We start from the raw sequence: 57,671 nt of genomic DNA, 5'->3' as shown, positions 1-57,671 counted from the left end.
TGTAATTACTCAACTTCAATGGCTTAATTATTGGGCTACGGAAGAAAATTGGTACATTAATCTCGATCTAAATAGCCCTAAAACTCAATATCACGATGAACTTAACTCTCTATTTTATCGCCAAGAGTTGTACATTAAACAGTTCGGTTCGATGGATGCTAATGCATCTCATATCGATTTATTGCTAAAAAAACTTAGTAATGACAGTTTTGCATTAAGCATGAAATTTCGTAATGATGTACTCAAAAACAAGGCGAAAGATTACTCAAACATTGATAATAATGCAGCTACCCAAGCATTAAATCATCGACTTGTATTAATAAAATCAGTAACACAAAAAATAGTAACCGATCTCAAACAAAACTTAAAAACTCAATTTAAAAATACATATATTACGATTTTATTATTTATAAGCCTGCTTATTTTATCACTGGCTGCTATCTCTTATCTCGGTATTTCGCTATCAAAACGCATCATTACTTATTTAAAAAATATTACAAAAACAATGGCTTTAATTGAAAAGAACCACGACTACAACATTCAAATCCAAGTGGATGGTAAAGATGAATTAGCTTCATTCTCTCAAAGTCTTAATTCCCTAGTATTTGAGCGGGCTAAAAATGAGAAAAAAATCATATTAGCTAAAAATGAAGCAGAGCAAGCTAACCTAGCTAAAAGTTCTTTTCTCGCTAATATGTCTCATGAAATAAGAACCCCACTCAATGGTATTATTGGTATATCAGGTATTCTATCGGAAACTAAGCTATCACCAATACAGCATGATTATTTAAACACAATAGAGACCTCTTCACAGACTTTATTGATTCTAATTAGTGATATTCTGGATATATCAAAAATAGAAGCCGGAAATTTAGCTCTCCACACACATAACTGTAACTTGAGAGAAATTATATTCGATATTGTTTCAATTGGTATTCCTAAAGCAACAGAGAAAAATCTTGAACTAATCATAAAACTATCACCCAATCTTCCTGATTATTTATTGCTTGATGATCATAGAATTAGACAAATTTTAATGAACCTAACCTCTAATGCTATTAAATTTACTCATCAAGGCAGTATTACTATCTCTGCAGATTTTATTCCGACAGAAGGTAGGAATGGTTATATCAATATTTCTGTTTCAGATACTGGTATCGGAATAGAAAAAGAAGCCCAAGCAAAAATATTTAAACCTTTCATACAAGAAGATAGCTCTATAACCCGTCAGTATGGAGGAACAGGTTTAGGCCTTGCCATTACGCAACAGCTTATCGGACTCATGGGCGGAAAATTAATACTAGAATCTAAAAAAGGACACGGCAGCACTTTCTCTTTTTCTATAAAAACATCAGTTGTTATTGAAAAACGACTATTACTTAAAGAATTGGATAATACCTCTATTATCTTATTAAATAATGGGGAAGATTTTGAACAGGATATTGAAAATGAGTGCCGGTATCATAATTTACTCAATGTTATAAAAACAAACTCACCTGATGGCATAAATCTAATGGATGATGAAAAAGCAATTATCCTTTACTGTATAAATAATTGCATGGAAAAAAATGGTAGAAACAACCTTATCAACCTTAGAGAAAAACACCCAAACATCCCTATTATTTTAATACAAAAACATAAAAATAGCGCGACTAACTATGAATCTATTATTGATGGTTTAATCACCTACCCATTACTTGGACATCGCTTTGCTAAAACCTTAGCTAACTCTTTGACTTTCCATTTTGAAAATAAATCAAATCATAAAATCAAAGCTACAGATGAACCTACATTCCATTCATTTCAGTCCAAGAAAACAACACAAGAAAAGCAACACATTCTAATAGTAGAAGATAATCTAGTTAATCAAAAAGTAGCATCTTTGTTTTTAAGTCGTTCTGGTTACACGTTTGACATCGCAAATAATGGACAAGAAGCTATTGATAAATTCACAGAAAGTGAAGATTACGAACTAATTCTAATGGATTGTATGATGCCTGTGAAAGATGGCTTTTCTGCCACAAAAGAAATAAGAACCGTCGAAAAAAAACAACGCAGAAAAAAGATACCCATTATTGCACTAACCGCAAGTGTTCTCGATCAAGATATTTCAAAGTGCTATGAATCAGGAATGGATGACTATGTTGCAAAACCTTTTAAAAAAGAAGTTTTATTAGAAAAAATAATTAAGATGAAATAGGTATCGTCATTATGAATGTATTCAATAACCAAAATAAAAAAAACACAAAAAAATTTACTATCTTAATAGTGGATGATTGCTTAGTATCTTCATTATGCCTTTCTAAATTACTTATGCTTTTAGGTTTTGATTCTGTCGACCACGCAAAAACATACCAACAAGCGATTAAAGCCTGCTCAAAAAAGCGTTACTCTTTATTATTTATTGATTACCATTTAGAGCAAGTATTAAATGGTTCGGAACTTTATGACTTATTAAAAATGAAAGGTTTTATTGAACCTTATACACGCGTTATTACGGTTTCAGGGGATAACACAACACAAACCGTTCTTAGCACCCTTTCAAAGGGGAATGGTGATTACCTTTGTAAACCAATAAGCAAATCTATTCTTAGCCACAAGATGACAGATGCTTATCAAGAATTTCATTTATTTAAAAAACTATATACCATTAGAAAAAAAGGCGATAATGAACAACTCAAAGAGTATGCTATTTCTGCTGCTAAAAGCAAAAATATCAATGAATTAGATCAGTTTCTATTTTCACTTTTTTCACCAAATGAAGGTGAGGAACTTATCGCATTATGTAATCAGCCTGAGTTTTTAAATAGAAGAAACTATATACATACTCGATTACAGCTTGAAAATACACACTCTCTTAGTACACCAGAGTTATTAATTAAACAAACTGAAATCCTATGCCAACAACATCCTTTATTCGCTCCCGCCTTTGATTTTTTAAGTCAACTTCATATACAGCAATCACACTATGAAGAAGCTTTAACATCAGCATACAATGCATTAGGTCTCACTCCTAGCGTTCCATTAAGAGCATTGCATACACTGAAACTTGCTCTTATCTGTAATAATAAACATTATTTTTTTAAAGCCTCTCACTTACTTGCAAATCATTTACCTATTGCAGACCAAGATTGGTGTGCTTATGTTGCAGAAGCATTTAATTACTATGGTAAATACATTCAAAACTGCCAATCTGAAAGTGATAGAAAACAATTTATTCTTGAACAAAAGAACTTCGTTAGGCGATCAGAATACCGCTTAACAACAATACAAAAAAAACAATTGACCACTCTTTTTGGTTTAAGTGAATGTAAGCGAATGATTAAAGAAGGAAATATCATTGCAGCTAAACGAATAATGTTAAAAGCGAGCAAACCCTTTTTTGATGATTTACATCAGCTAAACTCAGTAATTCTCGTTGAATTATTATACCTTCTTTCATTTTATGGGGAGCTTTGGCTACTTGAAAGGGTAAATGCCGTGATAAAAACAAAGCATCAATTTAATGATTATTGCCTCGATGCTTTACATATTTTAAAGCACGATCAAGAGTTAAATGAATCATTAAAAATGCTCTCTAGTACGCTAAACGAAAGTAATAAAATAAAAACTGCAAATTTAACCATTGACGCTCTAGAGCTAGCGCAATATCAGTATCAAAATGCTTTAACTCAATATCCATACTCGTCGGAATTATGTATTAGTTTACTCGAGTGTTATATCTCACTAAGTATAGATAATCCCGCAACAATCAGCTCGATGGTTGTCACTATTCAAAACATGCCATTATCAGATAAATTGATGAGTCGAAGAGAAGCTATATTTAAAGCCTTACATGCAAATGAAGCGTATATCGAGGAAAAAGCAAGCTCAAAATTGCTTTCAAGACTTCCTTATTCATATATAAAAAAAGATAAGGAAATACTAAATTTTCCACGTAAACACGCTACAAAGTTGCTATTTTAGCATTCATTTGGCAATTGAAACCTCTATCAAAAAACCCGTTTTCAGAATAAGAAAACGGGGGTATTATTTATACTCAATCCCATACTAGTGGATTACTATCAATAGCAAACTCTTTCTGTATAGGTAGACTTCCATCGTATGACCATATTTCTGCAACAATAGTTGATTGACTTTCTGCAAGCGAAAACTCAATGGTTAATGCCCCATTTACCAACGCCGCGTCAATAACCTTACTATCATAATCAACAATATACTTTCCATCGGTCCCTTCTGTATAAGCAGAATACACAGATAAATGAGTCCTTTCTGGTAAAGAACCACTTAAGTTAATCTCAAGTGTGTGAGCGGTAACAGGGTTGAATGTAAACCCATCAGGAGCAACCAAGTCCTGTGTTTTAACTGGTTCTGGTTGCGGCACCGTTGCTGGTGATGCTCCACCTCCTCCCGTACTACCAGAACTGCCAGATCCACCACTGTCACTACATGCCATTAAGAACAGTGACGCTATTACTACTAGTATTTTATTTTTCATTGTGACGTCCTCTTCTTAGTAATATTTATTATCAACAGCATTGCTATTATCGTACCAATCGGTATTACTGATACCGCCAGAAGTCGTGTAATCTGCAAAGTCAGGGTAAGCCGTCGTTAAATCAACACGCTCTCTTGGCCATTGCCATTCATCGTAAATCAATAACGCCCAAGGCATATTATTTATCGTTTTAAAATAACGATCGCTGCTTGGATCACTTGTATCTTGAGCTAAAGTAAAGAAGTTAGTATCAAAGGATTCTGTTGGTGCTTGATCAGCTAAATGCACCTCATAGCTTCGTCCTGGTGCTTGAGCAAAGCTTGGCCCATGATAATAGCCTGGAGTAGCAAACAAGAATGGGTCATAAGGCATTGCAGGCATACTTGCTGTTGCTATAGGAGCAGTAAAGCTAAAGTTAAGCTCAAACTCTAATCCTACATTTTCACGACAATCATTCTGAGTTCTAAAGTAAGAACACTCATAGCTAGAAACATCGATGGCATCATTAATAAGGATGAAACTGGCCTCGCTCATATCTGACTCTTGAGGATCACTCCCTTGTAATACTGTATTGTGGTAAAGCTGTGTTTTCGTAGAATCAATTAACTCATCATTAATTCCAGATAAACGAACGGCAAAACCACTATGGTAACTTGCACCTACAGCGACTAATTGACCTGAGATTGTCACTTTAGCCACTAAACCATCTTTTAATACTTCTGTAATTCGATATCTCAATACCAAGTCATTCATATCGTAATCTGCGGTTTCTGGCCAATTATCTTCATACGCAAGGGTTACGTAACCACTGGCTGATGGAAAATGACGTTGAGTCGTATTTGCAGCCACAACCGTTGCAATATGATCTTCCACCTCACCCGAGGTTGAACCACCATAATAAGCTAACCCCGTTTGTTGACTAAAACGGAATCGAGACCACGTATCACCTACGGTTGCACCGAATGGTACTGTAATTATTACCGAGTTAATCCCAGCCACTAATGCTCTATCTGTGATAACTTGTTCGCCCTCATCAGCAAAATCACCATCATCATTCCAATCGAACCATGCTGACAAATATCCCGAAGTCGATGCAGTAATCGCTATCACAGAATCTAACCCCGGCTCTAGTGCCGTAACAAAACCCACACCATCCTCATCATCACTGGTTATTGAATCATCAGAATCAGGAGACTGTGCGGCAAGATAATCACCATCTACACTGCTACCTAACCAAGTCACCTCATCCATTTCATGACGAGCCCCATTAGAATTTAGAGTCGTTCCATAACTATCCGGCGCATCACCAAAATCAATGGTTGCTGGCTCATCCGTATCAATTAAGGGAGCATTAGCACAACGAGCACCGTCGTTTTGACTTGAAAATGGACCATCAGCAAACTTCACAGCAGGAACCACACCAGAGTCAATGATCGCTTGGGTGGATAAATCAACTCGATAAACCTGACCATCCTGATTACGAGATAAATACAAATACCCATCAACATCAAAATACATTGCCCCAAAAGTGCCTGTTTCTCCAGTATCACCAATATAAGTAGAAACCCCGGTATTGATATCAAACTCATATAACCAGCCAGACCCATTATCTACCCCATAAAGGTGATCATTATCAGGATGAAAAGCAAAGTCTGTTAAGCTAACACTGGTGGTTGAAGTAATAAGCTCTGCCGTTAATGCAGCTGATACATTTGAATCTAATGGCGACAAGTCTATTTTGTAAAAACCAGAGCCTTTCCTATAGATATAATAGTAATGTTCATAAACATCACCAATATAAAATGTGGTGCTTGCAGGAAGGCCACTGACAGACAATGTGGTTGCTTGAAAGTTTTCGCCTAAACGAACCACGTTATAGTTAGTGGTATCAAATCCGTATATATAACGATCTTCTTCGTCAAAGCCAACACCATTAATATTGGCATTCAATCCAGTATCACTTTGCAAAACACTGTATGAACCAGTCACTAAATTCACACCATAAACTGCTACTGGGTTACCTTGAAATAAATAAGCCTTACTTGGACACGTATCGAATGGATCAGCCAACAACTTAGAGCTGAATAATAAAGAGACTAAAAATAGTATTCTAATAAATTGAGACATAGCATCTTCCTTTTGTTATTTTTCTCTATCTATTAACTAATACAAAAGACATGCCAACTTTAACTCGATGATTTTAAAGGATTTTAAAATCAATCTTTATTAAATTCTGAAAATGAAATTCATTTTGAATATCAAAATAAATATTAAGCCCCTTTATTTAAGGAAAGCTCTTCCTTCTAAATTTTTTATTTATCCTTCTATTTATTCCATATTAGTTTATTCCCTTACTGTTCTTTATTCATTAGTAACTTCTCATTCTGCAAACTGCATTGCAATTTGAGAATCCACTTTGCTATCGCGATTTAAAAACACAAAATAAAGCATAACCAATTGAATACATTGATAAAAAAAAGTGGCACAGTTACTGCTCTATTCATAATACAAACACAAAAGGACATTTCCTTAGGAGCTTATTATGGAACTACATCAATTTGAATCAAATACAGAAACGCTTGTTTTAGCTATTCAAGGTGATATGGATGCGATTGGCTGCCGAGATATTCAACCTACGATTGACGAAGTACTTCAACAAGAGCATCACCAAGTACAAATCGATCTAGCACAAGTCGCCTTTCTTGATTCATCAGGCATTGGAGCAATTGTTTATCTCTACAAGCGTCTGATTGAAAAAGAACGCACTATGCAAATTCAAAATGCGCACGGACAACCTTTGGAATTGCTAAAACTATTACGTATTGAAAATGCCATACCAGTAAATAGTACAACCCACTAATATTAAAAATGAACCGTTGGACAGGGAGCATCATCATGAATAAACGACACTTATTCGGCCTTAGCTTAGGACTACTTGCACTGTCTGGTTGCACTTCATTTGCAGAGCCTGGAAAAGGTGGCGAAGCAGAAAACTATCCACAAGCGGCATTTTCTCCAGTAATGCCAGATCAGCCTCTAGGTCCAGAGCACGGCTTACGGTTTGATTGGGAACTAGCCGCTCGTCATCTTGATATTCTTATATTAGAAAAAGCGGAATGGTGTTTTCCTGCTACCGTTCATCAAGCCAAACAAAATGAAGCTCGAATAGCTCGTGAATTAGAAGGAGGCTTACAACTGGATGCCGCGAATGATTTAGTCATTCAACGTAACCTATTAAAGCGTTTAGAACGACAGTTAGATTACGTAAAACGCCAAGAAACGTGCACACCACCCTCAGATTCCAACAATGGGAATTCAGATATTGCGTTAGCACAAACTATTTACGACTTACTAAATAGAGACAACCAATTCGCATTTAACTCCGCAGAACTAAATCCTAAATACGTAGTGAATTTATCAGAGGCCTCACAGCTTCTTAATAAGCATCAAGACTTCAAATTATTAGTTACAGGCCATGCTGACGCCATGGGTGAAGAAGATTTCAACCAAGATCTCGCTCTTAATAGAGCTAAACAGGTAAAACGCTACTTAAGTATTTTTGGTCTATCTTCTGATCGCATACATGTCGATTCTGTTGGCTCAAATGATCCATATCTAGCAGGTACAGAGCCTCACGTTAGACTAACCAACCGCCGAGTGACCATCGAATTACTGCAATTAGATCAACCGTTAATGCTAGAAAACAACCACACTAATGGAGGGAATTAAAATGCGTATTTTTCAAATAGTTTTATTCATTTTAACGTTAAATACCTCTCTCCTAGCTGTTTCCAATGAAACTAACAATCATGTCAGAGTGGGTGATGTCATTTCAATAATGCTACCGGGTGAGGATACTCTAAATAAAGATTTCCAAGTCGATAAGCAAGGACGCGTTATTTTACCTGAAGTAGGTCCTATTTTTGTGGCAGGAAAAACGGAAGCTCAAATGGTCTCTAGCATCACATTAAGTCTTAAAACCATATTACAAGATCTTACTAATCTTCAGGTTTTTATTAGTAAACGTCAGCTAATCATCAATATTCAAGGTTATGTAAAACAGCCGGGGGAATACACTTTAGCGGATGGTGACTCTGTTCAACTCGCTCTTTATGCTGCCGGAGGTCTACGATCTGGCGCTCAATTAAACCGTTTACAACTTCGTCGAGCAGATAAAGTTACTACCTTTAACTACAAAGCCTTTTTAGATTCAGGTAACCAATCTCTTCTGCCTACGCTTCAATCATTGGATACCCTATTTATCCCCGCTTCTCCTATGGTAGGTAATATTGAACAAGAGTTTGACCCAGCAAAACTGTCTCAAGCCGGTGATGCTGCGGATGGAAAAAAAGCCATCAAGGTGTTTGGTGAGGTGAATTCACCGGGGACATTCTCATATAAATCAGGGACCAATCTGGTTGATGTTCTTATGAGAGCGGGTGGCGTTACTCGTTATGCTGGTGTAGAACAAATTCGAGTCATCTCGAAAAACCAACCCGCCTTGTTTAACCTTAAGCGTTATTTAGATACTGGGGATTCTAGTCTATTACCACCATTAGAAGTTGGCTCAACCATTTTCGTACCTAAACAAGAAGAAGAAATTAAATCAGGTTCTAATATGGTGTACGTCATGGGTGAGGTAGCAAAACCAGGAGCCTTTGAAGGGAAAAAAGGCGCAACTTTTATGGATATTTTAGCCAATGCCGGTGGCCCAACACGGTTTGCTGAATCTCGTCAGATCCGTGTAATTAAAGCCAACGGAGCTGTGATTAATTTTGATTTATCTGGATATACCGAAGGTACGAATTATATGCGCCCCCCTGCGATTGCAGCAGGAGACGCTATCTTTGTTCCTGAAAAAACCGACATGAACGAAAAGTCATGGCTAAAAATTGCACCAAGCCGTGCCGTACGAGTACTAGGTGAAGTACAACATCCTGGTCGTATTGAATGGTCAGATGAAATGTCATTTCTTGATTTATTAGCGCATGTAGGCGGTCCAACATTACGCGGAGATACCACGCGAATTGAAATTGTTACTCCAGATGAGAATGACAAAAATCACGTTTATACGTTTAATCTAGATTCATTTATTTCAAAAGGTAAGCCGGATTCAGCACTGCCAACCATTCGTGCAGGGGCCACTATTCGAGTACACGACTTACCTCAAGATCCATCAGACAACAAATCACAATGGGTACGTCAAAGCTCTGATAGTTCGATTTATGTCTTTGGTCAGGTCAATGCCGCAGGTCGTTACCGTTTTACTAACGACATGCACTTTTTAGACATTCTATCAGCCGCGGATGGACCAACAATGGATGCCGATATTCATAACATCCGTATTACTCATAGAGATAAAAGTTACGCACGAGTAAGCAAATTAAATCTGGCTTTATATTTTGAAACTGGTGATGAATCTCTGCTACCAAAAGTGAAAACAGGTGACACCATTTACATCCCAGAAAAAAACCGTATTTGGGTCGATGAAAGTAAAGAGAGCACCATCCGAGTATTAGGTGCCATTAATAAACCCGGCCGTTACCGTTTTAATGATTCAATGACGCTACTCGACCTACTTGCCGAAGCTGGCGGGCCAAGTGATGTGGCTTACCTTGAAAAGATCAGTGTTGTAAATCACGCACTAGATGAAGGGCAAGCAAGAACCTTTGATCTTGTTAAATTTAGCCGTACTGCCGACTTTAGAAGCATCCCCGTACTCAGAGCTGGTGATACCGTCTATATTCCAAACAAAGACGAAAGCACTATGGAGCAAGTACGTGTTGTAATGAAAGATGTTTTCCAAGTGGTCGCAACCATCGCCTTAATAGGAGCACTATAATGAGAATTCCTTCGTGTCATATGGAAATAGAGCAGGTGTTTTTACAATTAGAAAAACACGAATGCCACTCACTGTGTATCACCTCCACCAATCCGGGAGAAGGCGTAAGCTCTCTTGCTCAAGCCTTAACTGAAAGGCACTTACTTGCAGGTTATCGCACACTTTTGGTTGATTTAAACTTACAAAACCCAAGTCTAACCGCCTTATCTTTAGATCTCACAATTAATAATAATGAGTCGGATACATCGCATTGTTTAAGTTATATCGAGCATAACTCTCAAGTCGTTCTTGGCGTTCCTGTGCCACAAAACAAAGCACAAATAGTTGAGTTACGTCAGCCAAAAAAATTAAGTGAGCAAATAAAGAAATGGCATGAAGAGTTCGACAAAATCATCATCGACAGCTCTGCTCTCTCTCAATTAAATGCCAATAACATCCCAGCACAAAGTATTGCTGGCTGCTGTGATGGCACCATAATGGTGGTGTTATCGGGTCAAACATTACAGACCGAATTAAAAGAAGCATTAACATCATTAGACAATCATCATGCGAACCTCATCGGTCACGTTTTTAATGATAAATACCAACCTCGACTAAAAACTGAAATTTGCAGAGAAATTGAACGACTACACTTTCTTCCAAATGTAATAACCAACAAGCTAATTACTTTTGTTCAAAATAATCGATTCTTATCTACCGTGGTGTAATTATGACTGACGCTATTTTACTTTTTGAAAATACCCAACCAACTTCACTAGAGTCAATCAGAGTGCTGCGTCAATCGCTGTCTAAAATACTTGATCAATTGGATCTACAACAGACATTCAAACACCAATGTTTACTTTGTTTTTCTGAGTGGTGCACTAACCTTGTGCTTCATCCTGATAAGCAAAGTCTACACTTCACTGTCACCTTAAAAAAAACCAAAACACATTGGCAACTGAGTGTCAAAGATGATGGCGAACCTTGGGATCCAACCTTAAAAGAAAAACAGAATGACATTGGTGATTTTTCATTAAAATGTAATGGTCGTGGCATTGATATAATTCAAAACCAAACGGATGATATTAGTTACCATAGTACTAAAAAAGAAAATGTATTTACCATGAGGTGGACTCGCGAAGGAGAGCAAAGACGACCTCACCTTCTTATCGTAGAAGATGATGTTATCCAAAGTACCTTATATCAGGCTTACCTGCGCGAACAGTTTCATGTCGTTATTAAAGCTAATGGGGAAGATGCCCTAAACTTCCTCAAAAATGAAACGGTTGATTTGATAATTTCAGACATTCAAATGCCAAAAATGGGCGGATTAGAGTTAAGACAACGGTTAGAATCAGAAAATACCTTTTCTATTCCCTTCATCTTTTTATCTCGTCTGCAAGATAACAATACCTTAATGGACGCTGCCGATCTTGGTATTGATGATTATCTAGAAAAGCCGATTAAAAAAGAAACCTTAGTCCGTTCAATATCACGAGTACTTGCTCGATTTAATCAAGTGTATCGTTCACTTTCACAGCAAGTAAATCAAAAAATAACACACACATTATTACCGCAAGTAACGCTTAATTCTTCCGACTGGAAACTAGCAATAAGACAAAGAAATACAGGCCATGGTGTGGCGATTTTGTATTATCAATGAGCGACGAAAACACCACTCAATTGCTGCTGGCCGATGTTATGGGCCATGATGAAAGTGCTAAATTTTTTGCTTACGCTTACGCCGGTTATATTCGAGGTTTAATGCAAAGCACCAAGCGTTCTCAACCAGCCCAATTGCTCTCTGTGTTGTCAGATAATGCCTTTAACGATCAACTGCTATCTCAAACTATGTTAACCAGTTGCTGTGTCAGCCTGACAAGTGAGTCCTCCGTAAAACTAAGCAGCGCCGGACACCCTGCTCCGCTTCATATTAAAAAATCAGACCCAGCATCTCAAGCTAGCCTAATCACAATATCAACCGAAGGGACCTTGCTTGGTTTACTGCCTCATACCCAATACAAAGAAACAGAAGTGACTCTACAAAAAGGCGAGCGACTAATTTTATTTACCGATGGATTATTTGAATCCGGAAACTCAATATCAGAACGAGAAACATTAGAAAAAGCCATTAAAGAACAGCTTATAAATACGATTAATTTACCTTTAGAGGTCGCTATTGAAACCGTAATGCAGACTTTCGATTCACTGGCAGGTACACCACCCAACGATGACGCTTTATTGCTTATCATTGAAAAGCAATAATTTGGTATGGCTTATGTAAATACACTAATTAAACCGTTAGAAAAAACACGAAAAAATGCCTATCATTACCTTAATAGTCACGCATATCCTAAGATAAAGAAGGAGCTATTGTGCATAATATACAAAATAACAAGGCCCTTAATGAGCCAAAGTACATCGATGAAGACATCATTCAACAAATCATCCGAGATACGGATGCGAGTGTTATGCCTGAATTAATTCAATTTTACATTATCGAATCAAAAGAACGAGTCGGTATCATAAGCAAAGCAGAAAAAGAAAAAGACTTCCAAACTCTCGAATTTGAAACTCACACCTTAGGAAGTAGTGCGCTAACTCTCGGAAACATCGCCTTATCTGCAATTTCCCGTGAAATTGAACTACATTGTATGCAACAGCAGTTTGATGAAGCTCTTGAAAAATCGGCATTATTACCAGATATCGCCAGCAAATCATTTTCAGCACTAGAAACACGAAACGCACAAGGCTTCACAAAATAAAATTAAAATAACAGTACAATTAAAATATTAGATAATAAAAAATTGCTAGGTAAAACAGGATGTTGCTTATGCTACAAAAAGTATTATTAGTTGAAGATTCAACGTCTTTGGCCATTCTCTACAAACAATACGTCAAAGATGAGCCCTATGACTTCTTTCACGTAACTACAGGCGGAGAAGCCATTGAATTTATGAAAAAGAATCCACCGCAACTGGTGATCCTTGATCTAAAATTGCCTGATATGTCAGGGCAAGATGTACTTGCATGGATGAAAGAAAACCAATTACCTACGGCTGTTATCGTCGCAACGGCTCACGGTACCATTAATATTGCCGTGAATTTATTACAAAGTGGCGCTGATGATTTTATTGAAAAACCGATTCAAGCCGACCGACTAAAAACCTCCATTAGAAACCACCTTAAACGCGCTAAATTAGAAGGTTTGGTGGAGGATTTACAAAACACCTTTAATCGTAAAAAATACCAAGGGTTTATTGGCTCAAGTCTTCCAATGCAAGCCGTCTATAAAATCATTGATGCCGTAGCCCCAACCACTGCCAGCGTTTTTATTTATGGTGAAAGTGGCACAGGTAAAGAAGTGTGTGCTGAGGCAATTCATTATCAAAGCCAACGTCATGATAAGCCTTTTGTTGCTATTAACTGTGGCGCCATTCCTCGTGATCTGATGGAAAGTGAAATCTTCGGTCATGTTAAAGGGGCATTCACTGGCGCAACCACAGATCGAAAAGGTGCTGCCATGCTTGCTAATGGAGGGACACTCTTTTTAGATGAGCTTTGTGAAATGGAATTAGAAATGCAGAAAAAATTACTGCGTTTTTTACAAACAGGTCGATTCACCCCACTAGGCGGAAGCAAAGAACTCAGTACCAATTTACGTATTATTTGTGCAACCAACCGTGACCCATTAACAGAGGTTAACGAAGGGCGATTTAGAGAAGATCTCTATTATCGCGTTCATGTTGTTCCTATTCAAATGCCACCACTGCGTGAGCGCGGAACAGACATTATCGACATTGCTGCTTTCTTCTTAAAAAAATACGCCAAAGAAGATAAGAAAAAATTCACCGCATTAAAGCGAGACGTCGAATTAATTCTTTGTAATTATTCATGGCCAGGAAACGTCCGCCAATTACAAAATATTATCCGTAATGTCGTGGTGCTTCATAATGAAACTCACGTAACGGTTGAGCATCTGCCACCACCACTGAATCAATCACAGACAATACCAGTGATTAAACCACAACTGACATCGACACCTATTCAACAGCCTGTAGAACAGCAGCCTCAATCGACTGTTGAAAAAGAAAATAATTCTCAGGTGACAGAAGCAACTAGTCCAACCGCTTATAGCACAACAAATACCAATTCAATTCGTCCAATGGCTGATATAGAAAGAGAAGTCATACAAAATGCCATTGATCACTGTGATGGTAACGTCCTTAATGCGGCGGTATTGCTTGAACTAAGTCCATCCACTTTATATAGAAAAAAACAAGCGTGGGAAGCTTATGAAGAGTCAGACTCATAATCAAAAAGATGAAATTTGGTTACTTCTAGATAGCCGAGATGTGGGTGGAATTGAAACCCACATCTTGCAACTTGCACAAGGGTTAAAGCAATTTCAACAATCTGTACGGGTTATCTTTCTTTGTAAATATGAACAAACTCACCCACTCACCATATCATTAAATAATGCGAATATTTCGTATCGTTTTTTAGATGGTACCTTACGTGAACTATTAGATTACACTCGACATCATTGTCCTAGTGTTATCCACTCTCATGGTTACAAGGCCGCAATATATTCTCGATTACTGCGCTTATCCTTACTGACGTCTCATCAAAAAATACGATTTATTAATACCTTTCATGCTGGTGAAGTTGGCAAAGGAAAACTGGCTTTGTATGACATCATTGATAGGTGGAGTGCCCGATTTAGTCATCATAATTTTGCCGTCAGTGAGCTGATTAGCCAACGAGTACCTAGTCAAACCACCGTATTAAACAACTTCATTGATACCACAAATTTAAAGCCTTCTACTGGAGAGCTAATCGCTTTTGTAGGTCGTTTAAGCCATGAAAAAGCCCCTGATAGATTCATCGAATTAGCAAAGAAACACCCTAATCACTCTTTTCATATTTATGGTTCAGGCCCGATGGAGAAAGAGCTGATTAAACACCTTCCAAACAACGTAATTTTTCATGGACATCAAGATTCAATGGACACCATTTGGAATGATATTGGCTTACTGATTATCTGCTCTCGCTACGAGGGGCTCCCCATGACGGCATTAGAGGCGATGGGAAGAGGAATACCAGTAATATCAACCCCTGTGGGTAATATCAGTAAACTCATACAGCCAGAAATGAATGGATGGATAACCGAGCCAGAAGCTCTTTCTCAAGCCCTACTCCACTGGTTTGAATTGTCATCGATTAATAAAGTTGAAATTCAACACGCAGCCCAAAGAACCATTCAAGATCAATTTTCTAGCAACGCTGTCATACCGCAAATATTAAAAGTATATGAGGTATAGCTATCAAACTTCTTTCTTAACTCTTTTGCTGCCTGCACGGCAGTGAACACTCTAGAGCCATGTTGGCTTACGGGATGTTATTTCTAAGCTGCCTGTGCGGCAGTGAACGGATATAGATAATGTTATTTGGTTTTTCTGGTTTTCTAAGCTGCCTGTGCGGCAGTGAACTTCGGTTGGTTCTCGTCAATCGCCTGTCTATTTTTCTAAGCTGCCTGTGCGGCAGTGAACTGAGTGATGAAATTATCGGATCTCGTTTTCTTTTTCTAAGCTGCCTGTGCGGCAGTGAACATCCAGCAGCATTGCCAAGCGGATTAACTCAATTTCTAAGCTGCCTGTGCGGCAGTGAACGAATCTAACTCTCGATCATCTTCATTGTGGAATTTCTAAGCTGCCTGTGCGGCAGTGAACGTATTCACTTTAGCTATCGATGCAAAGTTGATTTTCTAAGCTGCCTGTGCGGCAGTGAACCACACAATACCGATTTCATTGCGCTTTGGATTTTTCTAAGCTGCCTGTGCGGCAGTGAACAAAATAACATGGTTATAGACCAGATTGAGTGTTTTCTAAGCTGCCTGTGCGGCAGTGAACTCCATCACTACCCTTTGCTTGACCGTGTAGCGTTTCTAAGCTGCCTGTGCGGCAGTGAACATACAAGATTCAGCCGAGCTTACACACTTGTCTTTCTAAGCTGCCTGTGCGGCAGTGAACTCTAACTTTGTTAAATTCTACGTAGTAGTCAATTTCTAAGCTGCCTGTGCGGCAGTGAACACTGGTTGATAAATCATCTGATCTATCAGCAATTTCTAAGCTGCCTGTGCGGCAGTGAACTGGATGGGTAAGGACAGAAATGTTGAGAATTATTTCTAAGCTGCCTGTGCGGCAGTGAACAACGAGTAACAAGTGGTGGATCGTCTTTAGCCTTTCTAAGCTGCCTGTGCGGCAGTGAACTACTACGTCACTTCTGGTGTCTGGTACTGGATTTTCTAAGCTGCCTGTGCGGCAGTGAACTTTAGATTAAATCCTCGCGGCCGTTCTCCAAATTTCTAAGCTGCCTGTGCGGCAGTGAACAAAGAAGCCGTAGCTAAGTGCGCATTATGAGATTTCTAAGCTGCCTGTGCGGCAGTGAACGCTTTCAAATTCATTTGTAAGGGGGCGAACAATTTCTAAGCTGCCTGTGCGGCAGTGAACGTAATGATCCAATTGAATGGATTCCCTAAGAATTTCTAAGCTGCCTGTGCGGCAGTGAACACACTCAAGTTAACGGCCATCACGAATTAATATTTCTAAGCTGCCTGTGCGGCAGTGAACTCGACTGCTCATTGTTTGGTTATTTAGTGCTATTTCTAAGCTGCCTGTGCGGCAGTGAACTGAGGCGACTGCTTATAACCATTTAAGCTTCATTTCTAAGCTGCCTGTGCGGCAGTGAACATGGGTTATGTAACCAATTAAAGAAATTAAAGTTTCTAAGCTGCCTGTGCGGCAGTGAACCATTTTCCACAGCAAGTTTTGAATTTCTCAGTTTTCTAAGCTGCCTGTGCGGCAGTGAACGAAATCAAACCAAGTTCCCATAAACTTTCCATTTTCTAAGCTGCCTGTGCGGCAGTGAACTTGGAAAATGTGGCGTTAAAATGAAAATCGTATTTCTAAGCTGCCTGTGCGGCAGTGAACAAAAAGATAAGTACTGGTTATGCGTAGTTCTCTTTCTAAGCTGCCTGTGCGGCAGTGAACAACAACAACATAAGAGTCATCTTCTCCAACGTTTTCTAAGCTGCCTGTGCGGCAGTGAACTATAACCTAGCTGCAATCTCTTTCATGAGCATTTTCTAAGCTGCCTGTGCGGCAGTGAACTACCCAGTAACAAGCAAGATTTACCAACGTCATTTCTAAGCTGCCTGTGCGGCAGTGAACGTTGATGGGTTTGATATTGCTTATACCGTTCTTTTCTAAGCTGCCTGTGCGGCAGTGAACAATATCGTCGTGCGATTGATTTATTGCTGAACTTTCTAAGCTGCCTGTGCGGCAGTGAACGCCATTTCTTGGTCATACACTACGTGGCTTTTTTTCTAAGCTGCCTGTGCGGCAGTGAACACAAAGGATTTGAGGGTCAATGGTTAGTTAACTTTCTAAGCTGCCTGTGCGGCAGTGAACTCAACCGTTTTTGGCCTGTTTTCTGTTTTCTTTTTCTAAGCTGCCTGTGCGGCAGTGAACCTAAATTAGCAATTGCTAATTTTGCGAGAGGATTTCTAAGCTGCCTGTGCGGCAGTGAACAGACATAAGGCGTACATTCAAGCTGCTCGAATTTTCTAAGCTGCCTGTGCGGCAGTGAACCCTAGGGAGCTTATTGCAACAACTAAACACAATTTCTAAGCTGCCTGTGCGGCAGTGAACGGTTAGCGGAAATTGTCCAAATTTGCGCTAGTTTTCTAAGCTGCCTGTGCGGCAGTGAACCATAAGCCTTTGCTGTGCTTGGTCCTAGCCATTTTCTAAGCTGCCTGTGCGGCAGTGAACAATAGAATATCAGCATAAAAATAAGTTACAACAAGCAGATAAGTGAAAATACCCATTTTTACCTAATTTCCCCTACCTATTGTAACTTACTGATTTTATTACTTCATTTTAAAGAGCCATTTTTTTGGTTATTTTGGGTTAAAACCAAGGGACCGTTGCTGATGAGCTTAATCCATAGCGATTAAACTGACCTTCAACCGCTTTATCTTGCAATCCACCATGTTCAATGAATAACTTCATCACCTGTCCTGTGGATGTACTCTTTAATTGAACAAAGGGTAAGCGCAACATTTTTTGCTGTTCATTACCAATTTTCAATGTCGCTTCTTCTTCACTCAACCAACCTTTAGCAATAGAACGCTTGCGTTTATTATTAGCGCTTTTAGCTTGTTTGCGTTTTACACAGCGATATTGACAACCCTCTGGAACCAATGAAATTGATGTTTGAGAGCAATAATCACGTAAGCCTTTCAGCCAATTTATCTCAAATAACTGCTTCAAATCGCTTTCATTACCATGCAAACGCAACGTATCCCCTAACGTTTTATCCACATTTGGAAAACTAATTCCTATATTAACTTCTTTTAACTCCACCAAAGCTCGATGTAATTTCGCCATCAAATTACTAACAAGTACTGGCTCTGACGCTTCTGGATCTGGTAATACTTTAATATCACAATAAAATTTCATGACGACTCCTATTCACCAAATACGCCACCACGAATAAGCATTGCCATAATGTAATGCTGTTGCTCTTTCTCTGGTTGTTTATCTTTTAACATCCAACCATCCAATAACTTATAGAAATCATTATTTTCTTTTGGTTGACGGTAAGCTGCGCCACGGTTGGTTACAGAGCCATACGGTTCAACCGCAATTGGGCCAACCTCTTCAAAAGCAGGGTGCCATGTGTCAATGGTACGTAATGCGTTACCAATCTTTTGAGAGTGCATTGCCGCTTGACCATTTAACTGATACAAGAATTTACTCTTATCCCCTTTACCCCCACCCATCACTAGCTCTTGTGATGGGTACACCGCTTGGCCCTCACCTAACTGCGTGAATGCTTCAACTTTAATTAACGAGTGATTTTCAACTAACCCTTTTTTAATAATCTCGGCTAGTTCATCAACCGATGGATTATTATCAAAGCTACGTAAATTAAAATCATGACTATTAAAGGTAAATTCTTTTCCTTCTGCTGTTACTTTTACTACCACATTTTCAGCACCAACACGGTTACGCCATAAGAAACGACCATTAGCAATATTTTGTGCATAACGTTTGGCTAATTCAGAAAAGCCTTCTTCTTGCGTATAAGTTTCAATTTTTTCAGCAAGCGCCGCCTGATATTCAGGATTATTACAAGTCGATGGTACTTGTAAGTCGCTTAATACTCGCAGGGTAAATTGCACTTTCAATGTATCTGTGTGATGGCCTAATGCTGCAATATCAACGGTTTGTAAATTGGCCTTTGATACTTCTGCATCAAGCTTCGTTGGATCATTCGCCATTGCGGCTTTTAAGCGGTTTGAGATCGTACCACGTACCGCTTTTTCACCCACCATAATTGGTGTCCATTCTTGCTGATCCCAATTACCCGCAAACATTAATGCATCAGATGGAAGTAGTTTTGCTTCAAACGCCAAGACTGACGGTGTTTTTAAGGTTGTTTTAGCCATTTTAAATTCTCTCTATTATTTATTTTTAAAATTTCATTGCTGCATTTTCATCAAACTCATCCATAGATAGTTCGATAATAGGATCTATAAACGGTTTTGTTTTAGCGACATACCAAGGTTCACTATGTTCATAACGCCAAATAGCATCATCAATACAGGTTAAGCGATGCGGACTCATCCATTCACCAATACCATACGCCGCTTCAGCAAAAGCAACCGGAACCGTGGTATCTCGCACATTGTCAACCTTTCCAGCCTCATACAGTGGCGAGATTGCACAATACCCAGACATGATGGGGACGAGGTATCCCATTTGAGGTTTCTTCACAAATTCCCACTTGGCTTTATTACTGAGTTCGCCTTGATCTTCTGCCTCACTTTTTACGCGCGTGGCTTGATATTTGACTTTGTAAAAATCACACCACGCATCAAATACTGAGATTTGCTCGCCTTGCTCATTTTTATTTTTTACGTGCTCCGTTAAATATTCGCTGCGGTCTAATAATATGAATCCAGGCATTAAACGACGTAATACTTTTTTATCTTCATCTTTATTGGTCAGTGATATCGAACCAATTTGTGTTATTTGCCCTCCGGCAATTCTGAGTTTAGGCAGTATATTTTCAACATCATTGACGAGTTGATCTTCTTGATACATAGCCCCACCCAGCAAACCGTGCACTTCGATTAAAAGAGAAATCGTCATATTCATACGACCTTCTTCATTAATTGGAGCGGTGGTTCCTTTTTGAGTTAATGGATTACGCGTTAAGGCAAAGACATAATCCCCCCATTCTTTAGGTTGCCTTGCGTGAACCATATTTTCATGGCTGATAACGGCGACACCCCCTAATGTGATGGCTAACTCAGAAGGCAACTTACGTGATAGCGCGTGAGCAAATCCCAAAAAATTCGTCATGGCAGGGAAACCATATGTTAAGCCTGCAATCGCATTGGCATTTTGTACGCTGATGTCTTTTAATAATAAATAGCGGCTCATGTTACAACTCCCCTAATTTTGGCGTTGAGCGTTCAAAATGCTTTAATTGATGTAAAAACAACTTTGAAAAATAAGCATGTTCTATATCACCCAAAATATATTTCTCTTTATTGCTCTTTAATTTATGAGTCAACCAACTGGCAAAATCCGTCGCGATAAGCACCAACCAATCCCCTTTTTCACGGTGTTTTTGGAATGCCTCATCGGTGTTGTAAACATCTAACCACAATGCATGATTGGGCTTCATTTTACATTCATCACTATTTGACCAACCTGCATGATCTTTCATCATTTGAATGACCGCGGCGTGGTTTAACACCGTATCAATGATTGGCAAAAGATACGCGTTATCTCGTTGACGACGAATATGTACATTTTTCTCATCCTCTCTTAGGTTTTCAAGAAATAGACGGAACTCGCGGATCAGTGCAGCCGTTTTAAAACTTAACTCACGACCAAATAGACTTGAACTACTAACTGGCGGCGAAGCGATACGCTTCCATTGTGGTGGCGCACAATTTAATAGAAACGTTTGTCCGTGACGTTCATTATTTAATTGCGAGATATTTTGAGGCTTAGAGCCACCAAAATTTTGTACCGCAAGATTAAAGAAACGTTCATCTAACTTTTCATGGTATTTGTCTATTTTATGCGCATCACGGATCTCTTTTGAGTCACCATACCGAGAGCGTCTTACTTCATGATATAGCTCATGCGCAAGGGCTGATGAAAAAAGTGGGCATAACAAATGGTAATCAACCGATGTTTTATCCTCACCAATCAAAGGAAAGTACAGTTGCTTACTTAATGTATGGCTAGATAGCTTTGTATCGCCAAGCGCTTGAGAAAAACCGTCTTTCCACTCTTTTAGTTGCTGTTCATCGTTGGTAAAAGAACGCAACGCATCAACATGGCCTTGCTGTAATTGCGTAATTAAACTTTCACCATCACATTCTAGCTTGAGTAATCTTGCGACATCTAACGCTGCGGCATTACCTACTGCATCAATGGCTTTCTTATTTAAGGATGCCGTCACCAAATAGTTTGACTCACTTAATTGATCACTGACCAACATACTACTGGCTTTAGCATCACTGTGAGTAAACTTTGCTGCATGGGTAGCAAGACTTATCTGTTTTGCTCGTTTTGCTGCATCAGAAAGCCAAACGCTAGCAGTAAATGATGCCTCTATCGGTGCTGATTCTTCTGCATAAACTGCTTTCGCTTCTGCAATTTCAACAGGGTCTTCACTTTTTTCTAAGATCTTATTTAGCGCCTTTTGTAATGGCTCTAACTTTGCTTCTTTTCGTTGCTGAATATAATCAGCAATGGCCTGAGATAATGTGTTATCCATTATTATTCCTAGTTATTTTTGTTTGGTAAATGCCCAACTGATCATGCCAATTCCAAATTAATTCCTGACCTTCTTTCGCTGCTCTTAAACTAATAGCACCAAAATATTGCCCTGTAATTTCTATTGTTTGTTCTAACTGTTCTGCTAAATTGCTATAGATAGTTTCTGCATCGGCATTCATCCACCAGTAGTTACCCTCTGATAGCTCAATGCTTTGTGTTACCACCCTATGATTTTGTGGCGTAAATACCCATTTTTTTTGCGTGGTGTCTTTTTGATGCCAGCCTAAATCGCCCCACTCATCGGTTTTACACAAAATAAACTCTTCTTGCAGGTCTGATTTTCTGAACCGAGTTTGATTAATAAACTCTCCGTTCCAATCTGCATGGTTATCACTACTCCACCACAAGCAAGCTTCATCATCTTTCTGAAAAAAAACATCTCTATTTAGCTTATTTTCTAGACCTAGCGTTAACTTTAATGCTCGATGTTCTTGTACTGAAAAACTGTCAATTCCTTTCGCTTTTTTATTTTTTGATGTTTTATCTAAACAGAAGTCTTTCTGGGAAAAAGACGGCTCTTTTATTCGTGAAATCGCAGAGATACTTTCTAGTTCACCATTTAATAGTTCATTCAAATCATGAGTCGACAAAGGCAAATCTTTACTTTCAAAACCCGGTTTACAATAAGCTGTAGTATCACCTCTTAATGCTCTGATATTTTTATTCAATACCATTAAGTTGCTGCTGCTCGGCTCTTGTTGGCGATGACGTTGAATACGACCTGCGAGTTGGATCAATGCACGTAGTGAACTTGGCTCTGCGATTCCCCAATCGTAATCGTGATCTCGTCCTACCTCGACAACCGATGTCCCGACAACAACAAAAATATTATTCACCGTCGTTGTTTTATTGAGCGCGTCTATAATCTCTGGTTGTTGCCAAAGCTGCTCTGAGTCATATCGCGTTAGAGTATTATCTAAACGATTTTCCTTGTGAGATCTCACTGCCAATGGAAACTGTGAGTGATACACACAAAAATGAATACTGTAATCCTCTTGTGGGCGCATTTCTGACAGGCACTTCATCACATTGATCATTGGGTCGATATTTGCCATTCGCACCACACCGCAAGATACTTTTCGGCATGAGCTGTGTTTTACGTGGTGACTATCATGTAATTTATGGATCTGCTCATGAATGGTTGCTGCGACTGACTGATAAATATGACTCTCATCTTTTTTATCACTTAACTCATCATCAAGGTGAACAGGGACTAATTCCCCTTTACGCAGCACTTTTTTATTTTCGTTCAGTTTTTTAATGCGTTTCTGCACGAAAATTTCATTTTCTTCCGTAAAAGCGTCAGATGATTTTATCTCTGTGACATGGCTTTTATTCTCGTCAAACCATCCACAAACCACACTTTGCAGCTCCCCTTCTGGAAAGTTGGCTTCATTGAAATGCTTTCTTCCTGCTAAATAGGCGTGATATAACGCATTGATTAATGATGGTGGTAAGGTGGCAGAAGAAAGCAACACACGAGATCCAAGCATGCCTGCCCAGTTAACTAAGCGACATAATGCAGGCAGATCTTCCAAGCTAAAATCATCTGGCTCATCCAAAATTAAATCTGATGTTAATAGACGCAACATAGGCGCAATTTGTTTGCCACCACGCAAGCTTTCTGTCGCGGGCATTAGATGATCAATAGTGCTAACTACTACTGGCGCACTCAATAGTTGCTCTAACTTAGGGTTGCCTTTTAACCAATGCTTTAAGCGGCCATCATAAATTTGGCCATCATAACTAATGAATAATTGCTCGAAAAAATCGTCGCTTGATTCGCTGCCAGAACTCGGTTTCTCTTTATTTGATTCTTTATTAACTTGATGCAATGTTTTAACTGCTTGCGAGCCAATCAAGACAGCCAGTTCATCGTCACCTAACTTTAGTAAATCACGGTAACTGTCACCTGTTTGTAAAGTTAGAGTTCTTAAACCAACAGCAACAGAGAAGCGGCAGCCTTCTCTTTCATCAGCAAGTGCATACATAATTCGAGCATTGGCAATGGTTTTACCACAACCTGTTGAGGCCATATTGATCCCAAAGAACCCTTGTTTTTCACTTAATCGAGCATACTCTTTGGCTGCTTTATACGCTTTATCTTGCCATGCGAATTTTTTCGGTGCAGTTCGGCTAAATAATTTGTGTTGACCTATCGCAGGCAGTGCATATTTCAATGCAGGTAAGTTTAATGCAAAGTGCATGGCATTGTGAGCAACACCAATATTATGCTCATCCAATTGCTGTTTAAATACCGCTCTCCCTTCAAGCTGAGTCGCTTTTCTATCCGTGTTAGCTTTTGGTAAATAATCGTTATCTCGCCACTCCAATTGAGATCGTTCAGCTTCTAAAGAGGAATAATAGTGATCCGAAAGCATTAAAGACAAACGTGACAAATGAGCAACAAAACGTTGTTTCAGCAACTCTTGGTCATGATTTAGCTTTGTGTTTTTTAGCGCTCGATACGCCAACTTAGACGCTTGTTTTTGCCATGTTTTACTAATAAACGGAGTCCCTTGGCTGAAGGTCCAGTTTTTAATAATGGTGTCATTACCAATTTGATCTAATTGCTCTGCATTACTCGAATTCCAATCACAATTAAAAACACCCGTTAACCAGTTTTTCATATTTTCATTAACGACATTTTGTGTGCGTTTAGTCTGAGGTAATGGCAAACGGTGATGAGACACAATCAACCAAGCGACCAAGGAGGCAAAAGGCGTTAATGACTTAAATGGAGATGGTGAGTTTGCCCCATTATCGTGATGCAGATTGTTTAGCACATAAGATTCAGTGTTAGTACCATTCTCTGAGCGATCTATTTCACTTAATTCACCTAACCACTCTTGATCTGATTTTCCTTTTACAAAAGCTTCAAACAAGCGTAGAGAAATCCACTCATGTCGATAAGGTTCACCTTTTGCTCCACTTATCCCTTTTAGCTTTGCTTGAAACAGATCATTGGCTTTACCAAAGTCATGAAACAAACCTGCAATGCTGGTGGCATTGGCGATCACTTCCAGTTTATCCCAACCATTTTCCCATTCTTTATGATCAAGATTCAAACGGGTTCGATTCACTGGCACCACACCCTCGGTATTAAATTTCAAACGATTTCCCACCACCCATAAAAATTGGCTGCGAGAGCGTGAGCGTATCCAATGGCAACTTACCGCAGTGCTTTTGCTTGCTGTTTGTCGCAGCATTTTCTTTACGGTTAATAAACCATCTTCGGTAATAATGGTCTGCCATGTGTTATCCCCAATGCGATTAGCAAAGGCATCTAATACTCTACGCGTTTTCTTTAACGCATTTTTCTCACACTGAGAAACAAAAGTGACCATCATTTTGCTTGATCTCCGCCATCTAGCGACTTAGGTTGTTGATGCATTAACGCCACGTCTTTAACGGTATCAAACATAAAATCCAATACGTTATGATCGGTAAAGGCTTGCAATACTTGTTGGCGAAACTCTTGTTCTGTGTCGTTTTCTTTGGCGCATATAAATGCCCACGGCAGTACGATGGTGTCTTTAATTAAATCAGCCACATCAAACACTAATGCCCCACGTCGAGTCTTGCCATGCATGACGGCAAAACCATGGGGAATACCTAATACCCATAATGTTGTCGCAGCCAAGCCATACGCCAAATAGTTACCGTGGTTTAAAAAGTCATTGGCTTTGTCGGTAGATTGATGTTGTCTTTTAAAATCTTGGAGCTGAACGTTATTCGCTGCAAACTTATATAAGTGTTTGGTTAATTGCGCTTCTGTCAGCAGTAAATCGCTTTGCTTTGTGGCGGCTTCTGTACGTTCTTCAAACCGTTCAAACGCGGCTTGCAACCCTGGCTCTTTTACATCAAAACCTTCTTGTTTTAGCTCTCTGTCTTTTGCCCAGATCTTCTGCAAAAAACTCAACCTTGCTTGCTGAAATGCTTTTGCTGCCGCCAAACGTTTTTGGTCATCAAACCAAAATGACATCCATCCTTGTAAATACTCGGTTGGGCGATATTCACTTTGTGGCGTAAACCATTCAATAGGCTGCTCTGCATCATTCGCCATATAGAGAGGCGTTCCACCACCGCCACTAAAGCCAACTAAAACGCCAGCTTGAGCGAGCATTCGCATGGCCGCTTGGGTAATTGATGTACCATTGCCGAGTAGCAGAACGGTGGTGTTTGCAATCGGGATATTGAAGTATTGGTTCTCATTCTTCGCCTCTGTGAGATAGAGAACACGACCGTCTTTTTGCATCACTCGGCAATATTCTAAATAGAACATATTTGCACGCTTAGAATGCAGAATGCTTTTTAGATCTGAAGACGAAAAGTTATCCATTGACACTATCCTTGAATGATTAATATAGCCATCTTACTGAACAGCAAGGTCACATACTGACCCTGAGCGATCTTTTTGTATTTTTTCTACCGCTTTTAATAAACATTGCTCTACCGATTCTTTCAAAAATGCGGGCGAGACAACGGTTACATTTGGTTGAAATCGCATAATTTCACGTACTAATTCACGGTGGTCACTAAAGAAGAAGCTTAAGATTAAGTCTCCATTATCTTGAGTTTCTATCTGCTGTTCACTATGCCAAGTGTGATCTAAAACCCAAGGTGCTACGCTTTGCTCAAAACAAAGAATCGCCTGATACTGGGTCTCTCCAACCATTAAGCCATAACTATTTTTTAAATAGGCGTGTACTGATTCTTCAGGTAACGCGGTAAAAGGGGTATCACCCTCTTTCGCTGATTTTAAACGGTTAAGAGAAAATATTCGGATTTCAGATCGTAAATGGCACCAAGCTAATAAATACCATGCGTCTTTATATAGAAATACCTTTTGAGGTGAGAGGGTGCGTACTGTAGTGTTCTGACTGCTGTCTTGATATTCAATATCAACGCTTGATTCTGCCCATAGCGCTGCTGTAATTTGGTTGAAGACATCAGCATGATTAATCGGTCTAATCGCACTACGTATTTCTATTTTATTAGCGATGCCAAAATCTGTTGCTCGATTTTTTGTCTTTTGTAGAACGTGTTTGATCCCTTCTAGCTCTTTATTTAATGATCCTGTATGTAGATCGGTAAATAGTTTTTCTGCGGTTAATAAGGCAAACCATTCTTTATCAGTAAAATTCAGATACGATAATGGAAGTTGATGACTATCAGAATCGTATGCATATCCTTTTAGTTCTCTATCGTATGAGATTGAAGCATCAAATTCGTCATTGATTTTACGAAGTATCCGTTTAAATGTGGATTCTGAGCACTCTAGCGCTTCTAGAAGTTTACTTTTCGGTACTGGGTATTTGGATTGGCTAAGTAATTTATGAATAATTGATAAACGAGAGAGTTGCTCCACTATTAACAGCCTTATCAATAAAGTTAATATTAAACAAAGAGTTACTATAATACTATTTCATAAATAAAATAGTATATTTATCGATATTTTATGATGGTTATCTCGTTATTTTAATCAATTATTCTACCTGTGCGGTAGTAAACGGTTTGCCAGGATTAGCTTTAAAAAGAGTGGTTTTCTAAGCTGCCTGTACGGCAGTAAACCATTTGGAAATTGATTAGAGATAATTTTTAATTTTCTAAGCTGCCTGTACGGCAGTAAACGTATTAGCGGTTCGCCGCCGAAACATAGTAAATTTCTAAGCTGCCTGTACGGCAGTAAACTACGAATGTGTCAGTCAATTTGAAGAGGCGGTTTTCTAAGCTGCCTGTACGGCAGTAAACGGGTTGTAAGAACTGAACCGTGGATGCTTTGTTTTCTAAGCTGCCTGTACGGCAGTAAACTGGGTCAGACTTAGGTATTGCTTTACGGTCTATTTCTAAGCTGCCTGCACGGCAGTAAACTCACGGCCAAACATTTCGTGAAAATCGTCAATTTTCTAAGCTGCCTGTACGGCAGTAAACGGACGGAGCAACTAGACGGATTGGACTTGCTTTTTCTAAGCTGCCTGTACGGCAGTAAACCGGCACTTTGTTATTTTTGACGAGCTGCGCGATTTCTAAGCTGCCTGTACGGCAGTAAACTTTACGAGTTTTTATCCCCTCCAATGGCGGTGTTTCTAAGCTGCCTGTACGGCAGTAAACGCGCAGCAGTACCAATCTCCATCAACCTTTCTTTTCTAAGCTGCCTGTACGGCAGTAAACCTTGAAAAAATGGATTAGCATCAAACTTAGATTTTCTAAGCTGCCTGTACGGCAGTAAACAAGATTTACATCTTTTTTTATTTTCTTTTGATTTTCTAAGCTGCCTGTACGGCAGTAAACAATCAGCAATAGCCTCAGCTATCCAGTTAACATTTCTAAGCTGCCTGTACGGCAGTAAACAGTCATCTTCTCCAACGTGGTAAACTGTTGTTTTTCTAAGCTGCCTGTACGGCAGTAAACATGATATTTTTTGTCGTAGCAGGTGGCGGCTTTTTCTAAGCTGCCTGTACGGCAGTAAACGATTCTTGGGTCGTGGGTTTATCTTTGACTGTTTTCTAAGCTGCCTGTACGGCAGTAAACTTCTTATTCTGTTTTTTCTTCTTCGTCTTGCTTTTCTAAGCTGCCTGTACGGCAGTAAACATATCGCTATATGGCGGGTTGCACCATACTGATTTCTAAGCTGCCTGTACGGCAGTAAACTATTGTCAATGCGATTATCTTTGTATTTATTTTTTCTAAGCTGCCTGTACGGCAGTAAACAATAAAATTAATATAATTGCTGTTATTCCGATTTTCTAAGCTGCCTGTACGGCAGTAAACAGTAGAATATCAGCATAAAAATAAGTTACAACAAGCAGATAGCTTAAATATTACTTTTTAACCTACTTTCCCAACCAACCTGTAACTCATTGATTTTATTATTCTATTGTTAACGTTATTTTTTTTGGTATTTTTTATCTCTCTGATTCCCAATTTAAAAAACCACATTCTCAATTTGAGAAAACTGATCTATACACATAATAATTCCCTTTAAAAATCAATAAAATAAAAACAATTACAATCTGGCACTGCCCTTGCTCTATCTCTTATATCAGAGAGAATGCGAGGAAGGTGTGCTATGGAAAATACAACAAAAACAACCTTACTGTTTGTTCATTATGGTGATGATTGGATCCGTGGTTCTGAAGTCTGCTTAATCAATCTAATTAAAAGCATTAATCACCAAAAATATAACTGCATTTTATGGTGCAACCAACAGCGCCTTGTTGATCAGGTTGAAAAGCAATTAAGTGCGAGTTATGTAACTCCCTTTACTTTATTACTTGGATGGCAAGCCCCTCGTTTCTCTTTCTTAAATTGGCACGATTTCTACCAACAAGGAAAAGAGATAATAAAGTACCATCAGGTCGACTTAATTCACTGTAATAGCGCAGCTCCATGTCAGTGGATGAATATGGTCGCTCGTCATACTAAAACGCCATTAGTTACCCACCTTCATACTCAATATCCATTACGTGATCGTCTAAGTTTAGGCATTCATCTTAGCCCTAAATTAGTAACCGTAAGCGATGCGATTGGTCAGAGTTTATTACAAGATGGCTATGATAAAAATGGAATAACGACAATCCCAAATGGCATAAATACCAACAAGCTAAATACTCAACAACCCACATTATTACGTGACCAATTAAATATTGATAAGAGTGCCTTTGTGCTTGCAACTTCAGGGTCACTAATTCATAGAAAAGGCGTTGATTTAATTATAGAAAGCCTAAATAAAATTGATGCTGTCATGCTTAATATTCATCTCGTTATTATTGGCGAAGGGGAAGAAAGAGTCCAACTTGAACATCAAGCAGAACAACTGAATTTAAGCCACAATGTGCATTTCTTAGGGGAACAATGCAATGTAGTCGGCCTATTAAAAAGTAACATTAACGCCTACATAAGTGGGGCACGAGATGAAGCTTTTGGCTTAGCATTAGTGGAAGCCTCATTAGCTCAATTACCCGTTATTGCACCTATGGTTGGTGGCATTCCAGAGGTAATCAGCCACTATGAAACAGGGTTACTAACCCAACCAGAAGACAGTGATTCTTTTGCTAAAGCGATTATGGTGTTTATTCATAACCCTCACCTTGCTGAACAAATGGGCAGAAAAGGAAAAGAAACCGTTTACCGCTATTTTTCTCTCTCACAATACACCAAACAATTTGAAGCTGTGTATGAAGAACAACTAAGCACAACAGCAACTACCCCCTATGCACGCCCATTAACACAAGCGCTTCACCCTGTATTCTCAAATCTAGCTTACATCTCTAACCTGTTAATTAATAAGGTACTGTTTAATAAGGTTTTTTATTCAAATTCAAGTCCTAAAGTTCTTCCTAAACAAGGAGATAAATCATGAATACATCGAATCATATTTTAGTCCTTGACCCAATTACTTATACCGGTGGTTCAAAAATCGCCACCCGTGAGATGCTAGATTTACTGAATCGTAAAAATAATAAGATCACGGTACTAACAGCAAATCCAAGATCTTGGTTATTAAGAAGCGTAAACATCATTAAGATGTCTCACCCTAACTGGTTACCGATTTCTGAATATGGAAAAAGCTACTGGTTCCGACAGTTGTATTTCTGTTTGTGGTTACTCTACATCCGGTTATTTTATGGAAAAATTGATGTTGCTGTTGGTGCGTCTGGCCCTGGTATTGATATGCCTATTTACATGATGAAGTGGTTTTTTGGCTATCAAATTACGCAACTTATTCATGGCCCGGTAGGGTTATCTCGCTCCATTGGGTTATGCCTTTGTCATGCTGAACACGTTTTTTATCTTCAGAGTGCTTATCCCTCTTTGCTTGCTGCACTTAAGCAGGTATGGCGAAAAGAGATCGCATCAGTCCAAATAGAAAAACAAGAACAATTACTGGCGACCCATCACTTTGAGCCCTTTGTGAATGGGATAAGTGAGAAAAACCGTCCTACACCATGCCAGTATCAATCACCACAGCTATTTTGGGCCGCATCCCTTTTAAAATGGAAAGGGTTAGATTTGCTATTAGACACGATAGAAGCCACAAACCTTGAACTGCGCGCTCCAACCACTATTTGTTATTTAATTCCTGAAAACAACGCACTACCGACAACTCAAGCACCAAGACACATAGAAGGAATAACTTGGCATCACCAACCAGAAAACTTAGACACCTTACGCTCTGAGGCCAATATATTTGTTTCGACCAGTCATCAAGAACCTTTTGGACTTTCAATTTTAGAGGCGCTTATGGCTGGGATGTGTGTGGTAATTCCTTCTGATGGTGCGTTTTGGGATTTAATATTAACTCACAATAAAAATTGCCTTAAATACAAACCTAATGACATGAGCTCCTTACAGCATCAGCTATCAATAGCAAATGGTAATCTAAATCTCATTACACAATTAGGTCAATCAGGTGCACACCTATCTCAAGGCTATCAAGCAGAAAAGTGCTATTTACCAATTAAATTAGCCATGGAAAAACGCTCGATTACCTCACTGGCTTTAAATGAGGTGAAACAATGAAATTACTTTCTTTATCACCCGCATTAAAGAACATGGCACTTTATGGCAGCAGCATTGTATTAATGAAAGGGGTATCTCTTTTTATGCTGCCTTATATTGCTAATCACATATCTCAACATGAGCTAGGACGCTTAGAGTTATTATCAACCTTTGCAATGATATTAAGCGTAATTTTAGGATTATCGCTACATGAAGCACTGTATCGCTTTGCTGGTGCAGAGCAAGATCCACATCAAAAACGACGGATCACAGGTGAAATATTTACCCTTACTATGATTGTCGGTGCAATTGCTTTACCTATCATTTGGTTATTTAGCCCCTTTATCAGTGAATGGAAACCAGAATACGCCGACACTATTGAGTTAGAACTACTATTAATGCCTCTGGCTTTTGAAGGCATGGTTGCCGTTGTACTTGCTTCATTTAGAATGCGAGAAAAAGCCAAACTGTTCTTTTACTTAACCACTGGCCGCGCTTTGCTTCAAGCTGCATTAACCGTAATTGTGCTTTATCAAGGTTATGGCGTTACTGCTATTCTATTCGCTGGTTTTATCAGTGCTGCTCTGCAAGTCGTTGTGCTTGTCTATCTACAAAGCAAACAGAACAAAAAAGTGCGTGGCACAGGTTATCTATTTAACAAAGAAATGGCAGCTCTTTGTATTCCTTACTGCTTACCTCTAATGGCCAGTGGCTTAGTCGCTTTTGGATTAAATGGATTTGAACGATGGATATTAGCTGAGAACACAAGCTTTTCTGATCTTGCTCTGTATGCTGTTGCCCTCAAATTTGCCTTAGCATTAACCTTATTAATGCAGCCATTTTGTATGTGGTGGATGCCTAAACGTTTTGATTATTTGCAATCACGTGGAGAAAAAATCACAGCTAAAATGACCCAAAGCAGCCTTGTGTTGCTGTGCGGATTAACCGTTTTAGTTTGCTACTTGGCTCCAGTATTAATTGAGTGGTTAATGCCAGAAAGCTATCAACAAGCTAAAAACATCGCTGTTGCCTTGATCATCGTTTCAGCAATTAAGGAATTAAACGAATTAATCAACCTTGGTGCATTAGCAGAGAAACAGACTAAAAAATTATTATGGATTAATACTTTAGCTACAGGTCTTGGCATGATTGCTATTCTAGTTCTTACACCTATTTATGGCATGAGTGGCGTCATTATATCTCTAATCTTAGCTCAAACGATGCGCGTAATACTCACCTTTATACTCTCTCAGAGCGCTCACCCATTACCTTACTCGTTGGGAAAATTAAGCGTGCTATTACTAATTACCAGTGTGTCCATTGCGCTAAGTCTTTCTTCGTTCTCTGTTGGTATTCAGCTAATGATGGCGGCACTCTGCACCACCTCAGTGGTTATTTTTGCTTCGCAATTACAATTAATTACTCTGCCTAAAAATGAGCAAGGTGAGAAATGCCTATGAATACGAATAACGCGCCACTTCAATCAAAACCGTTGCAATGGTTTACAGCAATCATCTGTTCGCTATTTGCCGGAGTATTATGGCGCTTATTTCCTCACCCTGCACTTGTGGTTGTTTTGGGGATTCTTCCTCTTGCTGTGCTTTATACACTTAATCGTCCCTTCTTAATGGTACTGTTCTTTGTGATTTTTTCTTTTTTCCGTATTCACGAAGTCTTTCCTCAACTTTATAACTTAAAAATTCCTCTATTATTATCATTAGGTTCTTTGGCCGCTTTAGGCTGGCAAGTGGGAATAACTAAACAAATAAAGCTGTTTTGGTGCCGAGAATTTACCTTATTAAGCTGTTTTTTACTGCTCGTTATTCTTGGTATTGTGTTAGCGGGTAATCGCCCTATTGCTATTGAGTATTTCAAAAACATTTACTGGAAAATCATTTTAATGACATTCGCTATCGCTGTATTAGTGCGTAGCCCTCAGCAGCTTGCCTTTACTCTCAAAGCCATCACCATTGCAGGTGTATTAGTTGGTATTGTCGCCATTCAAAACAAATTAGGAGGTATTGGCTTAGTAGAAGAAACCCGAGTTACCATAGGTCGAGAACTGGGCTCTATGCTTGGTGACCCTAATGATCTTGCTCTTGTATTGATGTTCCCTACCTCATTTGCTGTTGGTTTATTAGTGACTCATCAGTTGTCTTGGCGTCAACGTATGATCGGCTTTATCGCTATCCCTATTCTCTTTTGGGCCATCATAGCCACGCAAAGTCGAGGTGGATTACTAGGCATGATCGCTGTCTTTGGGATCTATGGATTACAAAGAATCAAATCAAAAGTGCTATTAATGACGATAGCTATAATTGCTGGTGGGATTTTATTTGTGGTTGCTGGGATCTCAGATAGAGCATCTGGAGGTGCAGCAGAAGCAGGGGTTGATGCATCTGCAATGGGACGTTTATACGCATGGGAAGCCGCTTTTAAAATGGCGGTGAGCAACCCTATCACTGGCGTAGGTTTAGATAATTTCTATTCCAATTACTTTTATTACAGCCCTCATTGGGATGGGTTAAATCATGCGGTTCATAGTACTTGGTTTGGAGTACTCGCTGAAACAGGTTTTCTTGGGCTCAGCGTTTTTATTGCTTTAATCGTCGTTCTAATCAAAAGTGCCAATCGAACATTACAATCAGTAAAAGCAGTACAAGATAAAATCAACCCCGCCATTTACGCCAGTGCTCAAGCTATATTTGCAGGCTTAATTGGAACTATTGTATCAGGCACTTTTTTAACCCAAGGTTTTAATTGGCCGATTTATATTTTAGCCGCCTTAGTGGTTGCTGTGACTAAAACCAGTGAGATTGCGCTCAATAAAATAGAGATAGATACGAGAGAAAGCGAAATTCAAAACGATTCTCAAAATGAGAAAAACCAGTAAATTAAAAATACAGACCTATAACACACTGAAAAACAATCAGAAAATAATTGGCACAATCCATGAAACACTCTTTATAAGAGTTATCAAAAAAGGAATGCCATTATGAGTACATTATCTGTCTATCGTCTAAAGAAATGGCTAAAAAATGGTGAGAGTCCATTAGCAACAACGCTATTTCACATTGCTAAAGCCATTCGTCACTTTGAGCTACCAACGCCTCAAATACTTAATAAGCTCTTTTATGGGCTACATAAAACCATCATTACTCAATGGCAAGCTTTTACCCATCTTGTATTTTATGTTCCTGCATTTAAAGGGCGATTAAATAGCTATGGTAAACGCACACTGCTATACGGCGGCTTACCCTTTTTTAGCGGTCCACTGGCTATGACCATAGGTAATGATTGTCGCATCTCTGGGCAAACTACCTTTAGCGGTCGCACAAACTCTGCTAACCCCACTCTCACCGTAGGCGATAATGTCGATATTTGCTGGCAAACCACCATTGCGGTTGGCAATAAAGTGGTTATTGGCGATAACGTGCGTATTGCGGGGCAAGGCTTCCTTTGTGGCTACCCCGGACACCCAATTGATCCTACAGAACGAGCACGTGGTAAAGCCGATTTAGACAGCCAAGTCGGGGACATTATTTTAGAAAAAGACGTATGGCTTGGTTCTCGTGTCAGTATTATTGGTAATGTGACGGTGGGTGAAGGCACCATTGTTGCCTCTGGCAGCGTGGTAACCAAAAGTCTGCCCCCCTTTGTATTAGCTGGAGGAAACCCTGCAAAAGTCATTAAACCTCTAGATATAAGCTCCTCAAAAACAACCTCAAGTACTAGCAAAGAGGAAGTTAATTATGAAGCGTGATCTTATCGTTTTTGGCGAAGATTGGGGTGGTTTACCCTCTAGTACCCAACATTTAATTAAACAATTATCCTTCACTCGTAAAGTGATTTGGATAAACTCCATTGGGTTGCGTCAACCTAATTGGTCTTTACATGATATTAAACGTGTGTGGACTAAACTGACAAAAACCACCACAGACATCAAAGAAGAAAATCAATCGGCCCCTTTTCAAACCGTGAATTTAAAAACAATTCCAGCACCAAAAGGAAAGTTTACGCGTTGGGTAGCCAAGCAGCTAATTGTTCAGCAATTAAAACCAATCATAAAAAAAGCCCAGCTTCACCGTCCAATCTTATGGACCTCTCTTCCTACTGTTGCGGATGTTTGTGGCAGTTTAGGAGAGTCAGGCATTGTGTATTACTGCGGAGATGATTTTGGTGCATTGGCTGGTGTTGATCATGACATTGTTCTTCAACATGAACAAAAACTCATACAAAAATCAGACCTAATTCTCGCGGCGAGCCCAACGCTATGCCATAAATTTCCTGAAGAAAAAGTACAATTCTTACCTCATGGTGTCGATTTTACTCTATTTAACCAACCCGTTTTTAGAGCAAAAGATTTACCTAAAGATGGCAGGCCCATTGCGGGATTTTATGGCAGTTTATCCAAATGGATCGACTATGCGCTAATTAATCAAATCACTGAAATCAATCCAGATTGGCACTTTGTTTTTATTGGACAAAATGAATTAGCTTATAACCCAATAACACCACGTGAAAATGTACATCTTATGGGATCAAAACCTCATAGCCAATTGCCACGTTATAGTCAGCATTGGCAAGTAAGTCTATTGCCATTTATTGATAACGAACAAATAAGGGCCTGTAATCCACTTAAACTTTTGGAATATCTAGCAACAGGAACCCCCATTATCAGTACTGATTTTCCGGCGTTACGCCCATATAAATCAGCGATTCACACTGTAAATTCAGTAACTGAATTCAACTTAGCATTAAATTCAATTCAGCAAGAATGGTTAAAATACAATACAGAGGTACGTAGCAAACAAATACAGCAGCAAGCTCAGCTCATCAAGTCACATACATGGCAAGCAAAAGCTAAGCAACTTGAGGCTTGGTTGGAGGCATTATGATCACATTAAGCCAACGTTTTCTTATTATGTTTGAATCAGCATGGCGTCGTCGCTATCTGATCGCTATTCCTATTTTACTGATGCCACTTATCGGATTAGTGATTGGTAAATTGGCACCAAAATATTACGACTCTCATACCAGTATGCTTATTCAAGAAACTGCAAAAATGAACCCTTTTCTTGAGGATTTAGCGGTATCAACCATGCTAAAAGAACGTTTAAGCTCACTACAAACCTTATTGCACAGTCGACATATTTTAGGACTCGTCGCTAAAGAAAGAGGTTATGTGCATGAATCAATGTCACCTCAAGCCATTGATAATGCCATTGCTCGCTTATCTGATAGTTTATCGGTCAACATGGTGGGGAAAGATTTATTTCGTATTGATTACCAATCTAACCAACCTGAAGGTATGAAAGAGACCTTAGAAGCCGTGAGCCGTCATTTTACTGAACAATTATTGGCGCCAGAGCGATCATCTATGACAGATTCAAGTCAATTCCTATCAGACAATATAGATCAACGCCGCGCAGAATTGGACCTTGCAGAAGGAAGACTAGCGGAATTTAAAAGCCGTGAAAATACGATTCTTCCTGAAATGCAAATTACCAGTTTAGATCGCTTAACCAAACTCAAACAACGCTTATATGAGCGTCAGGCAGAGCTTGCTGGTGCTAAAAAACGCTTAGGGTCTATTGACTTACAATTATCAAAAACTAATCCAGTTATAGGTAAAATAGAAGAACAAATCATTCGAATTCGTGGAGAGTTAACCCTACTTCAAGCCAAATACACCCCTCAGCACAGTAAAGTTCAGGGCAAATTAAGAAACCTGAATCGACTAGAAGAAGAACGAACTCGTCTGCTCTCTCAAACTCAACCAGGATTAAGTAGTGAGCAACTGTGGGATATTGCCAGCAGCAATAGTGTTGAAGCTCTTGCCAAAGCGCCACCTATTTTGCTCTCTCAACTTGAGGAACTACAAAAGGCCACTAGTAAAGTCGACGCCTTAAGCGAAGAAACGCGAATTCTCGAAAGCATGATCAAGGATATGGAAGTACAAGCATCGCAATTTGGTGAGAATGAAAAAGAGTTATACCAACTGCAACGAGACTTAGTCTTAAAGCGAGAGCTATACAATGACTTAGTAGAGCGATTTGAAATGGCGAAATTAACTCACTCTCTTGGTGTCTTTGAGCAAGAAAAACGAGTAAAAATAATAGATAGGCCCTACACACCAAATAGCCCGTCAAATTTATCCAATATTCTCTTTGCTATTGCTGGGTTAATTGGAGGTATTGGCCTTGGCATAGGAATGGCCGTTATTGCTGAACTATGTGATACCACAATACGAAGAAGAGATGAAATACAGAAGTTAAGTGATGCGCCTGTCTTAAGTCGTATTCCACCTCAACCCGTTAAATGCTTTCACCTATTCAAAGATAAACAGCCGACACTCAATAGCAACTATACGTCACGTCCATTTTCAAATTAATTATAATTTCATCAAAACGATTTCTATATTCATTCTCAATTTGCAAATCAATAAAAATAAACACATAACAGATTGAAAATTAACACTAAACTTTATGGCACAAACTCTGCAGTTCTATTAAAACAAATAAGAATAAGGAGCTTACTATGAAAACAATTATTCATGTTGTTCAGCATCTTTCCCCTGGAGGGCTAGAAACTATGGTGTTAGATATGTTGGCATTTACTAATCCAAATTACCGCATTATGGTAGTGAGCTTAGAAGGTGAACTCCTTAGCACAATTAAACGCTGGCCAAGATTGGTTCAATATCAAGAGCAGATAATCTGTTTAGATAAAGCTCCAGGTATATCAGTAAAAGTAATAAAACAACTCGTCCGTATTTTTACTCGATATAATGTCGATGTAGTCCATTCTCACCATATTGGCCCTATGCTATATTCTGGCTTGGCAGCGAAACTAAGTACTAAAGTTCAACATATTCATACAGAACATGATGCTTGGCATTTAAATGAAAAAAAAGATCGTTACATACAAAAGCTAATTCTCTTTTTGTCGAAACCGACATTGGTCGCTGATGCTGATTTTGTAAAAAAAACCTTAAACACTGTCTTCCAAAGCTACCCTATTTATACGATAAAAAACGGAATTGACCCTTATAAATTCAATATTGGAAATAAAATAGAAGCACGGAAAGCACTAGGTGTATACCTACCAAGTAACGCTATTGTTGTGGGTAATGCTGCTCGCCTAGAATTAATTAAAGGGCAATCAAACCTCATTGAGGCTATGGCTTTTCTTGATAAAAAATATCATTTACTTCTTGCTGGCTCAGGAGGGGAGAAAGAATATTTACACAATTTAGTCATACAGTACAAACTAGAAGACAGAGTTCATTTTCTTGGTCATATAGACCATATGCCAACCTTCTATCAAGCATTAGACCTATTTTGCCTACCTTCAAATAACGAAGGCTTTCCACTGTCAACCTTAGAAGCGCAATCCTGTGGTATTCCTTGTGTGGCCAATAATGTCGGTGGAGTATCTGAAACTCTATGCCCCCAACATAGCCAATTAGTAAACAGTAATTTACCTATAACTTTAACTTGCGCTATCAATGATATAACCAAAAGAGCTTTCCAGGGCAGCCCACGAGAATTTATTCTCAAACATAACAATGCAAAATCTATGGCAAGTGCGTATGAAGCCCTTTACTTTCCAGGAGCGACTATATGAATAACTTTCTTATCATCGTAACCTCTATCAGTATTATTGCTGTTATATATCATCATGCTTTGTATCCAGTATTCTTATATTGGTTTTCAAAAAAGCACCCACAGGACGGTGTAAAAATAACACCAAGAGGGTTTCATCAATCGAATAAAGATCGCATATTGCCAACAATGACTATGATTATTCCTGCTTATAATGAACAAGAATGGATAGCTGATAAAATTAGAAACGTCGCATGTATTGATTACCCATCTAGCAAACTCACCATTATTATTGCTTGTGATGGCTGTACAGATAATACGGTATCCATTGCTCAAAATACGATACAGGAGGCTATTTGTTCGGATGTGCATATCGAAATATTATCATTTGAAAATAACCAAGGAAAAGTGGCATTACTTAACCAATTAATTCCTCAATACAGTAGCGATATTATTGCGCTCAGTGATGTTTCTGCACTACTCTCTTACGACGCACTATTAATTGCAGCAACACACTTTGAAAACCCAAACGTTGGTGTGGTTAACCCAACCTATCATTTACTGGTTCCAAGTTCTGAAGGCGAAAAGAATTATTGGGAATACCAAACCAGAATTAAACAACAAGAGGCGACACTAGGCTCAAGTCTAGGATCACACGGCGCATTTTATCTCTTTAGATCTGAATTATTTGTCACTTTAGATGACGATACGATTAATGATGACTTTATTTTACCAATGAAAATCGTAGAACAAGGTTACCGTGCGATTTACGAACCGAGTATTCGAGCATTAGAACTTGAGCATGTAATGCAAGAAGAAGACTTTGCGCGACGACTAAGAATATCAGCAGGCAATTTTCAACAACTATTGCGTCTATTTCCTTTACTTAGCCCAAAATATAAGGGAACTGCCTTTACCTTTTTCTCAGGCAAAGGGCTTCGATTTACCATGCCCTACTTTATGGTATCAGCCTATATTGGTTCAGTCTTGCTATTATCTAATCCACTATTTTTTATCGCATTTATTGGGCAAACTCTTGGGTATGGTATCGCTCTTATGGGCTTTATATTCCCTCGTATTTTCTCCAATAAATATTGCCAAACCTTAACTTATTTTGTCATTGGCCATACTGCTAATTTGCTTGGCGGTCTTAACTATCTGTTCAATAAACCAAAATCTTCTTGGACTCGTGTACGCAAATAATAAAAGGAGCTGATCATGATGGATTCTTATTACACAGTTAACCAACCGATTATTCGCGCTAAACGCATTTTTGATGTGAGTTTATCGCTGATTGGATTATTACTTACTCTTCCTTTATTTCCTTTTATTGCCTTGGCTATCAAACTCAATTCAAAAGGCCCCGTATTTTACCGCCAATTACGAGTTGGCAAAGCAATGCCAGACCAAGTGGATGTGTTTGAAATGATTAAATTCAGAAGCATGGTCCAGGATGCCGAAGTAGTAACAGGAGCAACATTAGCAACTAAAGGGGACGCAAGAGTAACTCTCGTTGGTAAATTTTTAAGAAAAACACGCTTAGATGAATTACCACAATTCTTTAATGTACTGAATGGTGATATGTCTCTTGTGGGACCAAGACCTGAAAGACCGACATTTTATAATAAACTTGAGCAAGAAATCCCTTATTTTAGTGAACGTACCTATGGCGTTTTACCTGGAATTACAGGGCTTGCCCAAGTAAACCAGGGCTATGATACGTGCATAGAAGATGTACGATCTAAAGTGGGATTTGATCATAGCTATGCACTTTCTCTTAGCTCAATTTCCAGTTGGATAAAATCAGACATGTATATCCTACTAATGACTGTAAAAGTGATGTTTTTTGCTCGTGGTCAATGATGTTAAGTTGGCTGAATAATCACATCAATTAAGAATGACAATAAATGTAAGAGATCACAGTATTAAAAATGAGACCTACAGAGCCTATCGTTAGCTGATAATATGAACACTATATTATTTACTGGTTGCTAGGTACCTTAGACAATGCAGAAGCCTTTAACGTCTTCGATTATTATTCCTGAAAAAATTCAGCAAGATTGGCAAACCATGCTAAATGTTCTTGCTGAACTTGCTCAGGTACCTGTTGCTCTTGTTATGCGTATTCATGAACAGGAAATTGAAGTATTCGCAGCCAATGCGTCGTTAGAGAACCCATATTCAGTCGGTGATAAAGAAGCATTACATCAAAACTTATACTGCAAACATGTTTTGGAACACAGACAAAAACTGATCGTTCCTAATGCACTTAACGACCCTAATTGGGCTAATAACCCTGATTTAGCATTAAATATGATTGCGTATTGCGGTTTGCCGCTTTTTTGGCCTGACAATACCCCTTTTGGCACCATCTGCATCCTTGATAGCAAAGAAAATACATTTGCACCTACGCATCAACATTTATTAGAAACCTATCAAAAATCCATTGAAGCTCAGCTCAATATTTTATTCCAACATACTGAGCTTCTGCATAACCATAAGAAACTGCAACTAGAAATTACAGAGAACAATAAACGCATCAATGAAATAAATAGCCAACTTGCGAATGAAATTGATTGCCGACGAGCGGCTGAGCAAAAAGTTAAATACCATAAAAATCATGATATTGGGACTGGTTTTCTTAATGCTTTCGCTTTATACCGCCATATAGATAAACTCATTAACAGTAATCAAAAATTTGTTTTATTACATATCCACTTTGCTAACAGCAGAACGATACAACAAGAGCATGGGCACTCTACATTTGATCACTTATTGACAGAATATCGTTCTAAATTAACCAAGATAACAGACACCTCAGTCACTGGCCGTTTGGACTCTTCAGACATTCTGTTAATTATCCATGCAGATAAAAAAAAGTTACCGAAACTTTGTCAACATCTGTCCGAAATTGGTAAAGCTTGCTTTTCAAATAATGAGGCTAAAATACATTTACAAAGTTATATCGGTGCGGTTCACTCTAAAGAGAATACGTCTAGAAACGACTTGCTTAAATGTGCCTACAATACGGTTATTGAATGCCAAAGTTTAGGTAAAACATTTACTATTTCAGACCGTTCTTTGCCTATTAAATCAAGTTTATCTGAGCATAAAATTGAAACCTATCTGCTAGAAGCAGTACGTAATAATGATCTCTTTTTGAGCTACCAGCCAAAAGTGTGTCCCTATACAAAACGTTGGGTAGGTAGTGAGGCCTTATTACGTTGGAATCATCCTCAATTAGGGGCCATTTCTAATGAAGTATTAATTCAACTTGCTGAACGAAATGGCCTCATTTATGAGCTCGGTAACTTTGCATTAAGAAACGCGATTCAACAAACTTCAGAATGGGTTTTGCATTCTCCAAATTTAGTAACCGCAGTGAACATTTCTGCCGTTCAACTAAAAGATCCCCATTTTGTACAACACGTTAAACAATTATTAAACCTTTATAAATTACCACCTAAAAACCTTGAATTAGAAGTCACGGAAAGCGGATTAATTGCCGACGAAGCTTTGGCTATTGAGACATTAACTCAACTTCATAATATGGGTGTATCTATCGCACTTGATGATTTTGGGACAGGTTATGCCTCATTTCAATACCTTAAAAAATACCCTTTTGATACACTCAAGATTGACAAGAGTTTCATTGAAAATGTTGAATATTGCGCTAACGATCAAAATATTGTGTGTGCGATGATTAATATTGCTAAAAAACTGAAGCTAAAAGTGGTTGTTGAAGGTATTGAAAATCATAATCAAGAACGATTTGTGACGCTTGAAGGTGTCGACTCAATTCAAGGTTACCTATATTCTAAACCAATCACTGCAGATAAATTTGAGGAAGGTTTATTCAATCAAACCTCAATTGGAACTCCTTATTTTCGATTTATGTAGATAAATTTTAGTCTTTCTAATTACAGAAAATAAATGAATAATCTGTTATTCTTGCTGAAAATAACAAGAGTAGTAATAAGTCAGATATGAGTATTCAAAAAATCGAGCAAGACGTTCAACAATGGTTGGAAGATGTGGTTATCGGCCTTAATCTTTGTCCTTTTGCCGCAAAACCAAACCGTAATAAACAAATCAAAATTTTTGTATCTGAGGCCACAACAGAAGAGGTCTTGCTTGAAGATATTCTGCAAGAACTGATGAACTTAGATTCTAAAACTGCTGAAGAATTAGAAACAACCCTAGTTGCTATCCCTAATATGTTGCAAGATTTTATGGATTATAACTTCTTCTTAGATTGGGTTGATGCGCTTATCAAACAACAAGAATGGGAAGGTATTTACCAAATTGCCACTTTCCACCCTGATTACTGCTTTGGCGGTGCTGAACCTGAAGATGATGAGAATTTAACAAATCGCTCTCCATATCCAGTTCTTCACCTTATTCGTGAAGAGAGCATGGAAAAGGTATTAAAACACTACCCTAACCCTGAAGCTATTCCAGATACAAACATTGCACGAGTAGAAGCGTTAACAGCAGAAGAGCGACGTAAACTCTTCCCATACCTATTTGTGTAAGCTACGCTTCCTATATCACTAGATTTAACTGAGAGATTATAATGAAACGCATTGTTTTATATGTCGCCGACAAATGCCCGCATTGCAAAGATGCGCAGCGTTACCTTGATTCTAAAAAAATTGCATATAGATTGACCAATGCAAAAATGCAACGAGGGCGCAAGGAATTACAAGCTATGGGTGCTCGTTCTATCCCTGTTCTTAAGATTGGTGATCAAGTGATGGTTGGTTGGAATCAGAAGAATTTCGATAAGATGTATAATAGTTAGTCGCTCTATCTCGCAGAATAGTAAATAACAAAAATGGAGCTGATTAGCTCCATTTTTTTACTCACAAGAGTGCTTTTCTACCCAAATATCTTACTCCAAATGCTTGGGTTACGCTTTTTGTGATACTCAACTCGCAGCTCATCAACTTGCTCAAGTGCCGCTTGTGCTTTCTCTAAATCACCCGCATCTAACTCTGTTTTAACTAACGCAACAGAAGCCGATAACTTATTAAACCCTTCTTGGTACATCGCTTGTTTTTCTGGGGTATATTCGCCTTGCTTTAACTGTTTGATCAACGCTTCTAATTTAGAAACGGCTTTAGCCATCTCCTCAATAGAGGTCGCTCGCTCACCTAACTTATACTCTAATCTCATCTCTTTCATGACGGCTTTCATATCAACAGGTGTGCTTACAACCGTTGATTGGTCATCAATCATATTCGTTGGTTCAGTCGTTGTATTGGCAGCAACGCCCGCAGAAAAAGTCAGGGCTAGTGTTAAAAATAAAGTTTTCATAATAATCCTTTAAATAAGCAAGAGAGGCAGTGTAATGTATTGCCTCTCATACTCACAGGACTAATATGTTTCAATACCATAATAGCCCATATTTTTATTAATCAACAGCAATGCTATCTACATAAATAATGTAATTCTGTTCTTTATTTATCTCGCCTTTAAGCGTCACTTTGTCGTTTGGTTTCACTTGTAAGGTTGGCATTTTATCACCATCAATTTTGACATTTAATGTTCCGGTGTCATCTTTAAATACATAGACTTCTTTTCCTAAAGGCTCCACTAAATACCCTGTAAGTAAGATTGGCGTATCATCAAGAACAGTACTGGCATTCAATACTGACTCTACCGTATTTATCCCATCAACAGGTTTTGAAAACTCATCTTGATAATTCGCTGCTTGATCGTTAGCCAATGCAAAAGTTGATGAACAAGATAATATTAGTGTAAATAGAAAATGTCTCTTTTTCATAATTAAATACCTTTAATGTAATTAGACCAATGGAAATTTAAACTACATTAATATTTGTAACTTTATTTTATTATTAACTTAAAAAAAGTTATAAATATATAGTAGGTTTAATAAACATCCATTTAGAGATTACGCCTAGTTTTTAGTTATATCAACCCCTAGATTTATTTTTAATTTATCACAAAAACATTACTGTAACCAATAAATACACAACCATTAACGCCTTAATTAACATGATAGGTGTTACGTATATATTAATTTAAAGATTAACTTAAAAAATCAAACATAATAAAATAATAGATTCAGGCTTTAATATAAATTAAAACCTGAATATGATAGCTTGAAATAAATACTCACTTTAACGGTTTTAGTAACTGTTTTATCACACTGACCAAACTCATAAATACAATCATCATGGCGAGTAATGGCAACACAATCCACATACCTATGTGCAATGTTGGCTCAAGTTTAAAGCCCCATTTCACTAAGCTAAATACGATTGCCTCTGCGCCCATTACCGCAACAAAGCCTGCGGCTAATGCCATGACCCCGTATTCACTCCATAATGTCTGGCTAATACGCTGACGGCTTGCTCCAAGGGTTCGATAAAGGGTAATTTCACGTTGACGCTGATACAGACTTAAACGCAGTAAAGTGAATATCAACAACACGCCACTCACCACGCCTAAACCAGCTAAAACGCTCAATGACCACGTGATTTGAGCAAGCATCGCTTGGATTTTTCCACCCATGGTTCTAAAATCCAACAAACTCACGGTTGGATAATCACGGGCTAATTGATTCAATAGTGTATTTTCGTTGTCATCGACTTTAAAGCTCACTAACCAAGTGGCAGGTAAATCAGCAATCACATCAGGCGTAAAGATAAAATAGAAGTTCGGTTTCATGCTCTGCCAATCCACAACACGAATAGAGTTCACCTCAGCAGAAAAGAGTTGGCTGTTTACCGAAAAACTCAACGTATCGCCAATTTTAATATCTAAATCATTAGCAACGTCTTGCTCAACAGATACTCCATTTTCTTTCGTCCATGTACCTGCTGTGACTTGATTATGAACCGGTAATTCATTACGCCAAGTAAAGTTTATTTCACGACGTAATGCATCTGATCCTTGGCCTTCGCCTTTCATTTTCTCTTTAGTACTTTCACCGTTAATTTCAGTTAAACGCCCACGAATAATTGGATAACCATCCGACCTATCTAGCTTTTCATTATCTAATGCTTGTAAGTATTCTTGTTGCTCATAAGGCGCAATGTTCATCGCAAATACATTCGGTGCATCAGGCGGAAGCGTTTGTTGCCAATCGCCCAATAAATCGGTTCTTACTAGCCAGATCACGGCAACTAACATCAATGAACCCGACAATGCGGCTAATTGCATCATGCTGTTTTTTGGAGAACGTTTAATGCGACTAAGCGCTAAGGTCATCGCTGCCCCCCATTTAAAGCGTCCAAACAGATGCACTAAACCATAGCTAATACCAGCAAGTAAGACAAACAGTACGACTAAACCAACTGATACCATCCAGACTAGGCTGTTATTTCCGTACATAAATAAGAAAGCGACTACTGGCACCGCAATTAGCCATAAGCCTTTTTTAGAAGATGCGGTTATTTGAGATTGAAGTACAGCTATCGCAGGAGTGTCTAATAAGCGCAGTAGTGGGATGCCTAAAGCAGGTAAACCGATAAGCAGCGCAACGACAGAACCAAACGCAAATGGCTGCCAACCGTAACTTGGTAGATCTTCTGGTAAAATTCCCGTAAGAGGGATGCGTAATAGCAACTCTAAACCAAGGCCAATTAATGACCCAGCGACTACACCAGTAAAGAACATTAAACCCACTTGGCTTAATAACCAACGTTTCAGCCACTGCTTGCTTGCGCCCATGCTTTTTAACATTGCTACCGTATTGGCAAGACTGGTCGCATAATGCTGACACGTTAATACCAAGGTGACGGCAGCCATTAATATCACCATCAAGATAGTCAGTGACAAATACTGTTTGGCTTTTTGCATTAGATCAGCGGTTCGACCTTGAGTCTCTTCACTTATCCAACGCTCTCCTGCTTGCAATTCATAATCACTTTGTAGTAACGAGATTGCACTGTCACTGCCTTTAAATAAGCTGCGATATTGAACTCGACTGCCAAGCTGAATAGCGCCTGTTTTATCTAAATCTGCCTGATGAATAAACACACTTGGCATGGTTCTAAATGGATTAAAGGCTAACTCTGGTTCTGATTCAATCACACCGCTTATTGGCAGTTCAGCATCACCAATGGCAATCACATCACCAATATTGAGTTCAAGTAATGATAAAAGGCGATCAGCTATCCACACTTCTCCCGGTTGAACTTGGCTATGGATTTGGTTATCAGCCCCGTTTAATAAGAGTTCACCGCGAAGTGGGTAATTACTCTCTACCGATTTTACACTCACTAACTGCATTCCTGAATCACTGAATGCCATGGTTTGAAAACGCACTTGAGAAGATAACACTAAATTTTGGTCATGCGCTTGTTGCAAAATCAGTTCAGGGATTGGATTAGCTGAACTAAACACCAGATCAGCCGCCATCATGGATCGACCTTGGTCTGTCATGACTTTTTCTACTCGAATCGCCAATGCAGATAAGGCGACAACACAAGCAACGATCAAGGTTAATGCTGCCATTACAGGCCACAGCTGTCCTTGCCAGATCTCACACCAACTCCAACGTAATATCATTTTGTTGCCAGACGCTCGATTTTTCCCCGAAGACTTTCTATTTCGAGAAGAGCTTGGCGCTAATGATTTTTCCTTCATTTCACTTCACCTCTTCGTGGATCTGTCCTGCATTGATGGTAAGTGTTCGCTCACATCGCTCTGCCAATTTGGGATCATGAGTGATAAGAACCAATGTGGTGCCATGTTTTTGGTTCATCTCAAATAAGAGTTCAATAATATGTTCCGCAGTGGATTGATCTAAGTTACCTGTTGGTTCATCTGCAAAAAGAATACGAGGCTGAGTCATGAACGCTCTCGCTAGTGCCACACGTTGTTGCTCTCCGCCTGAAAGTTGAGATGGCAAATGCGTTTCTCGTCCAGAAAGTCCAACAGAAGCAAGTAACTGTTTTGCTTTGTTAATGTCCTCGCCTTCACCACGCAAAATTGCGGGTAAGGTGACATTTTCAAGAGCAGTTAAAGAAGGGATAAGTAAGAAACTTTGGAAAACAAAACCAATCGATTCACTGCGAATTTGAGCGCGGGCCTCATCATCCAATTGAGATAAACTTTGTCCTAGTAACTCAATATCACCAGAGCTCGGAACATCTAGCCCTGCAAGCAAAGTCATTAAGGTTGATTTTCCGGCACCAGATGTACCAACAATCGCCACACTTTGACCTGACTGAACGTCAAAAGAGATATTTTTTAAAATGATGAGTTCTGCATCATTTGAAATCACTGATTTTCCTACTGAACTCACTTTTATGGCTGTGGTCATTATCCTTTCCTTTTGAAGTTGGTCTTACTATCTAAGTTCTTATGCTATTACGCGTATTGTATACCCAATAGACTCGCGATCATCAATTTCCTTTACACTTCTTTAACTAATCCTTATACGTCAAAATCGTGAACTCTGTTATTCTATTGTGACTCGATTAATTAAAGGTTGAACATGCGTAAAATCCTCACTCTTTTCATTGCTCTAATGAGCAGTCAATTATTTATTGTTAAGCAAGCCTATAGCGAAACCTTACTTATCCTTGGTGATAGCTTGAGTGCTGGCTATAACATGCCAATTGAGCAAAGTTGGCCTTCACTGCTGCCTCTACAACTAGAAAAACTAGGTAAAATAACCAAGGTTGTTAATGGCAGTATTTCAGGTGATACAACAGGAAATGGGTTAGATCGATTACCTACCCTTCTGAAGCAGCATCAGCCTAGCTACGTCCTAATCGAATTGGGCGCTAATGATGGCTTGAGAGGTTTTCCACCACAAAGAATTAACGCGAATTTAGAGAGTATGTTTACTCAAATTAACGCAGCCAATGCAAAACCGTTACTCATGCAAATTCAAGTGCCACCTAACTATGGAAAACGCTATAGCCAAGCATTTGGATCACTATATCCCGCATTAAGTGAGAAACATGACATTCCTCTTCTGCCGTTTTTCTTAGAAGAAGTGATCATAAAACCAGAATGGATGATGAAGGATGGGCTGCATCCAAAACCTGAAGCACAACCATGGATTGCAACGTTTATGGCGAAAGAGTTATTGCCTTACTTGAAATAGGATAAATTCAGTTACAAAAAAACCGGATACAACATATCCGGTTTTTTTATTGGGCTTTGAAGCGTTACTTAATCAAGATCATCTGATGGTGAATCATCAGAACTATCATCAGAATTATCTCCTGACGAACGCTGTGTACCACATAATGTATAGAATTTCGGTTTAAAGTTAATCTTGTTTTGATACTTTAACCAACACTGAGCAAATTCAGAGATCTCCGTAGGTTGATCCTTTACCTGTTCAACAAAGCGGTGCTCAGCGTCTGATTCAGGCGTAAACACACCGTTTAGCAAAGATTGCATGGTTCGACCATACGTTTCTAGAATCGTTGCTTCACGGATTGTAAAACCACTACGGCTAAAACCTCTCTTGAAGTTTTTATCATCATAAAATTTCGCTGTTATTCTCATTGATGCTTCTTCGTGACCACAAAAAACGTATATGTAAATCAGAGTGAGGCTCTTGTAAAACAAAAAATATTAGCGCTTTCAATTAAAATATTTTATTGTGGCCAATACCACCATCAAAGAGATGAAAACATTGGATACTGATCTGCTTAAAACCTTCTTAGAAGTCACAAAAACGCGTCATTTTGGACGTGCTGCAGAGCATTTATTTCTTACACAATCTGCCGTGAGCTTCCGTGTGCGTCAGTTAGAATCACAGCTAGGGAATCCTTTATTTACTCGCCAGCGCCATAATGTTCAATTAACGGCTGCGGGTGAGCGCCTTCTTCCTTATGCTGAAGCCATTTTACAAACATGGGGCCGAGCAAAGCAGGATGTTGCATTAACCGAAGAATATAACTCTCAGATCACTATTGGAGCAAGTGCGCTCATTTGGGAATTTGATGGCATTTCTGATTGGATAAACGGTATTTACGATGCCGTTCAAGGATTGGCTCTTCGATTAGAATCCATACCTCGACAAGAACTTGCTAAATCATTACTTGATAAAAGTGTCGATCTTTTTATTACCAGTGAACCACCAAAAATTGATGGTATCCGTGTATGTAAAATTCGTGATTATCAATTGCAATTAGTCTCCAATCAAATCGATTGTACTATTAGCAGTATTCAGCCTCTTCCTTTAGTTTATTTAGATTGGGGAGCACGTTTTTCTATTCAACACAGTAAAATAAATGAATTGCAGAAAACACCTATTCTGCACACTCATTCATCAAGAATGGCACTAGATTATTTAATAGCCCACCCAAGCGTTGGCTATTTACCTGCACCTGTGATTAATCAAAGTGTTGAAAATGGTGAGCTTTATGTGGTTGAAAACGCACCAATTATGGAGCAAGCCCTATATTTAGTGTGGCAAGAAAAAAGCGACAAAGCCGATCTTATTGAACAAATCACGGCAATTAACCCTAATATGATAACGAAAAGCGTCTAATTTCTCGCTATAAAATACAACAACACAATTAGGGGCTCTAAGGAGTCCTTAATTTTATCAGCCATTCAGATAAATCATTGTATTAAAGGGTTTAATAAAATAAATCTAATTACTATAATCATATATCCTTTTGAAAACAGGCTTCCATCTATGGAGTACGACATTGAACGAACATCAAGATTTATCATTCCAACTCGAAACGCTATTCAATGCCGACGACCAACAGCAACAAATAAGCTTACTGGGTGAATTTGTAGAAAATGGGTTAGATACGGGTTCTATTGCGCGTATTTTAGAATCTTTCCCCGTTGATGACCGTGTGCAATTATGGCGACACTTGCCATTAGAAATGCACATTGAAGTATTAACTGAAATGCGTGCTGATGCTCGTGTGGCAATTCTAGAAGAACTGTCAGAGGCAGAGTTAAACTTCACCTTAGCTAAACTGGATAACTTATCGTTAATTGAGTGGGCGGAGTCTCTGCCTGATGAAATATTCAGCCTTGCTTTACAACTTATCAGCCGTGATGAACTCGATTTATATGATGATGCAAAACAGTATGAAGATGACGAAGTGGGTCACTGGGCTGACCGAAAAATTGCAACATTACCTTTTAATGTCAGTGTTGGGCGAGCTAAAAAGCTATTAAAAACTAATTTATTTCAATCGCATCAATATATGCACTTGATTAACCGAGCGCATAAATTTCACGGTATTGTGCAATACACAGATATTTTGACTGCTGATGATTCAGTTAAAATCAACACATTGAAATTAGAAGATTGCTTAGTGCTTAATGTGCACCAACCTCTCAATGAAAGTATTGAAGCCGTTGAGCACTCAGCCGTACCCAGTGTGGCGATTATCGACGACGATAATGTCTTAATTGGGCAACTTGATTGGCAATTTGCGATTAATACTCAACGTGAAATTTACGAAACTCGCTTAATGGCCGGTACCGGTATGGATGAAGGGGACGATCTTTTCTCTCCTATCATTAAAAGCTCAAAAAAGCGTGGCGTGTGGCTTGGTATTAACTTACTAACCGCTATCTTAGCCTCTGTAACGATTGGCTTATTTGAAGATGTGATCACGCAAGTGGTTGCGCTTGCCGTATTAATGCCGATTGTGGCTTCTATGGGTGGTATTGCTGGTAGCCAAACATTAACCTTAATGGTTCGTGCGATGGCTCTCAATCAAATCACCCCTGGTAACCGCTTTGCGTTATTAAAAAATGAATTAGGGATTGGTTCAATCAATGGTTTGTTATGGTCATTAATCATCGGCGGTCTTGCTGGTGCATGGTTCCAATCGTTCACGTTAGGTGCCACTATTTCACTGGCTATTATCGTTAATATCATCACCGCAGCTCTGTTTGGGGTTCTTATTCCTATCACCTTAGATAAGTTTAAGTTAGATCCTGCACTTGCTGGCTCTGTAATTTTAACAACAGTGACTGATGTTGTTGGTTTCTTCGCTTTCTTAGGAACAGCAAGTTTAGTAATGATGTAAATGCGAGATCGTAACAATAACCCCAATAAATAAACACTGAATCATCCCTTTGGTTCAGTGTTTTGTTTTAAAACCTTTCAAAAATAAAATCTAAAAAATGCTTTCTAACGCTCGCCTTGTACTTCAAAGTCATCAGAAATCAAACGTGCTTTACCATCGTCTTGAATTGTCCAATGTTCACGATGTACAACACCAAATGCTTTGTTCATCGTCCAATTCGCCGTTAATAGGTAACCATCTTCACCGATTGGCTCCCATTTAACTTCGGTATAATCAACATCAGCAAAACCTTGATCCATAATGTTTTGCCAAAATGCTTGGATCTCTTCGCGGCCTGTAAATGTACCAAATGGACGAGCTTCCATCACCGTACTTTCAGCGTATTGTATTGCACACCCTGCTGCATCTTGAGAGTTAAAAGCCTGTTGCCATGCTGAAATGCCAGCTTTGCATGCTGCTAAAATTTGTTCTTGAGCCATGATTGTTTCTCCTAATGTTTGTATAAAATGAACTATACGTGCATTATTAAAACCGAAAAACAAACCAATAAGAAATCACTGTTTAATAAAATAGAACAATAGGATTTAAAAGAGCATGAATAAACTTAAACAGATGACCCTTTTTATGACGATTGTTGAAACAGGATCAATCACTAAAGCGGCTGAGAAATTGGAACTATCTAAGTCTGTGATTAGCCAACACTTAAAGCAACTAGAGCATGAACTTGCTATTCCATTGCTCAAACGTACGACAAGAAAACAATCGCTCACCGCCTCTGGAGAGCATTTCTATCTACAATGCTGTGAGATGCACAAATTAGCAGAAAAGGCATGGAGTGATATCTTACATCAGCAAGAATCGCCTCAAGGGAAATTGTCTGTCACCGCTCCGCACGCCTTAATGAGTAGCATTGTCATACCTGCTCTTAGCTCCGTATTTAACACGCACAAAGAAGTTGGACTAAACTTAATCGCGCATGATGGACAGCTTGATTTGATGCAAGAAGAAATCGACCTAGCTATCCGTGTTGGTGAATCAAAATTAAGTAACCTAAAGCAGAAACGCATTGGAACCATACAAGACGTATTATGTATTGCCAAAGGCTATCCAGAGTTTGCTATTGATAGCATTGAGGCCTTGCCTTATGTTGCAAATCACTGGCAATCAAAACAAATTTCGCATCAGCTAATAAATACGACCACAAAAAATACCCGAGTTATAAACTTTATCGCTGCGCATCAAGTCAACACGGTTCAAAATAGTTTAGCTTTAATAAAAAATGGATTCGGAATTGGGCTTCTTCCTGAGTTTATCTATTTGCAACATCAAGATGAGTTAAAAGAAGTATTACCCACTTTTGAAATGAAAGCGTCGAATGTCTATGCGCTTCATCCCTTTCATGGGCAAATTCCAATTAGTGTAAGAATGGCAATTGATGCCATTGAAAGTGCATTAGCCTAGTTATCTACCTGCTACACTTCGTTTTATTCATTGAATTATGAATTGTCTCAATATTTAGCAAAGCACCAACCAAAGAAAAAGGTATTATGTACGGATACATTTATCACGCATTAACCCTTTATATTCAAAGGAAAAAATTATGAAATTTCGTTTTTATCTTCTTGCAGCACTCACTATGACATCACTTTTTGGCTGTGGAGGAGGTGAACAATCTCTAAAAGTAACCGCAAGTGCATACACATCAAGTGTTGGTGAAACCGATGACACCCCAAATCTTGCTGCTTGGGGTGATACCCTTAAACCAGGAATGAAATCCATTGCCGTATCAAGAGATCTTATCGATATGGGGCTTACGCATAACCAAGAAGTAAGAATCGAAGGACTTGAGGGCACATACCAAGTGCTAGATAAGATGAATAAGCGCTGGAAAAAGAAGATTGATATTTACATGGGTGAAGATGTTGAGAAAGCAAGACAGTGGGGTAAAAAAGAAGTCGTTATCCATTGGACTGTAGAAGAAGAAAATAAGTAGACACTTAATAACTATCACTTCAACACTTTCAATTAAAGTGGCCTCATTATGAAGCCACTTTTTTATATCTAAATATAGCGATCCTAACTGCCGATCACTCCACCATTATCTTTAGTTACCATCACAATGGTTGAACGAGGTTTGTTATTCCCCCCTTGTGGAAAATGCCCCGATGGATGCTGCACACCAACAAACATGGTTTTTTGATCTTCAGAAAAAGTAAGTCCGGTAATTTCACAGCCAATCGGCCCAGTTAAGAAACGACGCACTTCTCCAGTCTTAGGATCACCACATAACATTTGATTATTACCTTGCCCTGCAAAGTCCCCTTTGTTTGAGTAATTGCCATCAGTTTGAATCCATAGGCGTCCTGCTTTATCAAAACCAATACCATCAGGGCTATTAAACATATTGTCCTTATTGATGTTGTCACTACCAGCGTACAAATTGCCTTTATGAACCGTTGGATTGCCTGCTATTAGGTACAAATCCCATTGGAATGTATCACTAACATGATCGCCATTTGTAGGCTCCCAACGCACGATTTGACCGTAATGGTTTTCAGCTCGTGGGTTAACGCCATCGATATCTTGCCCTTCTTTAACACCACGATATTTATTATTAGTTAGTGTACAAAATACGTGTTTTTTATCAGGATGAATGGCAACCCATTCAGGTCTGTCCATTGTGGTCGCACCTACTTGTGTTGCTGCACGACGAGTAAAAATCATCACTTCAGCTTGACTATTAAACCCATTTTCTTTGGTTAATCCATTTTTACCATAAGTGAGTTCTAGCCACTGGCCATCACCTTCTAACTTATCGTCTTTCATTGCAAATTTAGCAACGTACAAGGTGCCTTCTTCAAGAAGGTTACGATTGGCTGCGTTATTACCTTCTCGGTATTTATCTTTTGATACGAACTTATACAAATGCTCGCCACGTTCATCATCACCAAGATACACCACGACATGGCCATCATCGTTTACGACTAACGCGGCATTTTCATGTTTAAATCGACCTAGCGCAGTTCGTTTTAATGGGGTTGAGGTTGGATCATTCGGATCAATTTCAACCACCCAACCAAAACGATTTGGTTCATTTGGGTTTTTAGCAACATCAAAACGATCATCAAAGTTATGCCATTGATATTTACTTTGCTTGGCTTTTACACCGTATCGTTTGTCATCAGGGGTTAATTCTACCGCTTTCTCTGAACCAAAGAATGAATTAAAGTTTTCTTCACAAGTTAAATAGGTGCCCCAAGGCGTTTCACCATTTGCGCAGTTATTAAAAGTACCCAATACTTTTTTACCTGTTGGATCCGCTTTGGTTTTCAATAAATCATGACCTGCGGCAGGACCTGTCACTTCCATTTCCGTATTTGCGGTAATACGACGGTTGACTTTACCTGTTGGATCCATCGTCCATTGACCGTTCTTTCTTACGATTTCAACAATGGTAATCCCTACCGCAGCTTGTGCTTTGGCAACATCATCTGCCGTCATCGCTTTGCCTTGATGCGCGAACAAGTACTCATAATTGGTGTATTCATTATTGACTGCAAGAATGGCGCGATCTTTTGATAAAGGGAATATACTCATACCATCGGTATTATCACCAAATTGCTGTGCTTGTGCTTTCGAGTCTTGCTTACCGTTAGGGTTAAATTGAGGAGCGTTAGCAAAGATTGGATCGCCCCACGACATCAAAGTACTTGAGCTATAACCTTTAGGAAGAATAATGGAATCACTGGTAGATGTTGGAATAGCCTCAAAATTTAATAACGAACTATCCATACTACCAGCAATGGCTTTTGCTACTGGGTTTAACGCTAAAAAAGCGCCAGCACCTGCCGCTGCTGTTCCCATTAAAAAACCTCGACGAGATAAACGTGCACTCACCATATTGCTAAAATCTGATTCTTTCTCTACAAAATTGCTCATCCTACTTCCCTTTTGAAATTGTTATTTTTATAGCTACGTTTTATATAATCAGAAGTAGCGTAAAGGGGTTTTATGACAAAATTATTGAAGGGGTATGACGGTTTTATTGCGTGTCTAAAACAAAGAAGAATGGGCGAATGAGTCATAATCTCTTTCATAGCTCAATTTAGAAAAATTTTTAACGTTAACAACCTATCCTTTAGATAAAAGATTGAGAATAGTGCCAACATCAGTACAATGCCAAAATCAACAACGTTGTAAACCATTCAATTTTGCATTTATACAAAGGCCTGTTACGTGGATAAACATGAAGAAGTTTTAGTCGCTATTCGTCAGATAATTCGAGCTATCGATTTACAATCGAAAAAATTGAATAAAGAATATGGATTAACGGGTCCTCAACTCATTTTAATGCGTGCGATTCAAAGTATGCATAACGTAACGATCAAAGAGCTATCAAATCATACCAATGTAAGCCAAGCTACCACGACTACTATCATTGACCGATTAGAGCATAATGGGTACGTTCAGCGCATTAGAAGTGAATCTGATCGCCGTAAGGTTCATGCACATTTAACAGAGAGAGGGGAAGAACTCCTCAATAATGCCCCCCTTTCTTTGCAAGATAACTTTGTCAACAAATTCCATAAATTAGAATCATGGGAACAAAGCTTGCTGTTATCTTCAATGCAGCGTGTATCTTCTATGATGAATGCGGAAGACATTGATGCCGCGCCTGTTTTACAACTCGAAAGCATTGCAAAGATTTAAACCTTTTTATATTGCCTATTTCAAATAAAAGCCTCTAACCATTAGAGGCTTGTTCTATTACCGGGGTGAGATCGTGAACGTTTTTTAGTCAATTTAAAGATCGATTTGACGATCACATTTAGTTGTGACCATATACTCCCTTTTTAGGGAGGGCATCATGACTGGTTTAAACGCAATAGATTGTTTTTAAATGAAATTACGGCAATATCAGAATTGATAAAGATGCTCGACATAAAGGGAGCATTGATAACTATCGATGCAATGGCATGTCAAACCAAGATAGCAAAAGTCATTACTGACAAAGGCGGAGACTACTTACTTGCAGTAAAAAGTAACCAAGGAAAACTTCGTAAAGCAATAGAAAAAGCATTTTCAAAAGAGCGAGCAAACATGGCAGATTCTGTTGTTTTTGAAGAAAGTCATGGACGCATCGAATCACGTCAATGTTATGTATTAGGGAGTAACAAGCTTGAGGGTGACTTCAGTCGTTGGGTTAGCCTAAAAAGCATAGTAATGATTGAAAACTTTCGTTTTGAGAAAGGAAAGAAGCTAGATTTAGAGTACCGTTACTACATTAGCTCAAAGGAGCTGAGT

The 57,671-nt window shown here is 38.8% G+C and carries 46 protein-coding genes, 1 pseudogene and 2 CRISPR repeat arrays (1 of these 49 running past the window's edge); of the genes and pseudogenes, 31 read left to right on the top strand and 16 right to left on the bottom strand.

The window, feature by feature from the left end; all coding sequences use genetic code 11:
- Positions 1-2,200, top strand: partial view of an ATP-binding protein gene (locus tag PVK70_RS11420; protein WP_130046987.1) — the 3' portion only. It extends 473 nt beyond the left edge of the window; 2,200 of the gene's 2,673 nt are visible here — the last part of the coding sequence; the start codon falls outside the window, past its left edge; its stop codon occupies positions 2,198-2,200.
- 11 nt (positions 2,201-2,211) lie between these two features.
- On the top strand, positions 2,212-3,966 hold the full coding sequence (locus PVK70_RS11415; RefSeq protein WP_130046988.1) for a response regulator: 1,755 nt from the start codon (positions 2,212-2,214) through the stop codon (positions 3,964-3,966).
- Between the two features lie 73 nt (positions 3,967-4,039).
- Here the strand turns inward: PVK70_RS11415 and PVK70_RS11410 are convergent, their stop codons facing one another.
- Complete coding sequence (locus tag PVK70_RS11410) at positions 4,040-4,498, bottom strand: hypothetical protein (protein WP_130046989.1); 459 nt, start codon at positions 4,496-4,498, stop codon at positions 4,040-4,042.
- Positions 4,499-4,513: 15 nt separating this feature from the next.
- Positions 4,514-6,625: an LruC domain-containing protein gene (locus PVK70_RS11405; RefSeq protein WP_130046990.1), complete on the bottom strand. Its 2,112-nt coding sequence runs from the start codon at positions 6,623-6,625 to the stop codon at positions 4,514-4,516.
- A gap of 415 nt (positions 6,626-7,040) precedes the next feature.
- Between PVK70_RS11405 and PVK70_RS11400 the strand changes: the two genes are divergently transcribed.
- The 9 genes from PVK70_RS11400 (at position 7,041) to PVK70_RS11360 (ending at position 15,646) form a co-directional block, all read left to right on the top strand.
- Complete coding sequence (locus tag PVK70_RS11400) at positions 7,041-7,358, top strand: STAS domain-containing protein (RefSeq protein ID WP_130046991.1); 318 nt, start codon at positions 7,041-7,043, stop codon at positions 7,356-7,358.
- 35 nt (positions 7,359-7,393) lie between these two features.
- Positions 7,394-8,227 carry an OmpA family protein gene (locus PVK70_RS11395; protein WP_130046992.1) on the top strand — a complete coding sequence of 278 codons (834 nt, stop codon included), beginning with the start codon at positions 7,394-7,396 and terminating at the stop codon, positions 8,225-8,227.
- 1 nt (position 8,228) lies between these two features.
- Complete coding sequence (locus PVK70_RS11390) at positions 8,229-10,340, top strand: SLBB domain-containing protein (RefSeq protein WP_130046993.1); 2,112 nt, start codon at positions 8,229-8,231, stop codon at positions 10,338-10,340.
- Positions 10,340-11,047: a CpsD/CapB family tyrosine-protein kinase gene (locus PVK70_RS11385; protein WP_130046994.1), complete on the top strand. Its 708-nt coding sequence runs from the start codon at positions 10,340-10,342 to the stop codon at positions 11,045-11,047. Before PVK70_RS11390 ends, PVK70_RS11385 begins: the two co-directional genes overlap by 1 nt.
- 2 nt (positions 11,048-11,049) lie before the next feature.
- Positions 11,050-11,985 carry a response regulator gene (locus PVK70_RS11380; RefSeq protein ID WP_242504731.1) on the top strand — a complete coding sequence of 312 codons (936 nt, stop codon included), beginning with the start codon at positions 11,050-11,052 and terminating at the stop codon, positions 11,983-11,985.
- The gene (locus PVK70_RS11375; RefSeq protein WP_242504732.1) at positions 11,982-12,587 is read left to right on the top strand and encodes a PP2C family protein-serine/threonine phosphatase; all 606 of its coding nucleotides are present in this window, start codon (positions 11,982-11,984) and stop codon (positions 12,585-12,587) included. Before PVK70_RS11380 ends, PVK70_RS11375 begins: the two co-directional genes overlap by 4 nt.
- Positions 12,588-12,697: 110 nt before the next feature.
- Positions 12,698-13,087, top strand: coding sequence for an Hpt domain-containing protein (locus PVK70_RS11370; RefSeq protein ID WP_422836535.1), 390 nt, complete (start codon positions 12,698-12,700; stop codon positions 13,085-13,087).
- A 68-nt stretch (positions 13,088-13,155) separates the two neighbouring features.
- Positions 13,156-14,637, top strand: coding sequence for a sigma-54-dependent transcriptional regulator (locus tag PVK70_RS11365; RefSeq protein ID WP_130046995.1), 1,482 nt, complete (start codon positions 13,156-13,158; stop codon positions 14,635-14,637).
- Positions 14,618-15,646: a glycosyltransferase family 4 protein gene (locus PVK70_RS11360; protein ID WP_130046996.1), complete on the top strand. Its 1,029-nt coding sequence runs from the start codon at positions 14,618-14,620 to the stop codon at positions 15,644-15,646. Before PVK70_RS11365 ends, PVK70_RS11360 begins: the two co-directional genes overlap by 20 nt.
- An 80-nt stretch (positions 15,647-15,726) precedes the next feature.
- Positions 15,727-18,154: direct repeats of the CRISPR family, unit length 28 nt; unit sequence TTTCTAAGCTGCCTGTGCGGCAGTGAAC.
- Between the two features lie 138 nt (positions 18,155-18,292).
- Here the strand turns inward: PVK70_RS11360 and cas6f are convergent.
- The 7 genes from cas6f to PVK70_RS11325 are packed head-to-tail and all read right to left on the bottom strand — an operon-like array spanning position 18,293 to position 27,623.
- Complete coding sequence (gene cas6f, locus PVK70_RS11355) at positions 18,293-18,844, bottom strand: type I-F CRISPR-associated endoribonuclease Cas6/Csy4 (RefSeq protein WP_130046997.1); 552 nt, start codon at positions 18,842-18,844, stop codon at positions 18,293-18,295.
- A gap of 8 nt (positions 18,845-18,852) precedes the next feature.
- The gene (csy3, locus tag PVK70_RS11350; protein WP_130046998.1) at positions 18,853-19,836 is read right to left on the bottom strand and encodes a type I-F CRISPR-associated protein Csy3; all 984 of its coding nucleotides are present in this window, start codon (positions 19,834-19,836) and stop codon (positions 18,853-18,855) included.
- A gap of 25 nt (positions 19,837-19,861) precedes the next feature.
- A complete protein-coding gene (csy2, locus tag PVK70_RS11345; RefSeq protein ID WP_130046999.1) occupies positions 19,862-20,836 on the bottom strand; it encodes a type I-F CRISPR-associated protein Csy2 in 975 nt (324 codons plus the stop codon).
- A 1-nt stretch (position 20,837) separates the two neighbouring features.
- Positions 20,838-22,190 (bottom strand): type I-F CRISPR-associated protein Csy1, encoded by a 1,353-nt coding sequence (csy1, locus tag PVK70_RS11340; RefSeq protein WP_130047000.1) that lies wholly within the window; start codon positions 22,188-22,190, stop codon positions 20,838-20,840.
- Positions 22,183-25,602 (bottom strand): type I-F CRISPR-associated helicase Cas3f, encoded by a 3,420-nt coding sequence (cas3f, locus tag PVK70_RS11335; RefSeq protein WP_130047001.1) that lies wholly within the window; start codon positions 25,600-25,602, stop codon positions 22,183-22,185. Before cas3f ends, csy1 begins: the two co-directional genes overlap by 8 nt.
- Positions 25,599-26,594 (bottom strand): type I-F CRISPR-associated endonuclease Cas1f, encoded by a 996-nt coding sequence (gene cas1f, locus PVK70_RS11330; protein ID WP_130047002.1) that lies wholly within the window; start codon positions 26,592-26,594, stop codon positions 25,599-25,601. Before cas1f ends, cas3f begins: the two co-directional genes overlap by 4 nt.
- 33 nt (positions 26,595-26,627) lie before the next feature.
- On the bottom strand, positions 26,628-27,623 hold the full coding sequence (locus PVK70_RS11325) for a helix-turn-helix transcriptional regulator (protein ID WP_165367171.1): 996 nt from the start codon (positions 27,621-27,623) through the stop codon (positions 26,628-26,630).
- A 175-nt stretch (positions 27,624-27,798) separates the two neighbouring features.
- Positions 27,799-29,026: direct repeats of the CRISPR family, unit length 28 nt; unit sequence TTTCTAAGCTGCCTGTACGGCAGTAAAC.
- A 298-nt stretch (positions 29,027-29,324) separates the two neighbouring features.
- Between PVK70_RS11325 and PVK70_RS11320 the strand changes: the two genes are divergently transcribed.
- The 13 genes from PVK70_RS11320 to PVK70_RS11260 all read left to right on the top strand — a co-directional run bounded on the left by PVK70_RS11320 (position 29,325) and on the right by PVK70_RS11260 (position 44,167).
- Positions 29,325-30,617, top strand: a complete 1,293-nt coding sequence (locus PVK70_RS11320) for a glycosyltransferase family 4 protein (RefSeq protein ID WP_130047004.1) — start codon at positions 29,325-29,327, stop codon at positions 30,615-30,617.
- On the top strand, positions 30,614-31,777 hold the full coding sequence (locus PVK70_RS11315; RefSeq protein ID WP_130047005.1) for a glycosyltransferase family 4 protein: 1,164 nt from the start codon (positions 30,614-30,616) through the stop codon (positions 31,775-31,777). The genes PVK70_RS11320 and PVK70_RS11315 overlap by 4 nt, the downstream gene beginning before the upstream one ends.
- A complete protein-coding gene (locus tag PVK70_RS11310) occupies positions 31,774-33,216 on the top strand; it encodes a lipopolysaccharide biosynthesis protein (protein ID WP_130047006.1) in 1,443 nt (480 codons plus the stop codon). The genes PVK70_RS11315 and PVK70_RS11310 overlap by 4 nt, the downstream gene beginning before the upstream one ends.
- Positions 33,213-34,649, top strand: coding sequence for an O-antigen ligase family protein (locus tag PVK70_RS11305; protein ID WP_130047007.1), 1,437 nt, complete (start codon positions 33,213-33,215; stop codon positions 34,647-34,649). The genes PVK70_RS11310 and PVK70_RS11305 overlap by 4 nt, the downstream gene beginning before the upstream one ends.
- A 102-nt stretch (positions 34,650-34,751) precedes the next feature.
- A complete protein-coding gene (locus tag PVK70_RS11300; RefSeq protein WP_130047008.1) occupies positions 34,752-35,519 on the top strand; it encodes an acyltransferase in 768 nt (255 codons plus the stop codon).
- A complete protein-coding gene (locus tag PVK70_RS11295) occupies positions 35,509-36,654 on the top strand; it encodes a glycosyltransferase (protein WP_130047009.1) in 1,146 nt (381 codons plus the stop codon). The genes PVK70_RS11300 and PVK70_RS11295 overlap by 11 nt, the downstream gene beginning before the upstream one ends.
- The gene (locus PVK70_RS11290) at positions 36,651-38,150 is read left to right on the top strand and encodes a GumC family protein (protein ID WP_274441455.1); all 1,500 of its coding nucleotides are present in this window, start codon (positions 36,651-36,653) and stop codon (positions 38,148-38,150) included. The genes PVK70_RS11295 and PVK70_RS11290 overlap by 4 nt, the downstream gene beginning before the upstream one ends.
- A gap of 146 nt (positions 38,151-38,296) precedes the next feature.
- Complete coding sequence (locus tag PVK70_RS11285) at positions 38,297-39,385, top strand: glycosyltransferase (RefSeq protein ID WP_130047011.1); 1,089 nt, start codon at positions 38,297-38,299, stop codon at positions 39,383-39,385.
- A complete protein-coding gene (locus tag PVK70_RS11280; RefSeq protein WP_130047012.1) occupies positions 39,382-40,566 on the top strand; it encodes a glycosyltransferase family 2 protein in 1,185 nt (394 codons plus the stop codon). Before PVK70_RS11285 ends, PVK70_RS11280 begins: the two co-directional genes overlap by 4 nt.
- Before the next feature lie 15 nt (positions 40,567-40,581).
- Positions 40,582-41,226 (top strand): sugar transferase, encoded by a 645-nt coding sequence (locus PVK70_RS11275; RefSeq protein ID WP_130047013.1) that lies wholly within the window; start codon positions 40,582-40,584, stop codon positions 41,224-41,226.
- A 144-nt stretch (positions 41,227-41,370) separates the two neighbouring features.
- On the top strand, positions 41,371-43,263 hold the full coding sequence (locus PVK70_RS11270) for a sensor domain-containing phosphodiesterase (protein WP_130047014.1): 1,893 nt from the start codon (positions 41,371-41,373) through the stop codon (positions 43,261-43,263).
- 86 nt (positions 43,264-43,349) lie between these two features.
- A complete protein-coding gene (locus PVK70_RS11265; RefSeq protein WP_130047015.1) occupies positions 43,350-43,898 on the top strand; it encodes a DUF1415 domain-containing protein in 549 nt (182 codons plus the stop codon).
- Between the two features lie 41 nt (positions 43,899-43,939).
- Positions 43,940-44,167, top strand: a complete 228-nt coding sequence (locus PVK70_RS11260; RefSeq protein WP_012551652.1) for a glutaredoxin family protein — start codon at positions 43,940-43,942, stop codon at positions 44,165-44,167.
- 77 nt (positions 44,168-44,244) lie between these two features.
- On the opposite strand, the gene PVK70_RS11255 is transcribed toward PVK70_RS11260, so the two are convergent.
- The 4 genes from PVK70_RS11255 to PVK70_RS11240 all read right to left on the bottom strand — a co-directional run bounded on the left by PVK70_RS11255 (position 44,245) and on the right by PVK70_RS11240 (position 48,664).
- Entirely contained in the window at positions 44,245-44,682 is a 438-nt protein-coding gene (locus PVK70_RS11255) for a cytochrome b562 (protein WP_130060000.1), read from the bottom strand.
- Between the two features lie 97 nt (positions 44,683-44,779).
- The gene (locus PVK70_RS11250) at positions 44,780-45,151 is read right to left on the bottom strand and encodes a YgiW/YdeI family stress tolerance OB fold protein (protein ID WP_130047017.1); all 372 of its coding nucleotides are present in this window, start codon (positions 45,149-45,151) and stop codon (positions 44,780-44,782) included.
- A 353-nt stretch (positions 45,152-45,504) separates the two neighbouring features.
- On the bottom strand, positions 45,505-47,982 hold the full coding sequence (locus tag PVK70_RS11245) for an ABC transporter permease (protein ID WP_422836536.1): 2,478 nt from the start codon (positions 47,980-47,982) through the stop codon (positions 45,505-45,507).
- Between the two features lies 1 nt (position 47,983).
- Positions 47,984-48,664 (bottom strand): ABC transporter ATP-binding protein, encoded by a 681-nt coding sequence (locus PVK70_RS11240; protein ID WP_207215657.1) that lies wholly within the window; start codon positions 48,662-48,664, stop codon positions 47,984-47,986.
- A 171-nt stretch (positions 48,665-48,835) separates the two neighbouring features.
- Here PVK70_RS11240 and tesA point away from each other — a divergent pair, with 171 nt between their 5' ends.
- Positions 48,836-49,453 (top strand): multifunctional acyl-CoA thioesterase I/protease I/lysophospholipase L1, encoded by a 618-nt coding sequence (gene tesA, locus PVK70_RS11235; RefSeq protein ID WP_130047019.1) that lies wholly within the window; start codon positions 48,836-48,838, stop codon positions 49,451-49,453.
- Between the two features lie 68 nt (positions 49,454-49,521).
- Here tesA and PVK70_RS11230 read toward each other — a convergent pair whose 3' ends face one another.
- Positions 49,522-49,863, bottom strand: a complete 342-nt coding sequence (locus tag PVK70_RS11230) for a DUF413 domain-containing protein (RefSeq protein ID WP_130044846.1) — start codon at positions 49,861-49,863, stop codon at positions 49,522-49,524.
- 130 nt (positions 49,864-49,993) lie between these two features.
- On the opposite strand from PVK70_RS11230, the gene hdfR reads away from it, so the two are divergent.
- Together hdfR and PVK70_RS11220 are read left to right on the top strand one after the other, a co-directional pair.
- The gene (gene hdfR / locus PVK70_RS11225; RefSeq protein WP_165367172.1) at positions 49,994-50,854 is read left to right on the top strand and encodes an HTH-type transcriptional regulator HdfR; all 861 of its coding nucleotides are present in this window, start codon (positions 49,994-49,996) and stop codon (positions 50,852-50,854) included.
- A gap of 163 nt (positions 50,855-51,017) precedes the next feature.
- The gene (locus PVK70_RS11220; RefSeq protein WP_130047021.1) at positions 51,018-52,367 is read left to right on the top strand and encodes a magnesium transporter; all 1,350 of its coding nucleotides are present in this window, start codon (positions 51,018-51,020) and stop codon (positions 52,365-52,367) included.
- Between the two features lie 104 nt (positions 52,368-52,471).
- Here the strand turns inward: PVK70_RS11220 and PVK70_RS11215 are convergent, their stop codons facing one another.
- Positions 52,472-52,846 (bottom strand): nuclear transport factor 2 family protein, encoded by a 375-nt coding sequence (locus PVK70_RS11215; protein WP_130047022.1) that lies wholly within the window; start codon positions 52,844-52,846, stop codon positions 52,472-52,474.
- A 115-nt stretch (positions 52,847-52,961) separates the two neighbouring features.
- Here PVK70_RS11215 and PVK70_RS11210 point away from each other — a divergent pair, with 115 nt between their 5' ends.
- Together PVK70_RS11210 and PVK70_RS11205 are read left to right on the top strand one after the other, a co-directional pair.
- A complete protein-coding gene (locus tag PVK70_RS11210) occupies positions 52,962-53,828 on the top strand; it encodes a LysR family transcriptional regulator (protein ID WP_130047023.1) in 867 nt (288 codons plus the stop codon).
- 139 nt (positions 53,829-53,967) lie between these two features.
- Entirely contained in the window at positions 53,968-54,360 is a 393-nt protein-coding gene (locus tag PVK70_RS11205; protein ID WP_130047024.1) for a 3D domain-containing protein, read from the top strand.
- An 83-nt stretch (positions 54,361-54,443) separates the two neighbouring features.
- Here PVK70_RS11205 and PVK70_RS11200 read toward each other — a convergent pair whose 3' ends face one another.
- Complete coding sequence (locus PVK70_RS11200; RefSeq protein WP_130047025.1) at positions 54,444-56,306, bottom strand: PhoX family protein; 1,863 nt, start codon at positions 56,304-56,306, stop codon at positions 54,444-54,446.
- Between the two features lie 297 nt (positions 56,307-56,603).
- On the opposite strand from PVK70_RS11200, the gene PVK70_RS11195 reads away from it, so the two are divergent.
- Together PVK70_RS11195 and PVK70_RS11190 are read left to right on the top strand one after the other, a co-directional pair.
- Positions 56,604-57,077 (top strand): MarR family winged helix-turn-helix transcriptional regulator, encoded by a 474-nt coding sequence (locus PVK70_RS11195; RefSeq protein ID WP_130044854.1) that lies wholly within the window; start codon positions 56,604-56,606, stop codon positions 57,075-57,077.
- A gap of 189 nt (positions 57,078-57,266) precedes the next feature.
- Positions 57,267-57,671 (top strand): annotated as a pseudogene (locus PVK70_RS11190) (ISAs1 family transposase); the annotation flags it as partial.

This window comes from Aliivibrio sp. A6 (assembly GCF_028765505.1).
Classification (GTDB): domain Bacteria; phylum Pseudomonadota; class Gammaproteobacteria; order Enterobacterales; family Vibrionaceae; genus Aliivibrio; species Aliivibrio finisterrensis_A.
Note: the sequence above shows the minus strand (reverse complement) of the source record. Positions and strands in the feature narration are given on the sequence as shown.

Excerpts from the sequence above, each read along its gene's own strand:
- PVK70_RS11290 (WP_274441455.1), top strand. The coding sequence starts at position 36,651 with ATGATCACATTAAGCCAACGTTTTCTTATTATGTTTGAATCAGCATGG.
- PVK70_RS11380 (WP_242504731.1), top strand. The coding sequence starts at position 11,050 with ATGACTGACGCTATTTTACTTTTTGAAAATACCCAACCAACTTCACTA.
- tesA (WP_130047019.1), top strand. The coding sequence starts at position 48,836 with ATGCGTAAAATCCTCACTCTTTTCATTGCTCTAATGAGCAGTCAATTA.
- PVK70_RS11245 (WP_422836536.1), bottom strand. The coding sequence starts at position 47,982 with ATGAAGGAAAAATCATTAGCGCCAAGCTCTTCTCGAAATAGAAAGTCT.
- PVK70_RS11200 (WP_130047025.1), bottom strand. The coding sequence starts at position 56,306 with ATGAGCAATTTTGTAGAGAAAGAATCAGATTTTAGCAATATGGTGAGT.
- PVK70_RS11365 (WP_130046995.1), top strand. The coding sequence starts at position 13,156 with ATGCTACAAAAAGTATTATTAGTTGAAGATTCAACGTCTTTGGCCATT.
- PVK70_RS11415 (WP_130046988.1), top strand. The coding sequence starts at position 2,212 with ATGAATGTATTCAATAACCAAAATAAAAAAAACACAAAAAAATTTACT.
- cas1f (WP_130047002.1), bottom strand. The coding sequence starts at position 26,594 with ATGGATAACTTTTCGTCTTCAGATCTAAAAAGCATTCTGCATTCTAAG.
- PVK70_RS11285 (WP_130047011.1), top strand. The coding sequence starts at position 38,297 with ATGAAAACAATTATTCATGTTGTTCAGCATCTTTCCCCTGGAGGGCTA.
- PVK70_RS11375 (WP_242504732.1), top strand. The coding sequence starts at position 11,982 with ATGAGCGACGAAAACACCACTCAATTGCTGCTGGCCGATGTTATGGGC.
- PVK70_RS11385 (WP_130046994.1), top strand. The coding sequence starts at position 10,340 with ATGAGAATTCCTTCGTGTCATATGGAAATAGAGCAGGTGTTTTTACAA.
- PVK70_RS11250 (WP_130047017.1), bottom strand. The coding sequence starts at position 45,151 with ATGAAAAAGAGACATTTTCTATTTACACTAATATTATCTTGTTCATCA.
- PVK70_RS11255 (WP_130060000.1), bottom strand. The coding sequence starts at position 44,682 with ATGAAAACTTTATTTTTAACACTAGCCCTGACTTTTTCTGCGGGCGTT.
- PVK70_RS11205 (WP_130047024.1), top strand. The coding sequence starts at position 53,968 with ATGAAATTTCGTTTTTATCTTCTTGCAGCACTCACTATGACATCACTT.
- PVK70_RS11265 (WP_130047015.1), top strand. The coding sequence starts at position 43,350 with ATGAGTATTCAAAAAATCGAGCAAGACGTTCAACAATGGTTGGAAGAT.
- cas6f (WP_130046997.1), bottom strand. The coding sequence starts at position 18,844 with ATGAAATTTTATTGTGATATTAAAGTATTACCAGATCCAGAAGCGTCA.
- PVK70_RS11310 (WP_130047006.1), top strand. The coding sequence starts at position 31,774 with ATGAAATTACTTTCTTTATCACCCGCATTAAAGAACATGGCACTTTAT.
- PVK70_RS11315 (WP_130047005.1), top strand. The coding sequence starts at position 30,614 with ATGAATACATCGAATCATATTTTAGTCCTTGACCCAATTACTTATACC.
- PVK70_RS11230 (WP_130044846.1), bottom strand. The coding sequence starts at position 49,863 with ATGAGAATAACAGCGAAATTTTATGATGATAAAAACTTCAAGAGAGGT.
- PVK70_RS11270 (WP_130047014.1), top strand. The coding sequence starts at position 41,371 with ATGCAGAAGCCTTTAACGTCTTCGATTATTATTCCTGAAAAAATTCAG.
- PVK70_RS11410 (WP_130046989.1), bottom strand. The coding sequence starts at position 4,498 with ATGAAAAATAAAATACTAGTAGTAATAGCGTCACTGTTCTTAATGGCA.
- PVK70_RS11400 (WP_130046991.1), top strand. The coding sequence starts at position 7,041 with ATGGAACTACATCAATTTGAATCAAATACAGAAACGCTTGTTTTAGCT.
- PVK70_RS11295 (WP_130047009.1), top strand. The coding sequence starts at position 35,509 with ATGAAGCGTGATCTTATCGTTTTTGGCGAAGATTGGGGTGGTTTACCC.
- PVK70_RS11320 (WP_130047004.1), top strand. The coding sequence starts at position 29,325 with ATGGAAAATACAACAAAAACAACCTTACTGTTTGTTCATTATGGTGAT.
- PVK70_RS11275 (WP_130047013.1), top strand. The coding sequence starts at position 40,582 with ATGATGGATTCTTATTACACAGTTAACCAACCGATTATTCGCGCTAAA.
- csy3 (WP_130046998.1), bottom strand. The coding sequence starts at position 19,836 with ATGGCTAAAACAACCTTAAAAACACCGTCAGTCTTGGCGTTTGAAGCA.
- PVK70_RS11395 (WP_130046992.1), top strand. The coding sequence starts at position 7,394 with ATGAATAAACGACACTTATTCGGCCTTAGCTTAGGACTACTTGCACTG.
- PVK70_RS11300 (WP_130047008.1), top strand. The coding sequence starts at position 34,752 with ATGAGTACATTATCTGTCTATCGTCTAAAGAAATGGCTAAAAAATGGT.
- PVK70_RS11280 (WP_130047012.1), top strand. The coding sequence starts at position 39,382 with ATGAATAACTTTCTTATCATCGTAACCTCTATCAGTATTATTGCTGTT.
- PVK70_RS11215 (WP_130047022.1), bottom strand. The coding sequence starts at position 52,846 with ATGGCTCAAGAACAAATTTTAGCAGCATGCAAAGCTGGCATTTCAGCA.
- cas3f (WP_130047001.1), bottom strand. The coding sequence starts at position 25,602 with ATGATGGTCACTTTTGTTTCTCAGTGTGAGAAAAATGCGTTAAAGAAA.
- PVK70_RS11210 (WP_130047023.1), top strand. The coding sequence starts at position 52,962 with ATGAATAAACTTAAACAGATGACCCTTTTTATGACGATTGTTGAAACA.
- csy2 (WP_130046999.1), bottom strand. The coding sequence starts at position 20,836 with ATGAGCCGCTATTTATTATTAAAAGACATCAGCGTACAAAATGCCAAT.
- PVK70_RS11260 (WP_012551652.1), top strand. The coding sequence starts at position 43,940 with ATGAAACGCATTGTTTTATATGTCGCCGACAAATGCCCGCATTGCAAA.
- PVK70_RS11305 (WP_130047007.1), top strand. The coding sequence starts at position 33,213 with ATGAATACGAATAACGCGCCACTTCAATCAAAACCGTTGCAATGGTTT.
- PVK70_RS11390 (WP_130046993.1), top strand. The coding sequence starts at position 8,229 with ATGCGTATTTTTCAAATAGTTTTATTCATTTTAACGTTAAATACCTCT.
- csy1 (WP_130047000.1), bottom strand. The coding sequence starts at position 22,190 with ATGGATAACACATTATCTCAGGCCATTGCTGATTATATTCAGCAACGA.
- PVK70_RS11360 (WP_130046996.1), top strand. The coding sequence starts at position 14,618 with ATGAAGAGTCAGACTCATAATCAAAAAGATGAAATTTGGTTACTTCTA.
- PVK70_RS11405 (WP_130046990.1), bottom strand. The coding sequence starts at position 6,625 with ATGTCTCAATTTATTAGAATACTATTTTTAGTCTCTTTATTATTCAGC.